Genomic DNA, 57,671 nt, shown 5'->3' on the forward strand with positions numbered 1-57,671 from the left:
TCGACGAGGCGACCCTGGGCAGCCTGCACGGCCACCTCGCCGTCGGGCACACCCGGTACTCGACGACGGGCGCCTCCACGTGGGAGAACGCCCAGCCCACCTTCCGGACGACGGACGCCGGCACCGGGCTGGCGCTGTGCCACAACGGGAACCTGGTGAACACCGCCGAGCTGGCCGGCCGCGCCGCCGACGCCGGTGTGCCGGGCGCCTTCACCTCCACGACCGACTCCGACCTGGTCACCGCGCTGATCGCCGCCCACCAGGACCTCTCGGTCGAGGCCGCCGCGATGGAGGTGCTGCCCCAGCTGCGCGGCGCCTTCAGCTTCACCTTCATGGACGAGAACACCCTCTACGCCGCCCGCGACCCGCAGGGCGTGCGGCCGCTGGTGCTCGGCCGGCTGGAGCGGGGCTGGGTGGTCGCCAGCGAGACCGCGGCGCTCGACATCGTCGGCGCCTCCGTCGTCCGCGAGGTGGAGCCCGGCGAGCTGATCGCCATCGACGAGGACGGCCTGCGCAGCCAGCACTTCGCCCCGGCCGAGCCCAAGGGCTGCGTCTTCGAGTACGTGTACCTGGCCCGGCCGGACACGACGATCGGCGGCCGCGGCGTGCACGCCGCCCGGGTCGAGATCGGCCGCCGGCTGGCCAAGGAGCACCCGGCCGACGCCGACCTGGTCATCTCCGTGCCGGAGTCGGGCACCCCCGCCGCCGTCGGTTACGCCGAGGCCTCCGGCATCCCCTACGGCATCGGCCTGGTGAAGAACTCCTACGTCGGACGGACCTTCATCCAGCCCAGCCAGACCATCCGGCAGCTGGGCATCCGGCTCAAGCTCAACCCGCTGCGCGACGTCATCCGCGGCAAGCGGCTGGTCGTCGTCGACGACTCGATCGTGCGCGGCAACACCCAGCGCGCGCTGATCCGCATGCTGCGCGAGGCCGGCGCGGTCGAGGTGCACGTGCGGATCTCCTCGCCGCCGGTCAAGTGGCCGTGCTTCTACGGCATCGACTTCGCCAGCCGGGCGGAACTGATCGCCAACGGCCTCGACGTCGACGGCGTGCGCGCCTCGATCAACGCCGACTCGCTGGGCTACGTCTCCGAGCAGGGGCTCATCGCGGCCACCGAGCAGCCGGTCAACCGGCTGTGCACCGCGTGCTTCACCGGCGAGTACCCGATCCCGCTGGCGGAGAGCGAGCTGCTCGGCAAGCACCTGCTCGAGGGCATCGGCCGCCGGGTCGACCAGGACCGCGCGGTGACCGGGTGGACCGGTCAGCAGGCCGGCAGCGCCGCCGTGCCCGGTGGTGCGGACGACGCCCTGACCCGACCGTGAGCGACAGCGGGCCCGAGTTCACCTATGCCGCCTCCGGCGTCGACATCGACGCCGGCGAGCGGGCCGTCACCCTGATGCGGACGGCGGTGGAGGGCACCAACCGGCCCGAGGTCGTCGGCGGCCTCGGCGGCTTCGCCGGGTTGTTCGCGCTGGACACAGCGAGGTACCGCAGGCCGCTGCTGGCCTCCTCCACCGACGGCGTCGGCACCAAGATCGCTCTCGCCCGGCAGCTGGACCGGCACGACACCGTCGGCATCGACCTGGTCGCGATGGTCGTCGACGACCTGGTCGCCTGCGGCGCCGAGCCGCTGTTCCTGCAGGACTACGTCGCCTGCGGGCGGGTCGTGCCGGAGCGGATCGCCGCGATCGTCACCGGCATCGCGACCGGCTGCCGGCTTGCCGGGGCAGCGCTGGTCGGCGGGGAGACCGCCGAGCACGGTGACCTGATGGCGCCCGACGACTACGACCTGGCCGCCACGGCCGTGGGGGTCGTGGAGGCCGACGCGGTGCTGGGGCCCGAGCGGGTCCGGGACGGCGACGCGGTCGTCGCGATGGCGTCGTCCGGCTTCCACTCCAACGGCTACTCGCTGGTGCGCCGGGTGGTCGCCGCCGCCGGGCTCGACCTGGCCGCCACGCCGGCCGGGCTGGACCGCCCGCTGGGCGAGGTGCTGCTCGAGCCGACCCGCATCTACGCGCTGGACTGCCTGGCGCTGGTGCAGCGCTTCGGCGTCGAGGCCGTGCACGCCTACGCGCACATCACCGGTGGCGGGCTGGCCGGCAACACCGCCCGGGTCGTCCCGGACGGGCTGGAGGCCGTGCTGGACCGCGCCACCTGGGGGGTGCCGGCTGCCGTCTCGCTGCTCGAGGAGCACGGTGTGCCGCGGGCGGAGGCCGAGCGGGCGTTCAACTGCGGCGTCGGCATGGTCGCCGCGGTGGCCCCGGACGTCGCCGACGACGTGGTGGCGCTGTTGGGCGAGCGGGGCGTGCCCGCCTGGGTCGCCGGCACCGTGGGCGCCCGGACGGGCGACGCGGCCGCGCGGCTGGTCGGCAGCTACCGCTGACCGTCGGGCCCCGGCCCACGGCGCGCGACGACACCGCAGCTCCCGGTGGGAGCGGCGGTGTCGTCGGGTCGGCCCGCGCCGGTCAGACGCTGGTCAGCGGCTGGCGGCCCAGTCGTCGTCCGTGTCGTCGTCCGCCCAGCGGTCGGTGTACTCGTCGTCCTCGTCGTCGTCGCTGCCCGCCCGCGACGGCGCGGTGTACGACGACGTCGGTGAACCGGCCAGCTCGCGCTGCAACGCGGAGAGGTCGGTGTTCGGTGAGCTGTACTTGAGCTCACGGGCCACGCGTGTCTGCTTGGCCTTCGCTCGGCCGCGCCCCATCGGCTCGACCCCCTCGTTACGGAGTACGGGAGCCCAGCTCCGGGCTGGACGGCCCGCGTGGCGACCCCGACTGAGTGTCTCTGTCTCGACCGAGCTTACGACACGGATCGGCGACCGGCACGGGTCTCCCCCCGCTGTCGCCCGACCGGGGCCCCTGGCCACTGCCACCCCGCGCCGTACGACGGGCCGGGATCACGGGATCACGGTCTCCGACACCTGGTCGGGACCGGTCCGGGGTTCGGGGACGGCGGCCGTGCCGGACTCCGTCAGGCCGAGCTGGGACGCGAGGTCCAGCCGGTCGTAGTGGAAGCGGTGGGACACGGCCCTGCCGTCCCGGACCGTGATGACGTCGCACTCCCGCAGCCGCAGGGGCCTGCCGGTGGGTGGCAGGTCGCCCTCGGGGGAGCTGAGCGTCTCGGTGTGGGTGCCGACGAGCCAGCCCTCGTCCAGCGCGCTGTCGGCGTTCTCGAAGGTGGCCCTGGCCTCCCACGACAGGTCGGGGAAGGCCCGGCGGAACGACATCACGTACTCGACGATCGCGTCCCCGCCGTCGAGCCGGCCGGCGTCGGGTGCCTCGCCGACGGCATCGTCGGCGTACTCCTGCCGGAGGGCATCGCGGTCCCCACCCACGATGGCCGTGGTGATGCGGTCCATGGTCTCGCGCGCCTGTCCCATGACGACCTCCTCGACTCCTCCGTCGGCCCCCGCAGACGGCAGTGTCCGAGCCGGCTCGGCGCCGGGCGAGAGGCGAACGGCCCCGGACCCCTCGGCGCTGGAAGCGAGGGTGGCCGGCCGGCCGACGCGATGCGCTCCCCGGCGAGGCGGTCGGCGGCCACGGCGAGGGAGACGCCGTCCTCGTCGGCGGCCCGGAACACCCGGAGCGCGACGTCGACGATGCCGCCCGCGACGATCACGGGGTCACGGAACCGGGAGGTGCCACCTACGCCCCGGTGAGCGCCCTCTGTCCCCGGCCCCGGGCGATCGCTCCCCTCCCACCGGTCAAGATCGGCTATTGCCACGTCCGGGGTCGGGACACAGCCACCGGCGGGTTGCCGGTGGCACCCTCGGTTGCGAGTCCCGCGTTCGGCGGGGCGCTGCGCTGGGTCGGGGAGCGGAGGTGCGGGGGCTCGTTGCTCGTGCCGTTGTGGCGGGGGCCGTGGCGGTGGCGGGAGGGCTGCCGGGAGCTGCGGTGTGGGTTGCCGGGCCGGCTGGAGTGTGTGGTGTCGGGACAGGGGCGTGAGGAGCGGGCGGGTGCCGAGGACCGGGCAGCAGCGGGAGCGAGAGCGGGAGTTGGTCCTGCAGGACGCGCGCCCGGGGCTCGGTGACGAGGGCGGGCGGTGATGTGGGGCCGTGTGACTGCGTCGGTGGCGGCGGTGTTCGTGGGGGCGGCGGCGATGACCCCCGTCCCGGATGGGTCCGCCGTGCGGGCCGCGCCGGTCGACGTGCACTGGATCGTGGAGTGCGACCAGGTGGGCACCGCGCACATCGACCCGATCCTGAACCCGGGCGGGTCGTGGCCTCATCTGCACACGTTCGGGGGGAACCCGGCGGTGCACGCGTCGTCGACGGCCGGCCAGTTGTTCGCGGAGGGCTCGGGGTGCAAGGACTCGGCGGACCGGTCGGCGTACTGGCAGCCGACGTTGGTGGATGAGGCCGGTCAGCCGGTGGTGCCGGAGTCGTTCCGCGCCTACTACCGGGCGGGTGAGGTGGACCCGCAGCTCATCGAGCCGGCGCCGTTCGGTCTGCGTCTGGTGGCGGGGGATCCGATGGCGACGTCGCGGCAACCGCTCGACGTCAACTACCTGTGCTTGGGGACGTCGTATGCGCTGGTGAACTCCGTCCACGACACCGCGGTCGATTGTGAGCCGGGGGAGTTCCTGCGGTCGGACGTCGAGTTCCCGCAGTGCTGGGACGGGGTGAACCTGTGGCTGGAGAGGGTGGCGCACATGGCGTATCCGCGGGGCGGTGAGTGCCCGGCGTCGCATCCGGTGGCGATCCCGCAGCTGTCGCTGGAGTCCTCTTACGCGGAGGGGTCGACGTACGAGGGGATGGGGTTCGAGGGCGGGCTGTCGCCGTACGGGCTGCACGCGGACGCGATCCTGGCGTGGGACCCGGGGGAGATGCAGACGTTGGTGGAGGGGTGTCTGAACGCGGGTCGGGTGTGCGGGGACGTGACCGATGAGGTGCGGCCGTTCTCGGGTGCGGATGCACGGGGGACGTTGCCGCTGCCGACGGTGCCCGACGTCCCGGTGGCCGGGTCGGCTGCGACGGGGCACGAGTAGCACGCGAACACCTCGAGCGGGTCGGTGCCGACGGGTGCGGCTGGGACTGCAGCGGGATCAAGGCGCTGTCCGGTGGTGATGCCGCTCCCGTCGTGGGCCGCTTCCGCCCCGCGCGCACGAGATCACTGACGTGGACAGCCGGTGGAGCCGCGTCACCAGCCGCGCTGGAGCCGCAGGGTCGCCAGGCGACCGACGCTCGCCATGCGCTCCTCGGCCATCCGGTCGGCCATGACCGCAGGAGACACCCCGGCGTCGTCAGCGGCCTGCAGGACCCGCAGGGTGGTGTCGAAGATGCCCTCCGTCCGCAGCTTGGCCCGCTCGAACGAGAAGCCCGCCTGTGCGCCGCTGATGACCGGCAGCAAGCCCGGCAAGCCGTGCCGCTCGTCCTCGACCTGGATCACCCCGCCGGCGTTCACCAGGTAGTCCGGCGCGTAGAGGATCCCGCGGCGCATGAGCTCGGCGGCGATCCCCTCGTGCGCGAGCTGGTTGTTGGCCCCGCCGCAGACGATCTCGGCCTCGAGCACCGCGACCGTCTCGTCGTCCAGGGCGCGGCCGAGCGCACAGGGGGCGTAGACGTCGGTCGGCGTCCGCACCAGGGTCGCGGTGTCGGCGACGGCGTCGACCGCGGGGTGGCGGGCCAGCACGCGCTCGACCGCGCCGGCGTCGACGTCGGTGACGACGACGTCGGCGCCGTCCTCCACCAGCCGGTCGACCAGCCAGCTGCCGACCTTGCCGACGCCGGCCACCCCGACGGTGCGCCCGGCCAGCGACGGCTTGCCCCAGCGGTGCTGGGCGGCCGCCCGCATCCCCTGGAAGACGCCGTACGCGGTGAGCACCGAGGAGTCCCCGCAGCCGCCGTAGGCCAGCGACCGGCCGTGCGCGAAACGGGTCTCCCGGGCGACGACGTCGAGGTCGGCGTTGTAGGTGCCCACGTCGCAGGCGGTCAGGTAGCGCCCGCCCAGCGACTCCACGAACCGGCCGTAGGCGCGCAGCAGCGCCTCGGTCTTGTCGGTGTGCGGGTCGCCGATGATGACGGCCTTGCCGCCGCCGAGGTCCAGCCCGGCCAGGCTGTTCTTGTAGGTCATCGCCCGGGACAGCGCCAGGGCGTCGGCGACCGCGGCGTCCTCGTCGGCATAGGGGTGGAAGCGGGTCCCGCCGAGCGCCGGCCCCAGCGCCGTGGAGTGGATCGCGATGACCGCCCGCAGCCCGGAGGCCGGGTCGGAGCAGAAGACGACCTGTTCGTGACCGGAGCCGAGTACGTCCACGGAACGAGCCTAGGACGGCGTCGCTCGCCCGACCGGGTGCCCGGCACGGGGCACGGTCCTCCGCGGCGCCGGTGTGGTCTTGGTCACACACGACCCGCTGTACGCCCACCCCGTCGGCGGCCGCTCCCTCCTGCGCGGCCGCGGCTGCGGTCCTGGCGACTCCGGGAAGGGCGAGGTCAGCGTGGGGGAGTCGACCCAGGTCATGGCCGGCGGCGCCGGACCCGAGCCGCTCGCGACCGGGCGCGAGCGGCCGCGGACGAGAAATCCGCGCCCAGCCCTCAAGCTCACCCGTCCGGGTGACGAGAAGAGATGTGACAGGAGTGGGGCAGGTGTCCCGTGTGCCCGGTGTGACGGCCGTGCCGCGTGGAGACTTCCGAGACCGGTGTGACGCTGTCACGCTGCGGCCGCCCCCCGACGCACTCCTCTTCCCCAGGGAGCGACATGCCGCACAGCCGCCCTCGCCGGCGCACGTCCGGGACCGCCACGGTCCGGGCGCACCGCTCGCGCCCCGGGATCGTGCGCAGCCTGCTGGTCGGCGTGGTGGCCGGCACGGTGGTGCTGACCGGGGCCGCCCCCGCCGGGGCCGCCCCGACGCCGCCGCCGCCCAACCCCTCCGACGAGCAGATCGGGCAGGCGCAGTCGGCGCAGGACGCCGCCGCGGCCGAGGTCGGCCGGATCAGCGCCCTGGTCGCCCAGGCCCAGTCCCAGCTCGAGGGCTACGCCGTCCAGGCCGAGGCCGCCGGTGCCGCCTACCTCGCCGCCGAGGAGGCCCTCCTGGAGGCGCAGACCGAGGCCGAGCGGACGGCAGCGGAGCTGCAGGCCGCCACCGAGGCCGTCGATGCCGCCATGGCCCGCATCGCCGGGTTCTCCCGCGACAGCTACATGAGCGGCAACACCCTCTCCACCGCCGCGGCCCTGCTCGACGCGGAGGGGCCCGCCGACCTGATCGAGCGGGCCGCGATGCTCGACTACGTCTCCGCCAACCACCTCGACGTCCTCGGCCAGCTCGAGGTCGCCCGCGTGCAGCAGGCCAACGCCGACTCCGCGGCCCGCGCTGCCCGCGACCGGACGGCCGAGGCCGAGGCCGCCGCGGCCGCCGCCAAGGCCAACGCCGACCAGCAGCTGGCCGCCCAGCGCGCCGCCTACGACCAGGTCACCGCGCAGAAGGCCGCCTACGAGCAGCAGCTGCAGGCCGCCGAGGTCGAGCTGCTGCGCCTGCAGGGCGCCCGCGACGCCTACCAGGCCTGGCAGGAGCAGAAGGCGGCCGAGGAGGCCGCTGCCGCCGCAGCCGCCCGCCGCGCCGAGGAGGAGGCCGCCGCCGCGGCCGCCGCGGCCCGCGCCGCCGCCCGCAGCCAGGGCTCCGGGTCCACGACCAGCGCCGCGGCCAGCTCGGGCGGCTCCGGCCCCTACGTCAAGCCGACCTCCGGCCGCACCTCCAGCTGCTTCGGCTCGCGCTGGGGCGCCCTGCACGGCGGTGTGGACATCGCCGCGCCCATCGGGACACCGATCTACGCGGCCCACTCCGGCGTCGTGGCGCGGGCCGGGACGGCCACCGGCTTCGGCTTCGCCGTCTACATCCGCGGCGACGACGGCGCGGTCACCGTGTACGGCCACGTCAACCAGTACTTCGTCCGCGCCGGCGAGCGGGTGGTGGCCGGCGAGCTGATCGCGGAGGTCGGCAACCGCGGCCAGTCCACCGGCCCGCACCTGCACTTCGAGGTGCACCCCTCCGGTGCGATGTACGGCGGCCAGGTCGACCCGGTGCCGTGGCTGCGCGGGCGCGGGGTGTCCATCAGCGGCTGTTAGAGGAAGGACCACCCTTCCCCCCACGCCTCGCAGGCTCGCCGCGGGCCCCTGAAGGGTGGCCGTTCCAGCCCGTCACCAGGCCCGGGACCGGGCCCGGGCCACGCCTCGGGGCCGGTCAGGACGTGGGTGACGCCGAGGTGAGGCCGCAGTTGGCGGCGACGTAGTCGGTGAGTGCCGTCTCCGCCGGGCGGAGCTCCTGGCCGATCTGGGTCGACGCGTCGGCGTAGGCCTGCTGACCCTCCGGGGTGCCCAGGTCGAGCGTGCCGGCGGTGTCGGAGAGCCGGCGCAGCCCGTCGAGCAGCGCGGTCCAGTCGCCGGCGATGTCCGCGGGCGCCTGGACCTGCTCCAGCCGGGCGACGGCCTCCGGCAGCCGGGCTGCGACGTCCTGCGGGGTGGCCGCCGCGAGGCTGCCCTGCACCTCGGTGAAGGCGGTGGTCATCTGCCCGCAGAACCCCTCGGCGGCCGGGTCGGGGGCCGGCCCGCTCGAGGGTGCGGACGACGAGGCCGCCGGGGCCGAGGTGCTCGGCGCGGCGGCCGGCTCGTCGTCCCCCGACCCGCCGCAGGCGGTGAGCAGGACGACGGCGACGGCACCGGCGAGGGCCGAGCGGAGCAGCGGGGCGGGGGAGCGCATGGGCCCGACGGTAGTTGCCGCGTGCGCCGGGGTGCGTCGGGCGCGGCTACCGTGCCCGACGTGAGAACCCCGGTCGACCCTCGCGCCACCTGGGACCTCCCGGCCCCGGGGGCGATGCCGCGGACGGCGGACCTCGAGCCGCTGGTCACCCGGGTGCTGGCGCCCAACCCCTCGCCGATGACGCTGGACGGCACCAACACCTACCTGGTCGGGGCCCCGGGCAGCGGGCAGGCCGTGCTGGTCGACCCGGGGCCCGACGACCCGGCGCACCTGGCCGCGGTCGAGGCGGCGCTGACCGCGCGGGACGCCCGCTGCGTCGCCGTCCTGGTCACCCACCACCACGGCGACCACGCGGAGGCGGCGCTGCCGTGGAGCGCGCGGCTCGGCGCGCAGGTGGCGGCCGCCGACGCCCGCGTCGCCGGGCCCGACGGCCGGGTGCTGGAGCCGGGGGAGCGCCTGGCGCTGGCCGGGACGACGCTCGGCGTCGTCCCCACGCCCGGGCACACCGGCGACCACGTGGCCTTCCGGTTGGAGTCCGGCGCGGTCCTCGTCGGCGACCACGTGCTGGGCCGCGGGACGTCGGTGGTGACCCACCCGGAGGGTGACGTGCTGGCCTACCTGGCCTCGCTGCGCCGGGTGCACGACCTCGGCCCGAGCGCGCTGTACTGCGGGCACGGGCCGGAGCTGACCGAGGACCCGGGCGCGGTCCTGGACTTCTACCTGGCCCACCGGGCGTTCCGGGAGCAGCAGCTGCTCGCGGCGATGGTGCGGGGTGCCGGGACGGTCGACGAGCTGGTGGCCGACGTGTACGCCGAGGTGCCGCGGGAGGTGTGGCCGGCGGCGGCCCAGTCGACGCGCGCGACGCTGGCCAAGCTGGCCGCCGAGGGTCACGTGGTGCTCGACGGCGACCGGGTGCGGTTGCCGTGAGGGACGTCCCGGTCGTCCGGGCGGCGGACAGCGAGCGCGACCAGCGGCGCGCCGCGGCGGCGCTGCGGGCGGCCGGGCTGGGTCCGGGCGACCGGCTGCTGGTGTCCGCGGCGGCCTCGCCGGCGCTGCTCGCCGTCGTGCTGGGCGCGCTGCGCTGCGGCGTCGTGCCCGTGGTGCTCGACCCCGCGCTGCCCGCGGCCGAGCGCGCCGCGCTGGCCGAGGACGCCGACCCCGGGCTGGACGTCGGCGCCGAGCCCGAGCGGCTGCTGGCAGGGGACGACGAGAGCGAGCTCGCCGACGTCCCGCTGGCCCGGCCGATGCACTACACCTCGGGGACCACCGGCCGCCGCAAGGGTGTGTGGTCCGGCGTCCTGGCCGAGGACGACGCCCGCGCGCTGGCTGCCGAGGAGATCGACCTCTGGGGCTTCGACCCCCACGACCGGTACCTGCTGCTCTCCCCGCTGCACCACTCCGCGCCGCTGCGCTTCGCCGTCCACACGCTGCTGGCCGGCGGCGAGGTGCTGCTGCCCGGCCCGTTCGACGTCGGCCGAGCGGCGGAGGCGATCACCACGCTGCGACCGACGACCACCTTCTGCGTGCCCACCCACCTGCAGCGGCTGCTCGCCCGCGACGACGTGGACTGGTCCTCGTTCCGGCGGCTGGTGCACGCCGGCGCGCCCTGCCCCGAGCCGCTCAAACGAGCGGTGCTGGCGGCGGCGCCCGAGGACAGCGTGTGGGAGTTCTACGGCTCGACCGAGGCGCAGTTCACCGTCTGCTCGCCGGAGGACTGGCTGGCGCACCCGGGCAGCGTCGGCCGGGCCCGCCCGGGACGGCGGCTGGAGAGCGACGAGCGCGGCCAGCTGTGGTGCGCCGTGCCGCGCTGGGCGCGCTTCGAGTACTGGCGGGCGCCGGAGAAGACCGCCGCGGCCTGGCGCGGGGACCGCGTGACGGCCGGCGACCTGGGCCGGGTGGACGACGACGGCACCGTCTGGCTCGACGGCCGCCGCGAGGACCTGGTCATCTCCGGCGGTGTGAACGTCTACCCGGCCGAGGTCGAGGCGGTGCTCGACGCGCACCCGGGCGTCGTGGAGAGCGCGGTCGTGGGCGTGCCCGACGCGGAGTGGGGCCAACGGGTGGTCGCCGCCTACGTGGGCGACGCCGACCCGGCCGAGCTGGCCGGCTGGGCCCGCGAGCGGCTGGCTCCCGCCAAGCGGCCCAGGAGCCTGCACCCGGTCGGTGAGCTGCCGCGTACCTCGACCGGCAAGGTGCGCCGGCTGGACCTGCCGCAGGTCCTCCCGCTGTGACCTCGGACTGGGACGTCGTCGTGGTGGGGGCCGGCACGTCCGGCGCCCCGCTCGCGGCGCGGCTGGCCGACGCCGGACGGCGGGTGCTGGTCCTGGAGGCCGGCGCGGACCACGTGGAGTTCCCGGCCGACCTGCGCGACGCCGCCCGGATGGCCGCCGCCGTCCCCGGGCACCCGGCGAACTGGGACCTCACCGGCGTGCTGACCGAGGAGGTGACCTTCCCGGTGCCGCGCGGGCGGGTTGCCGGCGGGTCCAGCGCGCTCAACGGCGGCTACTTCGTCCGTGGCACCCGCGCCGACCTCGACGGCTGGGCCGCCGCGGGCAACGACCTGTGGTCCTACGACGCCGTCCTGCCCTCGTTCGTGCGGCTGGAGGCCGACCGCGAGTACGGCGACCGGCCCGGCCACGGCGCCCACGGGCCGGTGCCGGTCCGGCGGCCTCCGGACGGGCACCCGCTCGCCGACGCGCTCGGGGCGGCGGCCGCGGAGCTCGGCGCCCCCGACGAGCCGGACAAGAACGCCGACGGGCCGCCCGGCTGGGGGCCGGTGCCGCTCAACGTGGCCGACGGCGTGCGGGTGAACACCGCCATGGCCTACCTCACCCCGCGCCGCGGGCACCCCGGGCTGACCGTGCGCGGCGACGTGCCCGTGCGCCGGGTGGTCGTCGAGGGCGGCCGTGCGGTGGGGGTCGAGACGACGGAGGGCGTGGTGCGGGCCGGCGAGGTGGTGCTGGCGGCCGGCGCCGTCGGGTCGCCGCAGCTGCTGCTGCTCTCCGGCATCGGCCCGGCCGACGACCTGCGCGCGCTGGGCCTCGACGTGGTGGCCGACGTCCCCGGCGTGGGCGCGGACTACACCGACCACCCCGACGTCTACGTCACCTGGCGGCCGGCCCGGCGGCTGCCGATGCCGCGCGACCTGCACCCGCTGCACGGCGTCCTCAACACCACCTCCGACGGCGCCGCGGTGCCCGGCGACCTCGAGGTGCTGCCCTGGCTCAAGCCGTTCAGCCGGGTCATGGTGCCCCGCACGTCGGCGGGCGTGGCCCGGGTGCTGCGTCGGCCGGGGGCCACGCTGAGGGCGCTGCGCGGCGCCTCGTTGCACCGGCTGCTCGACACCGCCCGGCGCCGCGACGACCTGTTCCTCGGCGTCGGGCTGCAGCGGGAGGACAGCCGCGGCCGGCTCACCCTGACCAGTCCCGACCCGGGCGTGCAGCCGCGGCTGGACTACCGGTACCTCTCCACCGACTCCGACCGGCGGCGGATGCGGCAGGGCGTGCGGCTGGCGGCCGAGCTGCTGCGGACGACGGCGATGGCCCCGCTGGTCGCCGAGCGGACCGGGCTGCCCGACGACGTCCTGACCTGCGACCGGGAACTGGACCGCTGGATCCGGCGCTCGCTGGCCACCGCCGTCCACCTGGCCGGGACGGCGCGGATGGGCCCGGACTCCGACCCCGGTGCGGTGGTCGACCAGCACCTGCGGGTCCGCGGGGTCGAGGGGCTGCGGGTGGTCGACACCTCGGTCATGCCCACGGTGACCTCGCGCGGGCCGGCGGCGACGGCCGTGGCGATCGGCGAGCGCGCCGCGGAGCTGATGACCGGATGAGGACCCCGTCCTCCCCGGCCCTCGCAGGCTCAGGCCGGGACCCGGGACGGGGCCGATCAGGCTGGGGGCGGTGCCTGGACGGGGCCGTCGCTCACTGGCCCGGCAGCGGCGGGAGCGCGATGCCCGGCGGCGGGAAGAACACCGGCTCCTCGGCCGACAGGACCGGCAGGAACGCGTCGTGCCAGATCTGCCCGCCGCGGCTGCCGCCGAACCCGCCGACGTCCACGTTCGCCGTGGGGTTGAACAGCATGACGCTGGCGGTGTACCGCGGCGTGGAGCCGACGAACGACACCGACGCGCGGTCCTGGGCGGTGCCGGTCTTGGTGGCGATCTGGTGGCCGGGGATCGCGGCCCGCCGGCCCGTGCCGTAGGGCAGCGAGGAGCCGCCGACCATCATCTGGTTCACCGTCGTGGCGATCTGCGGCGACACCACCTCCGGCGTGCAGGAGGCGCCGGTACCCAGAGGTGTGCCGTCCTCGCGGGTCAGCGGCCGCCCGTCCCGGTCGAGCACCTCCACGACCGGGACCGGGGTGCACCGGGTGCCGTTGGCGGCGAGCGTCGAGTAGGCGCTGGCCAGCGCGAGCGGGCTGGTCGCCTCCGGGCCGAGGGTGAACGAGCCGCGGTTCTGGGCGATCACCTGGTCGGCCACCGGGTCGAGCGAGGTCAGGCCCAGCCGCTGTGCCACCCGCACCGGCCCCTCCACGCTGCCCAGGTCGTCCTCCAGGGCCACGAAGTAGGTGTTCGAGGAGCGGACCAGTGCCTCGTGCATGGTCAGCGTCGGCGGGAACGTGCCTTCGACGTTGCCGACCGTGTACGGGTCGAGCCCGTTGCGGTACACGCGCGAGGTGTAGGGGTCGCTCGTGGTGATCGTGTGCGTGGGCGGGAAGCCGCGCTCCAGGGCCGCGGTGGCGACGAAGACCTTGTAGGTGGAGCCCGAGCCCTTGCTGGCGACCACGTTGAGGTTGACCGAGGACTGCGCCGGGTCGTCGGCGTCGAAGCCGAAGACCCGGTTCGCGCTCATCGCCAGCACGTTGCCCGTGCCCGGCTCGACCGCGGTGAACATGGCGGCCACGGGGTCGCCCATCGGCTGGGTGGCCAGCACGGCGGCGTCGGCGGAGCGCTGCAGGTCGGCCCGCATCGTGGTGCGGATGGTCAGCCCGCCGTCCTCCAGCTGTTCCTGGGTCATCCCCAGGGTGCCGGTGAGGTGCTTCTGCAGGAGGTCGCAGAAGAACCCGCCGAGGACGGCGCTGTCGGCGCAGCCGTTGGGCGGGGGCGGCGCCGGGTCGGCCTCCACCGGCTGCGCCGAGACCTCGGCCAGCTGCGCGTCGCTGATGTGGCCCTGGGCGTGCATCCGCTCGAGCACCACGTTGCGCCGCTCCCGTGCCTTCTCGGGGTCGGCCAGCGGGCTGTCGGACGTCGGCGTCTGCACCAGGCCGGCCAACATCGCCGCCTGCGGGAGGGTGAGGTCGGCGGCGTCGACGCCGAAGTAGGCCTGCGCCGCGGCCTGCACGCCGTAGGCGCCCTCGCCGAAGTACACGGTGTTCAGGTACCGGGTGAGGATCTCCTCCTTGGGATAGGTCTCCTCCAGCGCCAGGGCCAGCCGCGCCTCGCGCAACTTGCGGCCCACCGTCTGCTCGGTGGCCGCCTGCCGGTCCTCGGGGGTGACGGCGGTCTGCAGCAGGGTCTGCTTGACCAGCTGCTGGGTGATCGTCGAGCCGCCCTCCTCGACGTCGCCGGAACTCAGGTTGCGCGCGAGCGCCCGCAGCGTGCCCTGGACGTCCAGGCCGTTGTGCTCGTAGAAGCGCTCGTCCTCGATGTCGACCAGCGCCTGCTCCATGACGTCGGCGATCCGGTCCGCGCCGACCGGCGTCCGGTTGTTCCGGTAGAAGTAGGTGATCACCGACCCGTCGGCGGCCAGGACGACGGTGTTGCCCGGCGGCGTGGCGTCGGTCAGCTCGACCGGCAACGGGGCCAGCAGCCGCGCCGAGGAGCTGGCGACCAGCCCCGGCCCCACCACCCAGGGGACCAGCAGCGCGGCGAGCAGCGCGCCGGCCAGAGGGAGGGCCAGCAGCAGACGGCCGAGCGCGTGCAGCCGTCGCTGGGAGAAGCCTGACCTGTGTGACGGTGTCATGTCGCCTCGCCCCGCTCGTCCCCGGCGTGCGGAGGAGCGCGACGCCGTGCCGGGGATCATCGCGCACGGCGACGGTCGAGGACACCCGGACGAGCGCGGTGGACGACACGTCCCGGCGGCGCGCCGTGCGCAGCCGCCGGGACGGCGGATCAGGGGGCCTCAGCGGGCGGTGGGGAGCTCCGAGGTCGCGGGGTTCGCCGGCGCGGACCAGGCGTCGGGGTGCCGGCGGCCGGTGTCGGTGACCCACCCGCCGGAGGGACGGGTGGCCGGGCGGGCGCTCAGGCTCACGATCAGGGCGAGCAGGCCGACGAGTCCGAGGAGGACACCAGCGATCACCAGGAACGTCGTGAGCACGCACCGAACGTAATTGCACGAGCGTTCTGTGTCACGTGGCGGATCTCCACCGGAGTGCGCCGCGACGTCGGACAGGATCTGACGAGCCGGTCGCACCCGTCACACCCGCCCCGGGCGGATCGCTCCGGTTGGACGCGGGCTCGGCATCCCGGGTATGGGGCCTCCTCCCCCGCTGGGTAAGGGGGGTCCCACCCGACGACAGGAGGACGCCCGTGACCGACCTGCCCCGGACCGCCGGCCGCGCCGTCGCCGTCCCGCTGGGAGCGCTCGCCCGCTGGCGCCGCGGCAAGCCGATGCACCCGCGCGGCACGGTGCTCGACGCCGTGCTGGAGCGCACCGGCGGGCCGGCCGGGTGGCGCGTGCCCTGGCTGGCCGGCAGCGGGGACGAGGCGGCGCTGGTCCGGCTCTCCCGCGGTGCGGGGCTGCCCACGCCGCTGCCGGACCTGCTGGGCCTCGCCGTCCGGCTCCCGGGTCCGGACGGCCCCGTGGACCTGCTCCTCTCCACGACCGGACGGGGCCGGCTCACCCGCTGGGTGCCCGTGCCCCGGCGGGACGCCGCGGCGGTCTACTGCTCGATCATGGGCTACCGGACCGCGGCGGGGCCGGTGTTCCTGGCGGCGCTGCCCGAGCCCGGGGCCGCGCCGGTGACCGCGGAGCCCGGGCCGGTCGCCGCAGCAGCCCGCAGCGGCCGGCTCGCCTTCACGCTGGCCGCGGCGCGCGGGGCGGGGGACTGGCAGCCGTTCGCCTGGTTGCGGCTGCTCGCCCCGGTGCCCGAGGTCGACCCCGACCTCCGCTTCGACGCCGTCCGCCACCCGCCGCCGGGCCTGGTCCCGGACGGGCCGATGGCCCGGTTCCGCGCACCCGCCTACGCGGCCGCGCAGGCGGGTCGGAAGGCGTGACGGCGACGGCGGCCCGCGGGCGCTCGCCCGACCTGACGGTGCACCTGCGCCGGGCGCGCGACCACGTCGACCGGCACTTCGCCGACGACCTGGACCTCGACCGGCTGGCGCGGGTGGCCGGGGTCTCGAAGTACCACTTCGTCCGCTCCTTCGAGGCTGCCTTCGGGGAGACGCCGATCCGCTACCTCACCCGGCGGCGGATCGAGCGGGCCCAGGACCTGCTCCGCTCGGCCAACCTGACCGTGACCGAGGTCTGCACGGCGGTGGGCTACGCGAGTCTCGGCTCCTTCTCCACCCGCTTCCGGGCGCTGACCGGGGAGTCGCCGGTCGCCTACCGGGACCGCTGGGCCGCCCGCGGTGCGCCGCACGTGCCCGGCTGCTTCCTGTTCGTGCGCGGCGTGGTCGACCTCGGCGGGACGACCGGTCCGGGCCGAGCAATCGGGGAGAAGCCCGGCGCCGGTCGCCGGCCGTAGGGTCGGCGCCATGATCACCAACATCTCCCTGGTCACCGTCTACTGCCTCGACCAGGACCGGGCCAAGGAGTTCTACGTCGACGTCCTCGGCTTCGAGGCGCGCACCGACATCACCATGGGCGAGGGGTTCCGCTGGGTCACCATCGCGCACCCCAGCCAGCCCGAGCTCGAGGTCACCCTGATGACCCCTGGCCCGCCGCTGGACGAGGACGCCGCCGCCTTCGTCCGCGGCCAGCTGGAGAAGGGCTCCATGGGCGGGCTGGGCCTGGCGGTCGACGACTGCCGGAGGACGTACGAGGAGCTGTCGGCCAAGGGCGTGACCTTCCTGCAGGAGCCGGCGGACCGTCCCTACGGCGTCGAGGCCGTGATGCGCGACGTGTCCGGCAACTGGCTGGTGCTCGTCGAGCGCCGGGAGTTCACCCCGGCCGACTTCGCCTGACCCCCGTTCGGGTACTGCCGGTCACCACTCGGTTGGACGGAGTACCGGCGGGTAGTACGACCGATACCCGTCCGTCTCGGTCCACAGTCGGCGCTCCTGCCCGTGCAGTGCGCGGCGGTAGGAGGAGAAGCACCGCGTGAACGACGCCGACCCCTCGGCAGCTGCCGGGACCCGGCTGGTGACCATCCCGTACGCCGACCCCTACGTCGACGCCGTCCTGCCGGAGGGGGTCGTCCGGGTGGGCCCGGAGCAGGGCCCCAGCCCGTGGCTGGATCCGGCCTACCTCGCGGCCCACGCCGACGGCGTCGACGTGGTGCACCTGCACTCGGGTTACGGTCACCTGCCCGAGGACGAGGTGGTCAGCTGGGTGGAGACGGTCCGGCGCACCGGCGTCCCGCTGGTGCTGACCGTGCACGAGCTGCGGGACCCCGAGCAGCCGACCCGGCGTCGTCACGACGCCCACCTGCAGGCGCTGCTGGCGACGGCCGAGGTGGTGCTCACGCTGACCCCCGGGGCGGCCGACGAGATCGGCGCGCGGTTCGGCCGGACGGCGATCGTCGTGGCGCACCCCTCGATCGCCGAGCCGGTGCCCGGGCTGGGCGCCGAGCGGGGTCTGGTCGGCCTGGCGCTCACGGGGCGTTGCCCGGCCCTGCCCGACCCGGCGATGCTGGTCCAGGCCGCGCTGTCCGGCGCCGTCAACGGCGGTGGGCGGCTGCGTGTGTTCCTCGACGACGGCGTGGAGCCGCCACCGGTCTTCGCCGCCGGGGACAGCCTGGAGTTCCTGCCGCGGAAGGTCGACTCGTGGGCCGCGCAGCTGCAGGAGCTGCACGCCGTCGTCCTGCCCCAGTCCTGCGGCACCCACTCGCGCGAGCTGGAGGTCTGCCGCGACGTCGGCACGCGGGTGGTGGCGCCCAGCTGCGGGTGGTTCGCCGACCAGTGGTCCGACGTCGTCCCCTACGACAACGACGAGGAGCGCGGCCTGGACCCGGTGTCCCTGGACGCCGCCGTCGCCGCGGCGCTCACCCGGCCGGCGCCGCGGCCGGCCGACCGGGGGTGGCGGGCCGAGCAGCGGGCCGCCGTCCGGGCCGTGCACGCGCAGGTGTACGCCCAGGTCGTCGCCGACCGCACCCGCTGAGGCCGGTCAGAGCTGCAGCTCGAACCCGACGTGCGAGGCGGTGAACCCGAGCCGCTCGTAGAAGCGGTGCGCCTCCGGGCGGCGGGTGTCGGTGGTGAGCTGGACCAGCCCGCAGCCGCGCCGGCGGGCCTCCTCGACGGCCCAGGTGAGCAGCGCCGCGCCGACGCCCTGCCCGCGCAGGTCGGCCCGCACCCGCACCGCCTCGACCTGCAGCCGCGTCGTCCCGCCCCGGGACAGGCCGGGGATCTCGGTGAGCTGGGCGGTGCCGACGACCTCCGGGCCCTGCGTGAGGGCGAGCAGCAGCTGGGCGGGGTCGGCGTCGACGGCGGCGAAGGCCCGCCGGTAGGGCGCGAGGTCGGGGGACTCGCGGTCGCGGCCGAGCGGGTCGTCGGTCAGCAGGGCCACGAGGGCGGGGACGTCCTCCGCGGTCGCGCGGCGCAGGCCGACGGTCGTGCCGCCCGTGGGGAGCGTGGCGGGGAGCGGGGTCACCGCGGCAGTCTGCCCGGCCGGAGCGGCGGGGCAGCAGGAGGATGGTGTGGGCAGGGGCGGGGTCGAACCGCCGACCTCTCGCTTTTCAGGCGAGCGCTCGTACCGACTGAGCTACCTGCCCCTCCCGGTGTCTCCACCGGAGAGCGACCCTGACGGGACTCGAACCCGCGACCTCCGCCGTGACAGGGCGGCGCGCTAACCAACTGCGCTACAGGGCCTTGCTGGTACTGCCGTGCCCCCAACGGGGTTCGAACCCGTGCTACCGCCTTGAAAGGGCGGCGTCCTGGACCGCTAGACGATGGGGGCTCGTGTTCGCCGGGGGCAGCGAGAACTCTACATGCTCGGCGGAGCGCCCCGACGCGGGGGGCCCGTGTCCCTCGCCACGCCCTCCCGGGCGGTCCGCCGGTGGGGCCCCCACCGGCGGTGATCATGGGCCTGTTGCCGCCCCGGTCGGCGTGTCGCCGCGTGTCGCCTGCGACAGCTCCATGATCAACAGGAGCGGAGGGGTGGTCCGGGTCGGGGCGCGGTGCGACACGGGCGGCGTGCTCGCGGGTGCAGCGCCTGCCGGCTGTCACGCTCAGCGGGTGATCCGCCGCGCCCCCGTCTGCCCGTCCCTGCTGCTCGCCGCCGCCCTGCTGGCCGCCTGCGGCAGCGGCGACCCCGCCACGTCGCCGTCCGCCAGCACGGGGGAGGCGTCCTCCCCGAGCAGCGCATCCCCCGTGCCGACCACCGCCGAGGCGGCGGAGACGAGCGCCGACGCGCCCTCGTTCGAGGGGGACACCCAGCCCGCCACGCGGGAGGCGTCGGCCGACGCCCAGGTCACCGTGAAGGAGATCCGCACCGGCCGGCAGGACGGCTACGACCGGGTCGTCCTCGAGCTGGGCGGCACCGGCACGCCGGGCTGGGACGTCCGCTACGTCGACCAGGCCCACTCGCAGGGCACGGGTGACCCGGTCGAGGTCGCGGGCGAGGCCGTCCTGCAGGTGACGATCACCGGCGCGGGCTACCCGTTCGACACCGGCGTCGAGGAGTGGGCCGGCCCGGACCCGCTGCCGGGCAACGGCACGCAGACGGTCACCGAGGTCGCCTGGGACGCGACCTTCGAGGGCACCTCGGTGGCGGTCGTCGGGACGACGGGCGAGGCGCCGTTCCGGGTGTACGCGCTCGAGGACCCCACCCGGGTGGTCGTCGAGGTCGCCGACCTCGGCTAGCACAAGGACCACCCCTCCCCCGCGCCTCGCAGGCTCGGTGCGGGCCCCTGAAGGGTGGCCGTTCCACTCCGTCGCCAGGCTCGCGGCGGGCCCCGCAGCAGGGTCCTTCGTCAGCCCAGCGACGCGGTCAGCTCCACCGAGTCGGCCTCGACGGTGGTGCAGGTCAGCGACAGCGGGCCGGCGTTCACGGTCTCGCCCTGGGCGCAGGACACGCTGGCGTTGCCCACGCTGAGGGTGGCCCGGCCGTCCTGGACGCCGCCGAAGGACAGCGTCGTCCCGAGGATCTCGACCTGGGCGTCACTGCCGGTCAGCGTCACCGAGCACTCGCTGGTGCTGCAGGAGAGGGTGTCCGAGCCGAACGAGCAAGCGGTCAGCGGCAGCAGCGTGAGGCCACCGGCGAGGGCTCCGGCAGCCAGCCGGGCGGTACGCGACGTCGTCGAGGACATGGCCCGAGGGTAGGTCGGCCGGGTCATCCCGTCGGGGAGGCCGGCGCCGGGGCGGGTGTCGGCGTCGGGGCGGCCGGAGCCGGCGGGTTCCCGTCGAGGCCGGTCCCGCCGGCGCCGTCCCCGACGGCAGGGGGCACCGCGGGGACGACCTCCCGCTCGATGGTCACCTCGGTCTGTCCCAGCCCGCCGAGGGTGATCTCGTCGTAGGCGCTCAGCGCGCCGGTCTGCGGGTCGAGGTAGAGCACCGTGCAGGTCAGCGGCTCGGGGAACTCCCCTTGCAGGGCGCGCAGCCCCGCTCCGCCGGTCGAGCCCTCGACCATGAGCAGGGTGCCTCCGTCGAGCCGGGTGACCTCCCGCTCGTGGGTGTGTCCCGCCAGCACCAGCGGGACGACGCCGTCCAGCGGCGGGGCCTGCCCCGGGTCGTGCACCATCGCGATCGCCGGCGGCTCCGGCAGCGTCCCGACGAGGTCCGCGAGGCCCTCGCCGCTCGCCTCCAGCGTCTCGGCGCCGTCGTCCGTCCCCGGGTCGGGCGTGAAGCGGGGGTCCGGCGTCCCGACGACCTCGATCCCGGCGACCGTGACCGCCGAGTCGTCCAGCACGGCCGCGTTCGGCTGCGCGGCGACCAGCCCGGCGGTGAGCGTGGAGTCGTGGTTGCCGCGGATGAAGACGTAGGGGACGCCGAGCGTGCCGACCCGGCTGATCAGGCCGTTCTCCGGCTGGCTGCCCCAGTCGGTGATGTCCCCGGTGTCGAGGACGCCGTCCACGTCGAACTGGGTGGCCACCTGCTGCACGAGGTCGAAGCCGGCGGGGTTGAGGTGGAGGTCGGAGACGTGCAGCAGCGCCACGCTGTCGTCGGCGCCGCCCGGCGGGGGCAGCGTGGACAGCGTCGAGTACAGCGTGCTGACGTTGGAGACCAGGTCCTCGAGCGAGGCGCGGTAGGCATCGAACCTGGCCACGATGTCCTGCGCGCTGCCGATCAGGCTGTTGGCGTTGACCAGCAGCCCGGTGTACGTCGGCTGGGAGAGCGCCGCGGGGCGCCAGGTGGCCGCGGCGACGACGCCGATCGTGGCGACGAGCGCGGTCGACAGGCCCAGCGCGATCAGCGGTTCCCGGCGGCGGCGCAGCACCAGCAGGGACGTCGCCGTCGCCCCGCCGACGGCGGCCAGCGCGGTCAGCCACGCCACCCGCTCGACGGCGTCCCGCAGGTCGGCGCTCACCTGGTCGACGACGCCGTCCAGCCGCGTGGGGTCGGTGGCCAGCTGCGTCGCCCGGATCTCGTCGACCCGGCTGAGCTCGATCTCCAGCCGCAGCGGCCCGTCGTACGCGTCGACCTGCAGCGCGCCGAGCGGGGGGATGTCGAGGGCGGCGCCCCCGCCGAACGGGCGGAACGCCACCGTGGCGTCGAACGGGCCGATCGGGGCGGACACCCGGCCGAGCAGCAGGATGCCGAGCCACGCACCGGCCAGGACGACGGCCAGCCGTACCGTCCACCGGCCCACCCCGCGGGCGACCGCGCGCAGGCCCGCGCGCCTGGCGGTGGTCGGCTCGGTCACCCCCGTCAACCTAGCCGCGGCCGGGGTCGGCGCCGCCCCGGTGGGCCGGCGACGCCGCTGTTCCGCGACCGTCACGCGACGAGCGTGGACCGGGCGCCGCTCACAGGCGGCGCGGAGACACCGTCAGGCGGTCCTGGTCGCCCGCGGCCGGAACAGCCAGCGCAGGGCGATGAAGCGCATCAGTCCAACCAGGCCGGTCACCGCGACGACGAGCGTGACCTGGGTGACGACGCTGGCGTCGGGGACCAGCGAGTTCAGGACGCCGAGCGAGGTGCTGGTGAGCAGCAGGCCGATGGCCGAGACGCCGCCGGCCTCGAGCTGGGCGGTGAGCCAGTGCACCCGCTCGCCGGCGTGGAAGGTCAGCCGCCGGTGCATCTCGTTGGCCAGCAGCGTCGAGACCGCGGTGGCCGCCACGTGCGCCGGCAGGTAGCCCAATCGCTCCAGCGCGGCGAACAGCAGCGCGTACACCAGCGTGGTGGAGGCGCCGACCAGGACGAACCGGGCGAACTGGCCCAGCGTGTCCTCGGCGCGCAGCCGGGCCACGGCGCTGTCCACGGCGTCGCCGACCGCCGGGCGGCGGGTCAACAACGACGGGCAGGTCACGACGTCTCCTCTGCTGGCACCACTACGTTCTGTACATTCCCCCTGGGGATCGGCTGTACGCCAGTCGTTATTCCACTGAGAGCCGACGGTTCCGCTGTGGAGTCGATCACCACCCGCAGTGATCGCGGCGTGGCGGTGACCGTCGGGCAGCCGCCCATCACGGCGGGCCAGCGCGGCATCGTCCGCGGTCGACGGGGGTAGGACGCCGCCATGAGCCTCATGGGGATCCTCGACCGGGTCGCAGACAGAGCGACCTTCGACAAGGCGATCGGCCCGGCCCAGCGCGCCGTGCAGGCCGTGCTCAAGCCGCAGGCCCTCAAGGACCTGCTGCACGGCACGTGGCTGGGGCACCCGCTGCACCCGGTCCTGGTGCAGGTCCCGGTCGGCAGCTGGACGTCGGCCGGCCTGCTCGACGCGATCCCCCCGCTGCGTCCGGCCGCCACCGTCCTCATCGGCACCGGCGTCGCCGTCGCCGTCCCCGCGGCGATGTCCGGCGCGGCCGACTGGTCGGAGCAGGGCATCGGCGTCCGGCGGCTGGGCCTGCTGCACGCCGCGGGCAACACCGTCGCGCTCGGCCTCTACGTCGGCTCGCTGGTCGCGCGTGCCAGGGGCCGGGGCGGGCTGGGCCGGGTGCTGTCCTACGCGGGCCTGGGCATCGCGTCCGCGTCGGCGGCGATCGGCGGGCACATGTCCTACGCCCAGTCCTCGGGCGCCTCGCACGCCGCGACGGCGGCCCGCGCGCTGAGCTCGGACTGGATCGACCTCGGCCCGCTCGACGACCTGCCCGAGGGCCGGCCGGCGCTGCGCACGGGCAAGGGCGGCAGCGTCGACGTCCCGCTGGCCGTCGTCCGCCGGGGGACACGGGTCGACGCCTTCGTCGGGGCGTGCTCGCACCTGTCGGGCCCGCTGTACGAGGGGTCGGTGGAGCAGGTGCGCGGCACCGACTGCCTGGTGTGCCCGTGGCACGGCTCCGCGTTCGACCTCGCGGACGGCCAGCCGCGGCGCGGTCCGGCGGCCAACCCGCAGGACAAGCTCGAGATCCGCATGCAGGCCGGCCGGGTCATGGCCCGACTGCCCGGCCGCGACCGGTAGGGGTCCCGGGCGGCGCCGTCGTCCCTACCCTGCACGCGTGCGGCGGGCGGCGGCTCTGGTCCTCGTGCTGCTGTGCGCCGGCTGCGGCGGGACGGACGGCGTCGTCGGGGCGACCTCTCCGGCGTCGACGTCCGCCGCGCCGGCCCTGCCGCCCGTGCCCGGCATCGAGGCCGAGGTGGTGCGCCAGCGCACCGACGTGCCCGTCCCCGGTCAGGTGCACGTGCGCGTCACCGACACCGGCGACCAGCCGTTCACGGTGACCGCAGTGGCGATCGACGCGCCGGGTTTCGCGCCGCTGCCGCCGACCGCGCTGAGCGCCGCCTTCGAGCCCGGCCGGACGATCGCCCTGCGCACCGCCTACGGCGCGCCGGACTGCGCCGCTCCGGCCGGCCCGCCGGCCGTGCGGCTGACCGTGACGTGGCCCGACGGCACGGTGGAGGAGCTGCGGGCGCCGCTGGCCGGGGACGACCTGGACGTCGTCCACCGCGAAGAGTGCGTGATCGCCGGGGTGCTGGCCGTCGCCGACATCGGCCTGACCGGGCTGACCCCGGCGGGCGACGCGGTCACCGGCACCGTCGTCCTGACCCGGGCCGGGGACGACGACCGCGCCGTCACGGTGTTGGACGCCCGGCGCAGCGTCGTCCTCGATGTCGCCGTCGAGGGGCTGCCGCTGGAGCTGGGGGCAGGGGAGGAGCGGGCGAACGCACAGATGGCGTTCACCCCGGCGTCCTGCGAGCCGCACGTGCTGGCCGAGACCAAGCAGCCGTTCTTCTTCCCGCTGTCGGTCGCGGTGGGGGACGCCGAGCCGGTGCCGGTGCCGCTGCCCGTGGACGCCGCGCAGCAGGAGCTGTTCTGGGACCTGCTCGACCGGGTCTGCTGAGCCGAGAGATGGAGCCCGGCCCGGCCACCACGGGGGGAACGCGGCGGCCGGGCCGGAGCCTGTGGCCCGGGATCGCTCGCCGGGCAGCAGTGACGCTAGGTGACTTGAACGCCTCGAGCGATCACCCGACCAGGTGACACGTCCGTGGGCTGCGCCACGCACCGTCACATCGGGGTTCACCGGCGCCTCGCGGGGGCACCCGGCCTCCGTGTTCTTCCTCTTCTCCAGCCGGCTCGGCTGCCTGGGCTCGCTGGCCGTCTCGGCGTTGCTGACCCTTTTGCTCCTGCTGTTCCTCGACGTCATCTGACCGCGCGGTCCGCCGGGATGGTGGCGCGTCGGTCGCGTCAGATGGCCCCGGATCCATGGGGCGTGGGGAGGGGGTGTCCTCACCGGCTCCCGCGCGTAGCGTTGGTGACGGCGCTGGGATGGACCTGCGTCGATCCGTGCGTCCAACAGCGGCGTAGTGCGCGAACGCGGGACCCGGACCGGGATCCCGCCGCCGGGGTTCCCATCCCCCCGGCGCAGACCGACCGGAGGCCACCCGTGGCCAGCGACCAGGACCCCCAGCCTGCGAACGCCGTCGAGGCGTTGGAGCAGCTGGGCCGGTTGTCCCTGCGAGAGCTGTCGATGGAGAGCCTGCTCCAGACGGTGGCCGACCTGAGCAGGACGGTGATGCCCGGGAACCCCGAGGCGTCGGTGACCCTGCTGGTCGGGGGCAGGCCCACCACGGCCGTGTGGACCGATCAGCTGGCTGTCGACCTCGACGAGCGGCAGTTCGAACGCGACCACGGACCCTGCCTGCACGCCGCCCGCACCGGAGAGATCACCGAGGTGGTCGACGCCCGTACCGACACCCGGTGGCGGGACTACCTGGCACACGCGGTCGAGCGCGGCGCCCTCAGTTCCCTGTCGATCCCACTGGCGGTCGACGAGGAGGAACAGGTCACCGGGGCGTTGAACATCTACGCCCGGCAGGCCGGCGCGTTCGACGAGGACAGCCGAGCGGTCGCCACCCGGTTCGGGCCGTACGCCGCCGTGTCCGCGGGCAACCTGTACGCGTACCAGAGCGCGCGCGACCTGGCCGACAACCTCCAGCGCGCGCTGGAGTCCCGCGCGGTCATCGACCAGGCCAAAGGTGTGCTCATCGAGCGCTACAAGCTGACGCCCGACCAGGCCTTCCAGTTGCTGGTCCGGTCGTCGATGCAGCTCAACCGGAAGGTGCGAGACGTCGCCGAGCACCTCGTGCTCACCGGCGAGCTGCTCGGTGCGTCGCCGGGCAGCGACGGCGGTCGCCGCGGGCGCGGTCGCAGGAGCCCGGGAGCGCCCGGGCGACCCTGATCAGCCGCCGGCGTTCCCCGGGGGGCACCGGCGGTCAGGCCCCGCCGTTCCAAGCCAGGGGGCGGCGGGGCCGCCCCACGCGTGGCGGTCGGCTGGGCACGGGCCGGGCATGGACCAGCGGTACGGCGTCCGTGGCTGACCGGTCGGCGTGCTGCTCGGCCCGGACGCCGGGTCACCGCGGTGCCCGAGTCGGATGCCGCGCTCGCCGCGGAGGTGCCGGCTGCCGGCGGTAGCCTCGCAGCGGGCCGTGGAACCGCCCGGTGTCCTGCGCACCAGCGGTCTCCCCACCCGCCGGGCCTCTGGTGGATGCAGAGAACCCTGTTGAGCTGCGCTTCGGCTGATGCAGCGGACAGTCTGACGTGCGTTTCCAGGACGCTCCTCCTCCTTCGGGGGAATGCCGCAGCTCCTCGTGTGGAACGGGGTTGTGCGGCATCTGTGGACGTCCGCGACCCCTCGTGGGAGAGCAGTTCCCTGTCTCTCCCGCTCAGCCGTCGCTCCAGTCGCCGGCGCCCGCCTCGATGCCGGCTCCGGTGATCCTCCGACCACCCTGGCGCACACCGGGTGACGACCCTTCGCTCGTCGGCGGCTCCGGTTGTCGAAACCGCCAGCACCGCGGCGTCGGCTGAGAGGCTCCGCCGGCCTGCCCACTCCGAGGTCGGCCACCTGGCCGAGTGGCCTCGCGCCCGAACGGATGCGTCTCATGACCATGCAAGGCAGCAGGGGCCGGATCCGAACTGCTCGGCGAGGCCTCGTGGCGGCAGCGGTCCTGGCCGTGCTCCCGCTCGCGGTGACTGCGGTGCCGGCCGGCGCGACGACCTCCGCTGACACTCCGCAGGAGGAGACGGCTTCGGCGATCGCGGACATCGTGCAGAGCGCGATGGCCGAGGATCACCTCCGGGCGGTGATCGTCGAGGTCACTCAGGGCGGGGAGGTGGTGACGAGGCAGGCATTCGGTACGTCGATGGACGGCGTGCCGGCGACCACCGACATGCACTTCCGTAATGGCGCCGTCGCCTTTGCCTACCTGGGCACCCTCCTCATGCAGTTCGTCGACGAGCACGAGGTCGGGCTCGACGACACCATCGACCGCTGGATGCCGGACCTGCCCGAGGCCGACAAGGTCACGCTGAAGATGCTGGCGAACCAGACCTCGGGCTATCCCGATTACGAGACCGATCCGGCCTGGGAGGCCGCCTGGAGCGCGGACCCGTTCCACATCTGGACCTTCGAGGAGCGGCTCGCCTACGCGTTCACCCGCCCGGTCGCGTTCCCCCCGGGGACGAACTGGAGCTACGCGCACACCAACTTCATGATCCTCGGTGAGATCCTCGCCGAGATCGGCGGCAAGCCGTTGGACCAGCTGCTGCGCGAGAAGGTGCTCGGCCCGATGGGCCTGACCGACACCGTGGCGTCGGTGACCTCCGGCGTCCCCGACCCGGTCCTCCACACTTTCAGCTCGGAGCGCCGGGGAGCGCTCGGCATCCCGCCGACGACTGCCTTCTACGAGGAGTCGACGTTCTGGAACACGCAGTGGGGCACGCCGATCGGTGCGAACCAGACGACGACCATCGGCGACATGGCGACGACCGCGGTGCAGGTCGGCACCGGCGCCCTCCTGTCGGAGTCCAGCTACCACGCCATGACCGACCCGAACCTGCTGGGCTTCGGGCACACGGACCCCAGCTGTTTGCCCTCGTGCTTCACGCAGGTGGACGGGTACAACTACGGCCTGGGCGTCGTCCGTTCCGGGTCGTGGATCCTGCAGAACCCGCTACTGGCCGGCATCAGCGGGACGGCGGCGTACCTGCCCTCCCAGGAGGTCGCCGTCGCGGTGGCCGTGACGTACCTGCCTGGTGCTTTCGACGCCGAGGGCAACTACGCCAACGCTGCCGACCGCCTGTTCCGATTGATCGGAGCCGTCGTGGCACCGGATGACGCACCGCCGATGCCGCCCGGTTGAGACGCTGCGTCGACTCGCCGGTTGGCGGAAACCCGCACGATCGACGAGGTCACCCCGCGCGCGGGGCGGCTTCCGCCGCGGACCAGCGTGAGGAACGGACGGTAACCTCGCTGCAGGCCGCAGCGGCCCCCAGATGTCTTCGGCGTTGTCTCGTGGGTTGTCTGGAGGGTTCTCTGCACCCACCGGGCCTCTAGCTCAACTGGCAGAGCAGCGGACTTTTAATCCGCGGGTTGTGGGTTCGATCCCCACGGGGCCCACCGGGTTTGACCTGCGCTTTCGCCGACGCGAGCGGCGTCTCGGCGGTCCCCGGATGCTCGGCCGTCGCGCTTGTGGTCGCAGTGTGGTCTCCGACCGCCGCGGCGGCCTCGTCGAAGGCCTGGTCCAGCAGGGCACCGATCGCGTCGGACGCGGTCCGCGCCGTCTCCTCCGAGAGGTGCCCGTAGGTGTCGACGGTGATGCCGATCGAGGAGTGGCGGAGCATCTTCGACACGATCGCCATCGGCACGCCGGCGGCGAGCATGAGCGAGGCTGCGCCGTGGCGGAGGTCGTGCAGCCGCACCCGGCGCAGCCCGGCCTCCTGCGAGAGCGTGACGAAACGGCGGGTCACGTACTCCGGCCGCAGCGGGCTGCCGTTCTCCCGGGTGAACACGAGGTTGTGGTCTTCGTAGGCGTCGCCCCATGCCTGCCGGTCGATGTCCTGGCCGAGGCGCACCTGGAGCAGTGCCTGGACCGCACGCTCGGTCAGCGGGACCGTCGCCTCCGACGAGCGGGTCTTCGGCGTGGAGAACTCCAGCCGACCGCCGACGTCGACGACGGTCTGCCGGATCCGAGCGGTCCGGTTGGGAAGGTCCAGGTCCGACCAGCGGAGCCCGAGCGCCTCGCCGCGGCGCAGGCCGCAGGCCGCGATCACCTCGAAGAACGGGCCGAGCCGATCGGTCTCGACGTGGCGGAGGAAGGTCGCGAGCTCCGCCGCTGACCACGGCTGCACTTCCGGGGGGGCGCCGTTGGGCGGGGCGACGTTGCTGGCGACATTGAAGGGCAGGCGTCGCGTCTTCACCCCGTAGCTGAGTGCCGACCTGAGCGTCGCGTGGATGCGCCGGACGGTCACCGGGCCGCGGCCGGCGGCGGCGTCGGCCACGAGCTGCTCGACGTGCTCAGCGCGCAGCCGCTCGATCGGCAGGTGGCCGATCGCCGGGACTATGACGTTCTCCACGTGTGCCCGGTAGGAGCGCAGGGTGGTCGGCTTCGCCTCGCCGGTTTTCACCTGCAGCCAGCGCGCCAGGAAGCTGGCCACGGTCTCCCGGTCGTCGACCCGCACGCCCTGCGCGGCCCGGCTGGTGACGTCCGCGAGCGCCCGGTTGGCCGCGGCCTTGGTGGAGAAGCCGCCGCGGCGCATCGTCCGGCGCTTGCCAACCTCGCTGGGCATGTCGACGGCGTAGTACCAGGTGCCGTGCTTGCCGTCCGTGGCCAGCCGCGGGCAGGACTGGCCCAGCTGCTTACCCGTCTCGTCCCGGCAGGAGCAGCGGCGGTACACGCGTCCTCGACGGTTCATGCCCAGTCACTCCCTCTGGCTGGTCGTTCAGCCTCGTACCGGCGTCCACAGCGTTGGAGTGACGACGAGTTCATGACTGTTCGTCCGGTTGGGGGTCGGACGTCCTGGCCGGTGGGATGAAGCCGCGTGCTCGCGCCCGGAGGACTGCCTTACGAGCCTGGTCGATGGTCACCGGGCTCGGCAGTGCGCCGTTGCCCTCCAGTGCTTCCTGGACGGCCTGAACGGGTCGGCGCCCCCCCATGCGGTAGGCGGCAGCCACCACCCGCTCGAGCGCTTCGTCGCTGAGCTGCGGAGGACGACCGCGACGCCCGGGGCTGGCGGACGTCGGCGGGGCGTCGTCTGGTTCGCCGATCAGCTCGCGCGCGCGGGAGTTCGCCCCCTCGACAAGCTCTCGGTATTGCTCAAGGGCGTCGTCGAGGACGTCCCGCAGGTGCAGCCCGCGCAGGATCGGGGTGCTGACCTCCTCCCAGGTGGAGTTCCCGAGGTCGAACGGGATAGCGAGCATGCTGTCGCCCAGGTTCAACGAGCGGATGTCGAGCCCCACGCAGGTCAACTTGTCGTTGACGTGGGCCAGGTGCACCCCGATGTACAAGTGCGCCCCGCGGACCTGCCTCACGACGGGGAAGAGACCTCGGTACGTGCTGGGTGCTGACACGGCTCCTTTATAGCACGATCAAGCCATATCTATGCCATATACGTCGCGGGAAGTGTCTTGACGATGCGTGATCACATGTCGCTACGAGCGCTCGGTCATGACGACGTGTGACAACGTATGACGAGGTCATAAGACTTATGACAAACGTTCGATCTTGGTCGCACATCGACAAGGTGAGCTCTGCCATAGCCTGTGCCACGGTCACTTCCATGCGGTAAAACGGGACGGCATGAGCACCTCGCCACCGCCCACCACCGTCGAGCGTCTCGTCGGGGCCAGGGCGCTCCCGGCTTCCGGGGAGGCCCGCCGCATCCGGCTGGCCGCCGGCATCAGCCTGCAGCAGATCGCCGCCGAGATCGGGGTCAGCGTCTCGGCCATCTACCGATGGGAACGCGGCGACCGCATGCCCCGGAGCCACGCCGCGGCCGAGTACGGGGCCCTCCTGCTGCGGCTGCGCGACATCCTGGAGCGCCAGTGGCAGCCAGCGGACTGACCCGGCAGTGGTCAGCCGAGGAGGTCGCGGCCCTGCCCGTGGTGATCGACCTGGTCACCGCCGCACGCGTCCTGAACATGGGCCGGACGGCGGCGTACGAGGCGGCCCGCCGCGGCGACTTCCCCGTACCGGTGATGCGAGTCGGCCGCCGCTATCGAGTGGTGACCGCCCATCTCCGCGCGCTGCTGGGGTTGACGCCCTAGTAGCCGTCGGCTCCGTCCTATGCCGACGCGCTTGCGTCGGATCGACCCGCAGCTCGGCCGGGGCACCCCGCTCGCACCTCCCTGGCGACCTCGCGGGACGAATCGAAAGGCAACTCCCACGCATGAACCGCACAGGGTCGCTGGACGGCGACTACAGCGACTCCACCGTCATCTCGTTGGCGAAGGCGGTGATGAAGCCGGGTTCCAAGGCCCGGCTGCTGGCTGAGAACAACGAGGTGACCGGCGAGTCCGTCAGCATCGAACAAGCCGTCCGGCGCAGCAGCGCCTTCATGGTCGACCTGCGCGATGGTGTCGTGGCGTGGGACGCCGACCCCGACGAGGGCGAGGCGGCCATGCTCGAGTGGGTAGAGCTCATTCGCGCTGCTGCCATGCAGATCAACGCCCGCTTTGTCATGGTCGGCTCCGGGAGGCCGGGGCACCACCACGTCTACATCGTCAGCCCTCCGGGCTGGTCCTCGCAGGACCTCCTCGACCTCCTGGTTGCGCGGGGCGCTCCCCGCCGCTACCAGCGGGCAACCCGTCCCATCCGACCACCGCTCAGTCCCCACCGGTCAGGTGGCGCCGGCGTGCCGGTGGAGCCGACCACCGTGCCCGAGCTGCTCTCGGCGCTGCGCGGCCGTCCCGGGGTACTGCCCCTGGGTGATCCCGCACTCGACCTTCTCCACCACGGCGACCGCGCGGGTCGGCACCGGCGCGTGGACACGGTCAGCAGGACGACGATGGCCCAGGCGCTCGCCACCCACTTCATCAACGCCGGCCTTGGCCTCGACGAGTACACCCGGGACATGCGTGACCGGCGCAACCGCGGCGGGGAGAAGATCCAGGAGCTGGAGAGGACCCGGGGACTCGATGTCGCGATCGCCCGGTGTGCCCAGATCTACGAGGACCAGAGGATCTTCGTCCGGGAACACCCGGCCTGGGGTCATGAGCGACGCGAGCGACGTGCGGCTGTTGCGCTGTTGCGGGAGACCGTCGAGACCTACCCGTGGCATCCGCGCACCGGCACCACGGACAGGCTCGTCTACGAGTACCTGGTCTCGGTGGCTGCCGGGATCGACAACCCCCAGGTAGCGCACTCGCTCCGATCGATCGCCGACGGTGTGCACCGCACCAGACCGACGGTCACCGCGTGCCTGCGGCGGCTCCGCGCGCAGGGACTGATCACCGTGGTGAAGCCAGGCACGGTCACCGATGCCACCACGTACCTGTTGCAGCCGCAATTGCCCCGGATCGACCCACATACCCCCGACTCAGGGGGGCAAGGGGAGAGTAAGTGGGTCGATCCGGGGCACTCGCCCCTCACGGGTCCGCTGCACGACGCCTTCCGCGGTGCACTCCCTCGATCCGCTCAGCGCACGCTGCGGGCCATGCCTCCGGAGGCAGCAGTCACGGTGGCCGAGTTGAAGGCCCTCATGCCGGGAGCCAGCGCCCGAACCGTTCGCCGGGATCTCCACGAGCTGCGTAGGGCCGGTCTGGTCGAAGCCGAACGTGAACGGCCGACCGGGCAGTGGCGCAGGCTGCCAGACGCGGACGACGGCCTTGACCAGGTCGCGCATCGTCTCGGGACTGCCGGGAGTGCTGAGCGGCGCCGGAGGGCGACGGAGCTGGAGCGCGAGGCCCGGAGCCGGAAGACGGGGATCGTGAGGCGCAGGAGCACCAGGGCCAGCGAGATCAACGTGGACCGGGGCCAGGACTGTCTGGGGAGCAACCCCGGGAACAGCCGGTACATGTCGCTCCGCGATGGTCAACGCGGACCCGGCCTTCTGTACTCCGAACTCGACATGACCCCTTCGAAATTTCCTGGTGAGGGGCTTGTCAGCGGGGACGGCATCGCCCCATCCCGCCATATCGCTTCACAAGCGACGGTGTCGCGCCGGACTTCGGCAGCATGGCGAAGTGACCCATGACGTTTGTCCGCTCGGTTCTGACCACGCAGAGTCCCGACGATGACGATGTCGACGGCCGTCTTGACTATGAGTCGTTCGGTTGGGACCCCCGCACGGCGGCATGGTGCGCGGCGGGAACGTGCCTTGCAGGACCACCGACGAAGCGGAACTCGTCGACCAGCAGATGCCGCAGCGAGTTCAACCTGCCGTACTCAGTGAGACCTGAGCTCGTCCGGGGGTCGGCGATTGGCCGATCAAGCGTGCAGGTGGACCGCGATCGCCTCCCGAGCGCGGTCTCGGAGATTCTCGACCGCACACGGCCCGATCACCTGTTCTGCCGCATCACAGCAGCGCTCGCCGTCCTGGTCCTCCCTCCAGGCGACCCAACCCTGGTTGGAGTCAAGGTCGAGTGCGAGCAGCACCAGAGTCCCGTCCGCCATGATCTGGACCCCGAAGTAACCCCCCGCCAGGGAGACGACCTTGCCGCCCGTGGCCTCGGCGGCCCTGTCGACCTCCTGCAAGTACGCCCGGTACTCCACTCGTGTGATCTCTCCTCGTCGAGAACCCTCGGGTCGTCCTATTGGTCCACGCAAGGGGACCACAGCGCAACGACAGAGGGCCACCGCGGACGGCGCTGGAGCGTTGCGTCCCCAGGGAGCAAGGCGCCCACCGACTCCACTGTCGGGCTCCAGCCTCGGCTGCACGGTGACGTGAGGCGTCTCCCTCCACATCCTTCACAGGAGTAACGGATCCGAGTGCTTCGGCTACTCACGGTGGATCGTCTCAGTAGCCTTCTCGTAGTCCGCGTGCGGCGATGCAGGGAGGGCGCATGATCACCGGCGACATCGACAACGAACAGCTCGAGCACCTCTACGGCGTGTTCTTGAACTTCATCGAGTCGATGACACCGCACGACGCGGTGAAGAACCTCCGGCTCTTCGGCGCCGACGAGTCGATCATCAAGCTGGTGCGGGAGAAGCACGAGGCGGAGAGCATCCGCATCCGCGACCTTGAAGAGCCGCCGTCGGTGTTCCTCAACGGTCGACCGACTTGGTACACCGGGCCGGATATGGAGAAGGACAAGAACTGGCCTGCGCTCGTGGCATCGATGCGCCGAAAGGGCTTCGGTGGCGCGAACATCGGGGCGATCGACGAATCCTCGACGAAGATCGTCGCGCTCCTCGACCATCCGAAGCAGGACGAGTTCCGTACCCGTGGCCTCGTCGTCGGGTTCGTCCAGTCCGGCAAGACGACGAACTTCACGGCCGTCATGGCAAAGGCCGCGGACCGCGGCTACAAGCTGTTCATCGTGCTGTCCGGGATCCACAACACACTGCGACGTCAGACGCAGGTTCGACTGGTCAAGGACCTCGTTGAGGCAAATCCCGGTCAATGGCACCAGGTGACGAGCGAAACTCATGACTTCGTTCCGCCGCCGAACCCGAAGGCCTTCTTCGCCGCCACTGGGCAGTCTCTGCTTCTCGTCGTGAAGAAGAACGCCGCTGTTCTCCGCAAGCTCCGGAAGTGGCTGAGGTCGGCTGGCGAGTACCTCGACAAGTGCCCGACACTGATCATCGATGATGAGGCCGACCAGTCTACGGTCGCGACCTCGAAGATCAATCCGCTGCTCTTCGACGTCCTCGACAGCTTCCCGAAGGCCGCCTACGTCGGCTACACGGCGACACCGTTCGCGAATCTTCTCATCGACCCGTCCGAGGATAAGGACTTTTACCCGCGCGACTTCATCGTCAACCTGCCGAAGCCCGACGGCTACCACGGCACGGAGGTTCTCTTCGGCCGTGAGTTGCTCGACGGCGAGGATCCCGAGGACCTCCCGGGCGGCTGGGACATGATCAGGCGGGTTCCAGATGACGAGGTCGACGACCTCAAGCCGAAGAACAAGCAGGACGCGGCGACCTTCCAACCCGCTCTCACCCACTCGCTCCAGGCCGCGGTCGAGTGGTTCTGGCTTGCCACCGCCGCGCGCCGGGTCCGCGGCGGCGGCAATCCGCATTCCACGATGCTTATCCACACCACGACCGAGACGGGAGTCCATGAGGCGTTCAAGGACCCGTTGCTCGACCTGCGCGCCCGGCTGCTCCGGAAGCTCGACGCCGACGACACCGCGCTGGTGGAGCGGCTGAGGACGACTTGGGAGCAGGAGACGGCCAGGGTGCCCGCCCGTGACTTCGGCGAGGACGCGGTCTCCTTCGATGACGTGCTCGGCAGGCTGCGGGAGGTCGTACGCGACACGAAGGTCGTCGTCGACAACTACCGCAGCACGGACCGGCTCAACTACGAGGCCGGACCAGTCACCGCGATCGCCGTCGGCGGCAACACCCTCTCCCGGGGGCTAACGCTCGAAGGTCTCGTGTCCAGCCTGTTCGTCCGCGCCGTGTCGGCCTATGACACCCTGCTGCAGATGGGGCGCTGGTTCGGCTACCGCGCCGGGTACGGCGACCTCCCGCGAATCTGGATGACCGAGGAGCTGGCGGAGTGGTTCCGTCATCTCGCGACGGTCGAGGCCGAGATGCGGCTGGACATCAATCGGTACATGACCTCGAACGAGACACCGTTGACCTTCGCGGTGCGCTTGCGCTCGCACCCGAAGATGAGCATTACGGCGAGGGCCAAGATGAAGGACGCCGTGCTGGCCCACGCCGCCTATGGCGGGCAGCTCGTCGAGTCGCGTTTCTTCGACATCGCGCCATCCGGAGCTGACTGGCTCGCACTGAATGCTGCCGCCGCGCGGGCCTTGGTCGCGGCCGCCGCGGCGAACGGAATCGCGGATCCTCCACCGCGTCGCGAAACTGCGCTGTTCACCCAAGTCCCTTACGACGACGTGACCGAATTCTTGCGGGCGTACTCCTTCCACGAGCGATCGTCCGACGGAGACAGCGCTCGGCTCCTGAGCTACATCGAGAAGCGGGTGAAGGCTGGCGGACTGCTCCGGTGGAGCGTGGCAGTGATCGGGAACTCCCGAAGCGACGTGGACACCAAGCCTTGCGACCTCGGCAGCGGGGTCTCGCTACGAATGGTTAAGCGCGCGCGTCTCGGACACAGGGACGTTCCGGCCTTCGATGGGGTCGCCGACATTAAGACGCTGAGCAGTCGACGCGACGAAATCATTGATCTCATCGTGGACGGTGCCGCGCCGAAGGAGCTGGACGGGATCCTCGCTCTCAGGCGGGAGCAGCGACCGAACGACGGCCTTCTGTTGCTCTACCCGATCGAGCCGAAGTCGGACACGGGGGAGAAGGTCGGGCGTAGGCCGCTGGACGCTCCGACGGACGACGTGGTGATGGGCGTGGCGATCGTCTTTCCGGAGCCGCGGGCCGGCACGAAGGACTCTGAGGTCGAGTACTGGAGCGCCGACCTGTCCAACGTCGCGGTCGAGGTGGAGGACGCCTCCGTTCTCGACCAGGACGACGAGGCTGCGTGACGGTGGACGGTGATCGACTCGAGGACCTCTGGCGTGCCGCGGCAGCTCGGTCCTCCGACAGCGCATTCCGGACCGCATCCACCGGTGTGGAGACCGACCGAGGCCCGCTCCTGGCCGCTGTCGACCGCGCCGACCGGCGTTGCCTGCTGGTCCCGATCGCGGCGAAGCACACGCTCAGGGAGGACTTGGACGGTCGGGCAGTGACGCTGCGGCGTCGCGCCCTCGAGGACGAGCACAGCTACCGGCCCTACGCCTGCCTCGAGTTGGTGGATGCCGGTCTGGCCGACCTGTTCACAGCGCTCTGCGTCGAGATCGTCGACCGGGTCGCGGCGACGCCGGACAGGTGCATCCCGACCCTGCGGACGGTGCTGTCGGAATGGCGGGCTCTGCTGGCCGGGGCCCGTGAAGCACTCACGCCGTCCGCACTCGCCGGCCTGTTCGGCGAGCTCGTCGTACTGCGGGAACTGGTCGATGTCGATCCCGGCGCCGTGGCGTTCTGGACCGGACCGGGCGGGACCGCGCAGGACTTCCATTGCGGCGCGGACGCCATCGAGGTCAAGACCACCGTGTCGCCGGAGGGCAGGCGGATCCGCGTTCACGGAATTGACCAGTTGGACCTCGCCCCGCCGGGACGGCTCGTCCTGCGGTGGTTCCGGCTGCAGACGGATCAGGGGATCTCCGTGCCCCAACTGGTCGACGACATCCGCACGAAGACCGACGATCCCCAGAGCTTTCAGGCCCGGCTCGCCGCCTACGGGTACCGGGACGCCGATCGGGACGTCTACGGGAGGCGGCTCTTCGAGGTGGTCGAGGAGCGCGCGTACGAGGTGCGTCCGGGCTTTCCCCGGATCGTGCCGTCGGCACTCGTCGGGGACGGCGTCGTCGCCGGGGTCGGCCCAGTCGAGTACGTGGTCGACCTCGACAGTGCCGCGGCGGAGGCGCGACGGTTGGACGAGGCTTCGCTGGACCGGTTCGTGAGCGGGACATGACGACACCACGATGGTGGTCCCAGCCCTTCCCGCCGACGGGTGCGATCGCCTCCGAGGGCATCCGCAACCAGCTCGGCAGGCCGCCCGTCGACCCGATGACCGTCTTCGTCCGCGAGACGGCACAGAACTCCTGGGACGCCCGCCTGCCGGGACGTCCGACGACGTACCGCCTCGAGTTGAGCACCGTGTCGCCCACGCACCGCCCGACCTGGGAACGGCTGCTCACCCCACCCTCACAGGTTCAGCGCCACCTCGGTGTCGGCCGCGTCGTCCGGTCACCGAACCTGCGCCTGTTGTCGGTCGTGGACCGGGGCACCAAGGGCCTCGGTGGGCCAACCCGGGCCGACGAGGTCGCCGCCGACCGCCGGGACTGGATCGCATTCGTCCTCAACGTGGGGGAGAAGCGCGACACCGTGCACGGTGGTGGAACGTACGGCTACGGCAAGGCCGTCCTCTACCGCCTGTCCAAGGTCGGGACCATCCTCGTCTACACCCGCACGGAGGAACCCGGGCTCGGGCTGTCGTCCCGGCTCATCGGCATCGCCCTGGGCGAGTCCTTCGAGAGCACCGGTCGGGTGGACGAGGACGCGCGTCCGTTCACCGGGCGGCACTGGTGGGGCGACATCCAGGGCGATCACGTCGAACCCCTGCGGGGCGCCGAGGCCGACGCCGTCGCCCGCAGCCTCGGTCTGACGCCGTTCGAGGGGGGCGAGTCAGGCACCACCCTCGTGGTCCTCGATCCCGACCTCGACGACTTCGACGACGTGGAGACCGCCGCCCGCCACCTCGCCGAGACCATCGCCTGGCAGATGTGGCCGATCATGCTGCCCGAACGAGGCGACCACAAACTGTTGCCCGCGGTCGTGGCGGGAGGCCGGACCTTCGACGTGCCGGATCCCGCGAGGACCTACCCCCTGCGCATGTTCGTGGCCGCCTACCGCCGTCAGAAGACCGATCAGGCGACGACCCTGGAATGCCTCAGCCCACGGCGTCGCCTCGGACGGTTCGCGCTCGAGCAGACCGTCGTCATCCCGATGTCGCCCGAGTCCGTGACGCAGGCGGCGGAGTACGCGGGGGTGAGCGGGGATCCCCATCACGTCTGCCTCATGCGCTCCCCTGAGTTGGTCGTCCGCTACCACGAAGGACCCGTGCCGGGCTCGGTGAACCGCGCCTACGCCGGGGTGTTCCGCGCCGAGGACGACCTCGACGAGGTGTACGCCGCCGCCGAACCACCGACCCACGACCACTGGGTGCACGAGCAGCTCACCGGCAACGACAGAACGTTCGTGCGCGTCACGTTCACCCGGATCCGCGAGCAGCTGTCCTCCCTCCGGGCCGCGGCGACGACCGCGGCTGCGGCGACCGGCGGCGTGGCGCTGGGGGCGGCGGCGAACTTTCTCGGTGGGTTGGTCGCCGCGGCCTTCGCCGAGCCAGCCGACGGCCTCGGTGAGGGGTCGACCGGTCGGGTCGGGGGCGGCACGTCGCCCGGGCGGGGAGTCGGTGGTTCCGACAGGACCGCAGGGCGGACCTCGCCTGCCGGACGCGATCGCGTGCGGGTCGCGTCCCTCGACGAGCCCCGGGTCGAGGACCGAGACGGAGCGGTGGTGGTCGTCCAGAGGTTCTCGGTGACCGGGGCTGGGCCGGTTGAGCTCACCGCCCGCCTGGCCGTCGCTACGTGGGAGGGCGGCCGGGAGGAGGAGGCCCCGGTCGGCGCGGCGCGACCCGAGGTGTGGGCCTGGACGACACCCGATGGCGAGATCCGCGCCGAGACGTGCACTGTCCCTGCACCCGCCGAGGTCGCGCTCGCGATCGTTCCCGTACCCGACACGGTCACCGACATCGCCGTCGTCGGTACCACCCTCGGGGAGCACGTCTCATGACCCGCGCGTTTCCCTATCTCCGCCCCCCGGGCGACGTGGTGACGGCCGGCCCGTGGTCGCAGGTCGTCGCGGGCGGTGCCGTGGAGATGCCCTCCGAGCTGCCCGACTGGGACTACGACACGACGCTGTCCCTGAGCCGTCCGGTCCGGGTGGACGGACTCCGCGCCCGTCGGCTCTGTGGCCTTCCGGAGGATGCGGAGGTCGACCTGACGGTGCGGTGGTCGGCGTCGAGTTCTTTCTTGCGCGGTCGCGCTTGGCAGGCGGCCGTCCCGGCTCAGGACGGCGCCGAGCTCGATATCGCGTTCGATCTTGAGGGAGACGAGCTGGGCGGCGTCCTGGAGCTGCACACCGTTCTCACACTGCGCAACCCCGCCGGCGCGAAGTCGTCCGTGGCACCTCGGCGACCGGGCAGCGTGCTCTGGAGCGACCGCTTCCCGGTGCTGCTGCAGGGCGACGCCGTCCTCTTCCCCCTCGCCGTCGCCGACTTTCACGATCTCCCATACCCGACAAGGGCGAGTTGGTACCTGGAGGTCGGGGATGACCTGGAGGCCGCGGCGCTCGGCTCCGTCCTTCTGCTCGCCAACGAACGCCGCGAGGTCGTGGTGAACGCGTTGACGGCGGCGGCAGGGCCGACGGATGCGGACCGGCGGGTGCTGTCGACTCTCCGCACCGACGTCCTCCGGTCGCTCGTCGAGCGGGCCCTGTCCAACGAGGACTTCACCCACGAAGTCGATTACCCGACCGGTTCCCTCGGGGCGCTCTTCACCGCCGTGCTCGAGAGGATGTTCCCCGCCTTCAGCGTCGAGGCCCTGCGCCGTGAACGACAGCTCGAACCGGTCCTGTTCACCGCTCGGGTCCAGGACGCCGCCGACCTGCTGGCGGCGCCGTGACCAGCGTCCTTTACCCGCGATTGCTCGACCGGACCGCTCGCGAGCTGCACCAGGACTACTCCAAGGCCGGCTTGGCGGACCTGCAGGAACAGGTGGCTTACACCCACCGGTCCGCCGTTTTCGCCGCCACCGGAGGTCGTCGTGTCACCGAGAACGAACTGCGGGACCTTCGGGACCTGATCGTCAAGGCGGCCGAGAATGCGGGGTTCCCCGGCGAGGGACGCCGGCGCGACCGCATTGCCTTCGACCTCGAGGTGGCGCAGTTGCTCCACGAGCGCTCCGGACTCGTCGCGGCCGAGGCCTCTGTGCGGTCGATCTGGACCTTCCTCGCGCTTGTCGTCCTGCCCGACGTCTCTTACTGGCGCTACCCGCGCCCGCCCGTCGACCGGGTGCTCGGAACCGACATCACCCGGCATGTCTGGGGCCGCCTGTGGTGGCGTGCCCACCTGCTTGCGCTGCCACAGCGGATCGAGCGCTACCGCCTGCTCGACGCGTTCGGCGAGGCCGCCTTCGATCAAATCTTCGCCCGGCGCAGATCCCTCGGCGCTAGTCGCACCCTTGCCCGGGCGTTGGCGGAAACCTTCCCAACGGTGGACACCGGCGGCGTCGCGGAGCGTGATGTGCTCCGCGACGTGCTGAAGCGCCTATTACGGACGAGCGCGGTGGTCGACTTCGAGGCGTTGGACGACGACGAGTTGCGCCGCCAGGTGGCCGTGGCGGTCGCCGATTCGGTTGCGGTTCTCGGTGATCTGCAGCGACATTCGGGGCCTCGGCACGCTCAGGACGACGACTGATTTCCTACGGTTCGTTCGACGACGTCGACGACCGTGGTTGGGTCCTCGTGCTCCCAGAACCGCAGGACAATCCATCCGAGGGCCTGCAGATGAGCGTCGGTCTCCCGGTCCCGGTCGACATTCTTCTGGAGCTTGGCAACCCACCATTCGTTGTTGGCCCGGGGGATGCTCTTGTGTAGCGGACACGAGTGCCAGAAGCAGCCGTCTATGAACACGGCGACCTTTCGCCGCGGGAAGATCATGTCTGCCCGACGCCGGGGCATGCCCGGCAGTGGCACGTCGACGCGGTAGCGCATCCCCCGCCGGTGCGCCTCCCGTCGGACCTGCATCTCCGGATCGGTGTCGCGCCGTCGGGCACGGCTCATCCGCTCGGACACGCCGGGGCTCGATGCGGGGGGCCGGTCCGCCATCGGAACCCCCTTCACGGACGTGCCGTTGGTCACTGCGGCCTGACAGCCTACGAAGCTGCTGGCGACACACCACAGGCACGTCGCGAAAGCTGTCGGTGACCGGCCGTAAGTTGTTGACCGTGACCCGACTGCGCTTGGTGGATCTCTTCGCCGGATGTGGCGGGCTGACCCGGGGGTTCCTGAACGTCAATGTCGACCCCGACGTCCGATCCGAGTATCGAGTCGTCGCGGCCGTCGAAGCCGATCAAGCGGCAGCAGCCACGTACGCAGCCAACTTCGGCCGTGACCACCTGCACGCAATCAGGATCGAGGACTGGCACCGCGACGAGATCCCCAGTGCAGACGTCGTCATCGGGGGGCCGCCGTGTCAGGGCTTCTCGAATCTCGGCAAGCGCGACCCCTCCGACCCTCGCAACGTCCTCTGGCGTGAGTACGCCCGGACCCTCGCGCAAATCCGGCCGGACTACTTCGTCATCGAGAACGTCGCTGCTTTTTTCCGGTCACCGCAGTGGGAACTCCTGCAGGCCGAGGTCGAGCACGGCGCCCTTACCCGCTATCGCCTTCAGCCCTACGTGCTCAATGCAGCGGAGTTCGGTGTCCCGCAGGTGCGGAAGCGGGCGGTCGTCATCGGTCGCCATCGCAACAATCCGCCGGTGCCGAACCCCGTCGGCGAGTTCGCTGGCTGCCCGCAGCACTTCCTCTCGGTCGGCGAGGCGCTCGCCAAGCTTTCGGAGGTCGTGCCGCCCGACGCCATCAATCTGCCCGAGGGCATCTTCGAGTTTGATAACACTGCCTTTCCGGGCGCCTTCGAGACGACTCAGCTGCACCTGACCCGTCGACTGACCGACCTCTCGCGACGCCGGATCGCGAAGATTCCCCCAGGTGGTAACCGGTTCGACATTCCCGAAGAGCTGCTGGCGCCGTGCTGGCGGAAGCACCAGTCCGGCGCCAAGGACGTCATGGGACGCCTGCGCGCCGACCGCCCCTCGGTGACCATTCGAACGGAATTCGTGAAGCCCGAGAAGGGGCGCTACCTCCACCCGACCCAGAACCGGCCGCTCACGCACGCCGAAGCGGCACTCCTGCAGACCTTCCCGCACGACTTTCAGTGGTGTGGATCGAAGGTGGCCATCGCTCGACAGATCGGCAACGCCGTGCCGGTTCGGCTGGCACACGCACTCGGGCGCAGCATCGCGCTCATGTACGGCTGAGCCGGACGGACCGAACGCCGGTCGTTCCGCTGACCGACGCGTGCAGCCTGGCCCTCGCCGCATCCTGTGTTCATGAAGTGGTCGCGGTGCCGCTGTTGAGAAAGCGCGACATCCGCATTCCTACCCCCAGGCCGAGCAATAGCCAGGCACAAAAAAGGTCTGCCCGGGCCCCCGAAGGGGCCCGGGCAGACCATTCGAACTACTGTCGACGCCTCCGGTTCTCGTACTCGAGGTTGCCGGCGGCACGAGCGTTGCGACACTCGGCGGCGTCGGGGTCAGGCTCGTCACTACGGTCGCGGGTGCTGTAGCCCTCGTAGTAGGCCTCGGCCCAGCCCTCGTCGTTGTACATCCTGTTGAAGACCGTGCCCTGACCGTCGTTGGCGTTCTTGATCGCCTGCTGCTCCTCGTAGTCGAGGTCGTCGGGGTGTACCACGTGCGCCTGCACGCTGTCGGCGTGCCGGCTGTGCTCGGCGTCAAGACCGAAGTGCCGATTGATCCGGGTACCGAGCGACTCGCGGCCACCGTGCTTGCCGGTGTAGGTGCCGATGCCGTCGTCGTCCTTGAACTCATAGATCCAAGACACGTGTCCTCCTCTGGGCATGAAAAAAGCCCCAGATCCGGATGATCTGAGGCAGAAGGTGGGCGCTGTCGTAGAGCAGTTCGTTGCCCTTGCGGGACGCTGATTCCGGAGCAGTCCGTTCCCACCTGCTCTTACGCGCCAGGTTGAATTCCTGGAAAGGACCATGTCGTGTGCGCTCGCGGGTCCATGTCAAAAGACTGAGCCCCAACGCAGTCGGTCTCTTACCTGGTCCTCGATCGAGAGCGTCTAGCGGGGGCGGTTTCCCGCTGGGGTCTTCTCCTCGCCCCGGTGTCACCCGGTTTGCAGGCGCTCTCACGCGTCTATCAGCCATTATACGCTAGTTACGACTCCAAATCGATAGCTATGTTGTAGACCCCTTGGCGAGGGCAGTGTCGGAGGTTTCAAGTGAGTGAGGTTTTCTCACCAGGAATTCACACCCAGTTGAAGAGGTGGCAGGCGTCGCTGGTCAGGGCTTCAGCGAGTCGTCAGCGACGTCGGGCGCAGTCCCTCGGCGCAGCCTCTCGGCAGGCGGCACCCGGCACTTCGCTGGCACAGGGGCCTGACCTGCAGCGATGGCTCTCCCAGGCGTTCGCGGACGGCGAATCCTGGTGAGAAAACCTCACTCTGTCTGGGAGCTACAAGCTGAGATGGGAGGACTTGTCGACGTTCGCTACGGATCCCGACGGCCAGATGCAAGTGCTCGCCGTCGAGGTCGGGGAGACTGCTTGATTCCTACGGTCGTCCGCCAGGGTGGCTGACGCCGCCAGCTTGCGGATCGTATCCGCAGGCGCACGGTTTGACCTGCGCGGATGGGGCTGGTGCTCGGGGAGTCGTCGCGCCGTCCGACGAAATGCATGGCGTCCTAGACGGGGCCGCCTCGCCCCGTGTGACCGCCTCGTCGCGTGCCGGAATGAGCCTCAGCCACCTCGCCGCCTACTCTGCACGGGTGACGCAAAGCGCAGTCGTAAGCACCCACTGCCACGAAGAGGCCCTGCCAATGCTTGGTGCAGCAGGCGTCGTAGTGGGCGCCGGCAAGCGCTGATATGGGGATGTCAGTGAGCAAGGACCTGTGGCGGCCCGACGTTGCGCTGGTCCGGGAGGTGCAGGACCAATTCGCGGCTCAGATCGCCGCTTGCGAGCAACAGCCGCGGCTGATCGAGGAGCAGGCGAATCACGAGGAGTCCATCAGGACCGGCGGTTACGCGCACCGAACGCTGCTCGAGCTCGTCCAGAACGCTGCGGACGCTCTTGCGGGCGCTGCCGACCTCGCTGACGAGGCTCGGGTCGAGATCGTGCTCGACGCACGTACCTCCACCTTGTACTGCGCGAACTCGGGCCGGCCCTTCTCGAAGTCGGGCATCACCGCTGTCACAATGGCCTACCTCAGCGGCAAACGGGGAGACGAGATCGGCAGGTTCGGTCTCGGCTTCAAGTCCGTCCTCGCAGTCACCGACGCTCCTCAGGTCTTCAGTCGCTCGGTCTCCTTCGAGTTCAACTCGCCGGAAGCCACTGCTGCCCTGCGCCGCATCGCGCCGGCGGCTCGGCGCCTGCCCGTGCTGCGGACGGCGACTCTCATCGATGCTGCGGCGGAGTTCGATCGCGATCCGGTGCTCGCGGACCTGGCCACATGGGCGTCGACGGTCGTCAAGCTGCCGCGGGTGACCGACATCCAGCGGCTCGAGAAGGAGATCCAGGAGTTCCGGTCCGAATTCTTGCTCTTCGTCGGCGCCGTGCGCGAGGTGCGACTGCGCGTCCTCGGTGAGGGCGGCTTCACCACGAGTCATGTGTCGAGGGACCTTGGTGCCGGGAGCTTCAAGATCGAGCGACCGGACGGCTCTGGCGACGAGTGGCTGGTCGAGAGCCGGATGCACTCGCCGTCGGCGGAGGCCCGCAAGCAGGTCGGGGAGGCCGTCTCCCGACAGCAGGTGAAGGTGACCGTCGCGCTGCCTCGAAACCTCGGCAACCGGACGGTCGGTCAGTTCTGGTCGTACTTCCCGCTGCAGGACCAGACGACCGCCACCGGCCTCTTCAACGCGCCATGGAGCGTCAACGACGACCGGACGACCATGCTGTCGAACGGCTATAACCAGGAGATCCTCAAGACGCTGTCGGAGATCTTCGTGGATCTGCTGCCGCGGCTGTCCACGGCCGAGGACCCGGCTGCACATCTGGACTACATGCCGGCTCGTGGCCGCGCGAGCGAGTTGAGGGGCTTCGGCGACGAGCACTTCACCCAGAACATCCCCCGCCTCGCCGCGGAACGCGCCTTGGTGCCCGACGCCCGAGGAACACTGGCGCATCCGCGAGACCTGCGTCCCCTCGACTTCGAGATGACCGTGCGCGAGGACGTGCACCGGGCCTGGTCCCACTCGTCGAACACCGGATCGGACGTCCCTCACTTCCGCTGCTACGCCACCCCGACCCGCATCGCCCGTCTGCGCGACCTCGTCACGCTGGCCAATCTCGAGGAGAACTTCGACGCCCGCGATCGTGACCTGCGCAAGGCGCTCGAGACGGCTCCCAAGCGCGGACTTCTCAGCTGGCTGAGGGAGTGGGCGGCGGGCAGCGATCCGGTGTCCGCAGCGAACGCATTCAGAGTCGCGTTCGACCTGCACGGCAAGTTCGAGGCCGACAAGGCCCGGGTCATTCCCACCTCTGACGGCCTGCGCTCGCTCGCTGACAAGGACGTCGTCTTCCTGGCGAACGAGGAGGACCTCGAGGTCGAGGGTGCCGTCTTCGTCGATCCCGACTTCCTGGCGCAGGCCGGCGTGCGTGCCCAGCTGACGCGTGCGGGCTTCCGTGGACTCGATGCCCAAGCGATCCTCAGCGCGAGGCTCGCCCGACTGACGGAGGAGGACGACGACGAGGCGCTCACGAAGCTGTGGGACGCGACACTGGACCTGCCGACCCGCGCGGCTGTCGAGATTTTACGGGCGCAGGCCGCGAAGGTGCGCGTGCCGACCAGGGACGGCGGATGGGCCGCACCCGCCCTCGTCTTCGACGTGGAGGGGCTTGTCGGGCCGCAGTTCGACGCGCGCATGCTGGATCGCAGCCGCTGCCAACCCGACGTCGCCGGCCAACTGGGGGTCGTGCATGAGCCTCAGGGCGACTACCGACTGGAGGACGAACCGGCGTTCGAGCAGTACCGGGCTTGGGTGCTCGATTCACTGAACCGTCAGCTGGGGCCAGGGGAGCGAGCTGTCGAGAACGTCGAGTTCTCGCGGACGTCGGGCCCGGGTCCGTTCTCCATGTTGCTCATGCTGGAGCAGGCTGGAGCCGCCGAGGCCCTGCGCGAGAGCTGGACGCTCGGCCTCCTCGCACTTCGTGATCACACATGGATCTGCGAGGACCTCGCGACGAATCGCGACCACGAGGTGCCCTCGCCCGCTCAGTGGGCCATCGCGCGCGCGGGTCTCATCCCCACCTCGCGAGGGCGAAAGGCACCCGCGGACGCCGTAGCGCCGTCGATGGTGCGCTACGACGGTCTGTTGCCGCTGTTCAAGGGCCCCGTGGCTCTCGCGGAGAAGCTGAGTCTGCCGCGCGACCTCGACGCCGTGCCCGCCCACGTCTTCGAGCAAGCGATCGGGGCCGACCTGTTCCCCCCGACCCTGTCCGACGCAGTCCTCGTCGAGTTCACGCTCGCCGCGGCTGAGGTCGCGTTCCCGGGTCGCAAGCCGCCGCGCATCCCGGCCCGCATCAGGAGGGCCGTGGAGTCGAGGCCGCCCAACACGGTCTACCTGGCCGTGTCCGAGGAGCAGGCCGCCTACCTGGCGTCGAAGGATCGTCCACGTCTGCAGGTCACCGAGGAGCAGGCAGACCTGCTGGTCGCCCAGGTCGGATGTCGTCGCTTCGAAGACAGCTTCGCCTTCTCCATGCAGATCGAAGGCCAGCTGGCCCCGGAACCGCTCCTGGACGTCTTCACCGGCCTGCGCAACACCCGGTTCGAGGATCGGTTGCTCAACATCAGCCTCTCGCGCGCAGGCCACATCGCGAAGCGGGTGACCACCGAGGAGGGCGTGGAGGACCAGTCCCTGCCTTGGTTCCTGGACGGGACCGAGCTGGTCGTCGACCGGCGCGTCGAGGATCGGCGCCTGCTGGAGATCGCCTCGCAAGCGTTCGGACTCGACCTCAACAACGCCGACGTCTCCAGCGTCCTCCAGGCTGGCCTGGACAGGCGCCTCGCAGAACTGCGGGAGGAAGCCAAGGCCGCACCGACCGATGCCGACCGCCTGGACGTCTACTTCGGGCCGGACGACCTCAGGGATGCGTTGCCCAAGGGCTTGTGGCAGGCGCTCGAGCTGCAGGGTCTCGTCGACGAAAGGACCTCGGTATCCGAGCTGTTCCTGACCGTCTACGGGTCCGACTCCGTCAAGCTGCTCGCCGACCAGTTCCGGCAGGAGGGCTTCTCCGACGTTCCGACGCAGTGGGCGGGTGGCGCCTCGACGATCTCCTGGCTCCGACAAATGGGCTTCGGCGGTGAGTTCGCCGGGCGACGCAACGAGCGGCAGGAGGACGAGTTCGTCGTGCCCGGAGCGGTGCGGCTCAACCCGCTGCACAGCTTCCAGGAGGACATCCGCCGGCAGCTGAGCGAGGTCCTCACAAGCCAGCACGAGACCGGTAGGCGGGGCAAGGCGATGGTGGAGTTGCCCACCGGCGCCGGCAAGACGCGCGTGGCCTGCGAAACGGTTCTGCGCCTGTTCATCAGCGGCGAGCTCGAGGGACCGGTCCTCTGGATCGCCCAGTCACAGGAGCTCTGCGAACAGGCAGTGCAGACCTGGAGCTACATCTGGCGCGGGCTCGGAGACGAGCGGCCGCTGACCGTCGGCCGGCTCTGGGAGTCGAACGTGGTCCACGAACCGGACACCGAGTTCAGCGTCATCGTGGCCACGGACGCGAAGCTCCTCGTCGTCCATGAGGACCCCGAGTACGCGTGGCTGCGCAGTGCCGCCGCTGTGATCGTGGACGAAGGACACCGCGCGGGGGAGTCGCGGATGTACACGCGGCTGTTCGAGTGGCTGGGAGTCGCGGGTCGGCAGTGGGATCGGCCCTTGGTCGGGCTCTCGGCCACGCCGTTCAAGGGCAGGTCGACGAGCGGGACGGAGTCGCTCGTCGCCCGCTTCGGCAGGAAGAGGTTGACCGCCTTCGACGGCAACCCGTACGAGCAGCTCGCGGACCTGGGAATCCTGGCTCGCGTCCAGCACCAAGTGCTGGACGGCGTACAGGTGACGCTCGACGCGGACGAGGTGCGTGAGGCGCGGTACCAGCGCCGCGTCAGCCCGGCGGTGCTCGACCGGATCGGGCAGAACCAGCAGCGTATGGCCGTCCTGGCCGACCACGTCATGAGCCAGGACGAGTCCTGGCCCATCCTGGTGTTCACACCCAGCGTGCTATCGGCGCAGGTGCTGGCGGCGACCTTGCGTTACCGGGGGCGGACGGCGGCGGCCGTCAGCGGACAGACCGGTCGACAGGAGCGGCGCGACCACATCGAGAATTTCCAGCGCGGCAAGGTGCAGGTGCTGACGAACTGCGACCTGCTCATCCAGGGATTCGATGCACCTGGCGTGCGGGCTCTCTACATCGCACGTCCCACCTTCAGCCCCAACGCCTACATCCAGATGGCCGGCCGTGGCCTTCGAGGCCCCGAGAACGGCGGGAAGGCCGAGTGCCTCATCGTCGACATGGCCGACAAGTTCGGCGAGGTCGACGACTTGCTCGGCTACCGCGAGTACGAACAGCTGTGGCGGGAGGGCGGCGAGTGATCGTCGTTCCGGATCTGACCGCGATCGAGAAGACAGCCACCAGCGACGCCGAGCGACGCCTGGCCCGTCTACTCCGGGACGTGACGGGCGACGACGACGCCGTCGCCTTCCACTCGGTGAAGCTTCGTTCCCACGAGTACAAGCAGCAGGCGGAGGCCGACTTCGTCCTCCTCTGGCGGGGTGTCGTCATCGTCGTCGAGGTGAAGGGCGGCGGGGTACGCAAGCACGAGGGCGTCTGGTACTCGGTGGACAGACGGGGCGACTGGCACCGGTTACGGAGCTCTCCGATGGACCAGGCCCGTACTGCCGCCTTCGCGCTGCGGGACATCCTCAAGGAGGAGGGAGTGGCGTGGTTCCCACACGAAGCGGTCGTGGTGACGCCGGACATCGAACGGCCGCAGAACTCGGTCGAGTGGTCCTCCACTCACTGGTGGGCGAAGGACGAGATGACCGTCGCAGACATTCGGGCATCGCTCGACGCCGTCGCGGGGGCAGCTCGGCAGCCGTCGCCGAGGACCCGGACCGCGAGGTCTTCCGACCTGCGCGTGCGGCTCTTCGGGGAGTTCACCCGCCTGCCGGTGCTGGACGCGCAGCGCGGTGCCGTTCTCGAGGAGCAGAGCCGTGCAACCGAGGGGCAGTGCAGGGTCTTGGCCGCCCTTGCCCGTAGTCCACGGCTGCTCGTCCAGGGTGGCGCGGGCACCGGAAAGTCTCTGGTCCTGGCGGAGGCCGCGAAGCAGGAAGCGGATCAGGGTCGCCGGGTACTCGTGACCTTCCGCTCCCCCCACTTGAGTCAGTTCTTCGACGCGCACCTGGGTGACCGACGCGTCGACGTCGTCCCGTTCGAGGCGCTGCCGAGGGGCAGGCGCTGGGACGTGGTTCTGGTGGACGAGGCGCAAGATCTCATGAACGCCAAGGACATGGACGCCCTGGACGCGGTGCTCGAGGGTGGTCGCGCCGGGGGCCGCTGGCGCATGTTCCTCGACCACAACAACCAGGCCCACGTGGACGGCACGTTCGACCGTGACGTTCACGCGCTCGTGAGTGCGGAGGCAGTTCCTGTCGACCTCGACACGAACGTGCGGAACACGCGCGCCATCGTGCACATGGTGCAGACGTATCTCAGGGCTGACGTCGGTGACCCGGGCATCGTCCACGGAGAGCGCGTCGTCTGGCACGAAGTGCACGACGACAGGAACTTCACCGATGCGGACGACCTGGCGGAGCGACTCGTCAGCGACGGGGCTCGCCGCGGCAACGTGTTGATCATCCGGGTGGCCTCCGACGAGCCGCCCGCTCGTAGTCCGCGAGGCTTCCTCACTACCAGCCCGCGCTCGGTGAAAGGCCTGGAAGCCGACCACGTGGTGGTGTGCGACCTCCCAAGCACGTTCGACGACATCGGCACGGCCAGCTTCTACGTGGCCGTGACCCGCGCTCGCGTCTCACTCCACCTCGTCTGCTCCCCGGCGGACAAGGAGAGACTGAAGCGCCTGCTGAAGGAGCTCCAGTGACGCTCACCCCGGCTCAGCGTGAGGTCCTCGCGCACCTGAGAGCCAGCTGGATCGGTCCGGACGGTGGGCCTACGGAGTGCGTGACGAACCTGCCCAACCGCCAGTACGCGGTGGGCATGCTCTTCCCGGCGGATGCGACGGCCTCTGCAGAAGCCACGGCGGACGGCGCAGATCCCGACGTGTCGGCCGATGTGCTTCCGGGCGAGGTCGAGGAGGCGGACGCGGGCGTGCCACTGGCGGAGGACTGGAGGCCTTCGTCGGTTGCCGTCTCCTTCCTGACCGATGCGGCCTCCGTCGAGGCCAGCTTCTCCGGGGGTACCTACGCCTTGCTCGACGGCGACGGGCCACGGCGGTGGCAGCGGCGGCCCTTCGCCTTCGAGGGTTTGGTGCTGTCGCGCGCCACACCCAAGCGGGACGTCATGGCGGGTGACGTGCCCGTGGAAGTGGGTTCGCGCTGGCGGAGCTTCGCGGGCGGTAGACATCTGGTGACCGTGCACGCTCGCGTTCTGGCCAAGTCGACGGGCGACGATCGCCTCGACATCCCGTCGATGTTGTTCCAGGTGTCCCTTGCGGTCAGCCCTGCAGCGGGTGGACGCATCCACGAGTACGACGCTCTCCGTGGCCTGGACCTGGACGCCGAGGCGCGCGAGATCCGACTCCGATACCGAGCGCGCAAGGTGTTCGCCGTCGGACATGGCATGGCGGCCGACTGGCTGGTGCAGGACGGAGTCTGTTCCGGTGTCTCGCTTGACCCCGTCCCCTCGTTCGTCGTCCCGGCCGTCGAGACGACGGGGTTCCCGACCGGCACTGAGGAGGCGCAAGCACTCGAACTGGCGCACCTGGCAACGATCGATCGCTCGCCGGAGCACGTGCTGCCGAGCTTGGACGCCTTCGTGGGGGCCTTCGAGAACTGGATGCGGGAGCAGGAGGAGCGCGTCGCGGGCTTCGAGCGATCGGCCGCGACTGCACACACGATCGTCGAGCGTTGCCGCGCGTCCGCTGAGCGCATGCGCGCGGGCGTCGAGCTCCTGCGTAGGGAGACGACAGTCCGGACGGCCTTCGCGCTCGGCATGACTGCCATGCGGTTGCAGATGCGCCAGGCCTCCGTCCCGCGCGGAGATCGGCAGAAGCCAATGACGGAGCCCCAATGGCGCCCCTTCCAGCTCGGCTTCCTGCTCGTGACGCTGGCCTCGACGCTCGACGAGCAACACGACGACCGGGAACTCGTGGACCTCATCTGGTTCCCGACGGGCGGCGGAAAGACGGAGGCCTACCTTGCCTTGGCCGCGGTCGAGATCTTCCGTCGTCGTCTGACGGACGGCGCCAGCGGCGGCGGTACAGCCGTCCTGACCAGGTACACCCTTCGGCTCCTCACTGCGCAGCAGTTCCAGCGAGCCGCCTCGCTCGTGTGTGCCATGGAGCTGATGCGCGGGCAGGGCCGGAACAGCGACGACCGCGTACGGGGCATGAGCCGTTTCTCCATCGGGTTGTGGGTCGGTAACGACGTCACTCCCGGATCCAGGAGCGAGGCAAAGGGCGCGCTCGACAGACTGCGCAAGGCGGCCCACCCGGAGCAGGCGAACCAGTTCCAGGTCGAGGCCTGCCCGTGGTGCGGAACCGCGCAGGTCCCGCGGCAGAAGTCCCTCGACCCGCGGGCGTACGGCTTTCGACTCGACGGGAAGGACCTGGTGATCCACTGCACCAACGTGCACTGTGACTTTCACGAAGAGCTGCCGGTCCAGGTCGTGGACGAGGTGCTCTACGAGCAGCCGCCGACCATCCTCCTCGCGACCGTCGACAAGTTCGCGCGGCTGCAGTTCAAGCCCGAAGCGGGCCGGCTGCTGGGCATCGGCACGACCTTCAGGCAGCCGTCGCTCGTCATCCAGGACGAGCTGCATCTTCTGTCAGGGCCGCTCGGCACGACCGTCGCCGTCTTCGACGCCGTCATACAGCTGCTGCTCGGGCGATCTGGCGGTCGGCCCAAGATCGTCGCTTCCACGGCCACCATTCGCGCCGCCGCCGAACAGGTGCGAGGGCTGTACGGACGACAGGTCGCGCTCTACCCGCCTGCCGGGTTGGACGAGGACCGTACGTTCTTCTCCCGGCCGGTCGCGAGTGGCGAGGGACGTCTCTACGTCGGGCTGATGCCGCAGTCGATCTCACAGGCTTCTGCCGTCGTGGCAGCAGCTACGCCCCTGCTCGAGGTTCCCGAGGTCCTGAAGCGCGAATCGCCGGCGACGCCACGCGACGCCTACTGGACCGCGGTGATGTACCACAACAGTCTCCGGGAACTCGGCCGCACGGGGACGCTGGTCGTGGACGACGTGAACGGTCGGCTCGAGCCACGTTCCGAGCGACTCTCACTGGACCTCCGCCGTGTCCGAGCCGACCGCGTGCTCGAGCTGACCAGCCGTCGCGGACCCGAGGAACTGCCCAACGACCTGCGGGAGCTGGGCCGCAGCGTGGACCAGACGGACCAGGCGGTCGACGTGGTGCTGTCGTCGAACATGCTGTCGGTCGGCATCGACGTGCCTCGACTGGCACTGATGCTCATGGTGGGTCAGCCGAAGACGACCGCCGAGTACATCCAGGCGACGAGCCGCGTCGGACGCGGCGACACACGCGGGGTGGTCGCAACGCTCTTCAGGTCCAACCGTGCCCGCGACAGGTCGCACTTTGAGACCTTCCGCGGGTATCACGATGCGCTGTACCGCGGTGTGGAGCCCACCAGTGTCACTCCATGGTCGCTGGCATCTCGGGACCGATCACTGGCAGGAGCCCTGGTGGCGCTGCTTCGGCAGTCCCTGACCGAGCTGGCGCCCAATACCGCTGCCCGTCGATTCGACCTCGACGATGACCACCTCAAGGCAACAGTGACGAAGTTGGTGGACGGCCTGCTGCAACGCGTCGTCGCCGCGGATCCGGACGAGTACGAGGAGACCGAGGAGCATGCCTGGCGGCTGATGCGGGACTGGGATCGCCGCGCAGCACAAGCACGAGAAGCCGAGGTCGAGTTGGTCTACGACCGCCGTCCGGGCCACGACCTGGGTCTGTTGAAGAGGTTCGGCCAGTCAGGAGAGGGCTGGCTGGTGGCGGACTCCATGCGGTCCGTGGACCCGAACGTCGCCGTCGAGGTGCAGGAGCCGTTCGAGGAGAGGTCCTGTGGAACCGATCAAGCATGACCTGCGCCTGTCCGAGGTGATCTCGCCCTTCGGGGTCGGCGCCATCGTCGATGTGCGTGGCGAGTCGCTGATGGCACCGGACACGTCCTGGTGGCACCGGCCGCATGCGCCGGAGATCCACTGCGAGCGGCTGTCCCTGCGCCTGGGCGGCGGCGAACTGCGTCAGCCGCCCGCTCACGCGGGACGGTCGGGCAAGGACACCAGAGGGCTGACCTACTGGCGCTTTCCGGCCTGGCGCTTCTGCGAGCGCTGCAGCAAGTTGTCGCAACTGACAGGGAAGAGCAGAGGTCGCTGGAGCAACACCTGCGGCTGCGGCGGGGCGCTCGTGCCCATGCGCTACGTGGCCGTCTGCACCAAGGGCAGCCACATCCAGGACATCCCGTGGTTCATGTGGGCCCACCGGGGGGCGGACCGCGCCGTTACCGACGCCGTTAGGCACTGCCGTGCCTACAAGGAGTTGAGCTTCGTCCGTTCCGCCAAGCAGGGTGAGGGCCTCGCGGCGCTCCGCGTCTCCTGCGCTGCCTGCAAGCGCTCCCGCCCGCTGTCGGAACTCGTCCTGAAGGACGCCTTGTCGCGGGACGGCATCCGCTGCGCCGGCACGCAGCCCTGGGAGGACACAAGTCAGGCAGCGCCGTGCGAGCACAAGCTAGCGGCAGCGCAGCGCGGTGCGACCAGCAACTACATCGCAGAGCGCCTGTCCGCGTTGGACATCCCTGAGGAGCGACCGGCATCGCTGGAAATGCTCGACAAGGTCAAGGCGCACGTGTACTTCGAGAAGGTCGTCGCCGACAACGGGGGCCCTCAATCCGAGATGGTCGCGGGTTGGATTGCCGACGAGCTAGGCACAACGAAGGAGGTCGTCCTCGGCCTCGCCGCCGGCGGAGAGCAGGTGCCGACGGACGCCCCACTCCTCGAACTCAAGGACGGGGAGTGGGCGGCCTTCCTGAAGAAACTGGACGCCGGCCGAGACCGAAGCAGCGGCGACTTCGTGGTGGACGGCATCCCCGTCGAACCCCGTCATGGGTGGCCGGTCGCCCTGACCGACAGCCTGGTGTCAGTCGGTCAGGTCCGACGCGTACGCGAGGTGCGTGCACTGCGCCGCTTCCAACGGTGGAACACGGACGCCGACTTCATCGGCCCCGACCTGGGAGCGGATCGCCGGCGGCGACCGGTGTACCCCGCAGTGGAGATGTTCGGTGAGGGCATCTTCCTGCGCTTCGACGAATCGCTGTTGCACGAATGGGAGCAACAGGACGCCGTCGCCGCCCGAGCCGACATCCTCCGCCGGCGTCGGGAGGAGTCGCCCTGGGCGCAGCGGCTCGACATCCCTGAGCCGCGCTTCATCGCACTGCACACCATCGCGCACCTGCTCATCCGACGGCTGGCCTTCGCCAGCGGATACTCGTCGGCCTCGCTGCAGGAGCGGATCTACGCCCAGACCGACCGTCCGGACCGCACGGCCGGCATCCTCGTCTACACCGCGGCCGGCGACGCTCAAGGCACCCTCGGAGGCCTGGTGAGGCTGGGGACACCCGCTGCCCTCATCCCCTTGCTTGCAGCCGCCCTCGTCGACGCTGACGTGTGTTCCAACGATCCCGTCTGTATCGAGAGCGACCGGCAGGGAAGCGAACAGCTGAACCTGTCCGCATGCCACGGCTGCACCCTCATCAGCGAGACCTCGTGCGAGACGTCGAACCGCCTGCTCGACCGCCAGCTCGTCCTCGGCGGCAGGCATGTGAAGGGGCTGCTGGAGGCTGTCCTGACGGAGCTCCGCAGCGCCGAGTGACCGGAACCGGCCACGTGGCACGCACTGAGCGGAGATTGCGAGTGCCGCGGCGCCGGGCCGCGGTCCCCCGGCCAGCAGCGCAGCCGCCTCCGCGCAGATCCGGCAGCAACAGCGCTCGGACCCAGGGGACTGCCCCTTGCACAAGGGACTGGGGGAGCGATGCGGACCAGCGGTGCCCCTCGACCCCAGGACGAGCCGTGGGGGCCATGCACGCGTTAGGTGGTGCACCAGGCTGGTCGTGACGTGGGCGCGAACGCGCGGAGAAGGCCTGGGAGTCGGAGGTACGGGGCGACACTCCATTAGGACACCGGTAGGACACCGGCCTACAGAAGCGGCACGGGACCGCATCCTGCGTCCCGCACCGAGACGTCCCTACCCTGACTAGGCGCCAAGAGCGACAGCGGCCGGCCTCCCACCGGGAGACCGGCCGCTGTCGTTGTCGGCGCGCGGTTAGACGCATGCCACTCACCCAGGCCGAGGCCGACGCGCCGCTCGAGGAGTTCCGGACCTTGCTCGCCCGGCTCTCCGAGGTGGCCCCGCGCCGGAGTCACCCGCCCCGCTGCCCACGCCGCTGTCCCTGGCGGGGTAGGCGGTAGTCGGGCAGGAGGTCCTCCCCGGGGAGTTCGACAACCGGCGGCCGCGCCGTCCGGACACCACGCTCTACCGGTCGGACCGCATCCGACCGCGCAGTACTGGCTGTGCAAGCTCGAGGACAATCCCACCATGACCGATGCCGACCGCGATGCCGACCGTGCGCACCGGACGCGGTTAGCCGTGCTGAGCGCACTCTCCGACGTCTCGGCCGACTTGCCGCGTCTGGTCACCGTGCTCGCCGACGCCGAAGACGACGCCGACGCTCTTCGCCTCCTGCAGGCCGCGTACGACCTCACACCGGTGCAGGCCCAGGCGGTGCTCGACGCGCAACTTCGCCTCCTCACCCGGGGACGGCGCGCGTCGCTGGCGCACGACCTGCAGGTCCTTCGCGAGGCGCTGGCTGCGCCCTGGGACCCGCCACTCGACGTCCACGTCAGCGGCGACTCACCCCGCCACGTCGCCGTCGCCCTTGAGGACGGCGAGCACCGGATCCGGAGCACGGGGCGGCGGGACTGCCTCAACCAGATCGTGCGCCTGGTCCGCGAGCAGGTAGCTCTGCCGCATCTGCGCCGGGTGATGGTGACCACCAGCCTGCGCGGCGGGCCGACGCGCATCCTGATCGATCCGGTGGGGGTCGCAGAGTTCTTCTACGACGACGCCCGTCCCAATCCGAGCTGACCTCCGCTTGGCCGCCTGGGCAGGATGCCACCGGCGGATTAGGTATCCGCAAGCGCAGCGCCTGACCTGCGCTTATACGGCTGGTGGTCGCGGCGTGGTCGCATCGTCCAGTGCCCGTGGCACGGTTGGTGAGGAGGCTAGCTTCGCTGGCTTGCGGTAGTGCCTCTCCGAGGGCCTCCAGCTCAGCGCATGTGCTGGGCAGCAAGTCCTCTCGCATCTCGACCATGAGCGCGTTGAGCACCTCCACGGCCTTCTGGCTGTCGCCATGGCCGTGGACCTCGCCAAGGGTCCTGATCGTGCGGCTACTTGCCGCTCGAATCGCCTGCGGCGCGACAAGGTGAATGCGGCGCAGGCTGACCAGGAGAGTGCCGCGTCTGGCGGGATCCGCAATGGCGCCGCGGAGGGCGGAGCTTGGCGTGCCAGAGTCGCCGATCAGGTCCAGCGTGGCCTCGTCGACCTTTTCGTAGGCGCTGTGGCGCTCGTCGAGCACCTAGCTCTCGCGAGCGCTTTGGGCAGTCCGTCGAGCGACGATCCACGCAACGAGGCCTGCTATTGCTGCGCTGGCCACGACAACTCGTCCGACAGGTCGTCGTCTTGCAGCCCCTCGTACGGCCCGTCGATGGCCGTCGGTTCCCCGTCGACCGCCCGTTGGCCGTACTCGTGCAGCGTGTCGCAGGCCGCGGCGTCCGCGTCGCTCAGGTCAGAGCCGCAGCCGCAGCCGCAGCCGCAGCCGGGACTACTGGAGTAAGAAGTCGTTGCGGAAGTCTGGCTTGGCTTGCTCCCACCGACAGGTGACGCAAGTCAGGCGGCTGTGGCGTGGCCCGCCGACCCTGCTGGCGTACTTCCGCAACGACTTCTAAGTACGAGCTGGGCTGGCACGTCGCCCCGACGGCGAACCAGCACGACGCGATCGCCGCGGTCGAGTTCGCGCTCTTCGAGCCCGCCCGCCTGGCCGGGCTGCCGTTGCTCGACCTGGCCGAGTGCGACGAGCAGGGCGGCGTGGTCCCGCAGGTCACCATTGTGACTGACAACGGCGGATCGTTCCGCTCGTTCCGCCTCGAGGCGTTCATCGCCACCTGCCTCGAGCTGCGGCCGCGCGTACCCGGGCGAAGACACCCGGGCGAGACGGCTCACGTGAGCGCGGGTTCGGCTCGCTGATGTACGAGAAGCTCTTCCTCAAGGACTACCGGGTCGAGTACAACACCGTGCGCCCCTACGAGGCGCTGGCCTGAAGCCGACTCTAGACACGTCCACCTGGGCCTGGTCGCCCCGCTGATCCCCAAGTTGCCGAGACCGAAAATCTGCCAGCCGCTTGATGCGGGACAAGAGTGCTCACCGACCGGCGTGGGTGATGGGCTGTGGATGCTGCCGGGGCGAGGAGCGGTTCTCGGGTCCTGACGGCGACGGGTCTCGTCTACGGCAGGTAATGATGCCATGCTGATGCGTGAGTAGTCGGGGGACCGATTTCTTCATCAGTCACGCCGGTCGGGACACCGCTTGGGCGGAGTGGCTGGCCTGGCAGCTGCAGCAGGCCGGCTACACCGTCGAGTTGGACGTGTGGGACTGGGCTCCGGGGGAGGACTTTGTGGCCCACATGTCCGCGGCACTAGAGCGGGCCGACCGGCTGCTCGCGGT

46 protein-coding genes, 4 tRNA genes and 1 pseudogene (2 of these 51 running past the window's edge) are annotated in these 57,671 nt (G+C 71.5%); 33 read left to right on the forward strand and 18 right to left on the reverse strand.

Annotated elements, in window-relative coordinates; all coding sequences use genetic code 11:
- Positions 1-1,325, forward strand: the 3' portion of a protein-coding gene (gene purF / locus ACWIX7_RS14855) for an amidophosphoribosyltransferase (RefSeq protein WP_448617220.1). The gene continues 229 nt to the left of window position 1, outside the view; 1,325 of the gene's 1,554 nt are visible here — the last part of the coding sequence; its start codon lies off the left edge, out of view; it ends in the stop codon at positions 1,323-1,325.
- Entirely contained in the window at positions 1,322-2,386 is a 1,065-nt protein-coding gene (purM, locus tag ACWIX7_RS14860; RefSeq protein WP_448617221.1) for a phosphoribosylformylglycinamidine cyclo-ligase, read from the forward strand. Before purF ends, purM begins: the two co-directional genes overlap by 4 nt.
- A gap of 93 nt (positions 2,387-2,479) precedes the next feature.
- On the opposite strand, the gene ACWIX7_RS14865 is transcribed toward purM, so the two are convergent.
- Complete coding sequence (locus ACWIX7_RS14865) at positions 2,480-2,704, reverse strand: DUF3073 domain-containing protein (RefSeq protein ID WP_448617222.1); 225 nt, start codon at positions 2,702-2,704, stop codon at positions 2,480-2,482.
- 192 nt (positions 2,705-2,896) lie between these two features.
- Positions 2,897-3,379, reverse strand: a complete 483-nt coding sequence (locus ACWIX7_RS14870) for an ester cyclase (RefSeq protein ID WP_448617223.1) — start codon at positions 3,377-3,379, stop codon at positions 2,897-2,899.
- Between the two features lie 677 nt (positions 3,380-4,056).
- Between ACWIX7_RS14870 and ACWIX7_RS14875 the strand changes: the two genes are divergently transcribed.
- On the forward strand, positions 4,057-4,986 hold the full coding sequence (locus ACWIX7_RS14875) for a DUF1996 domain-containing protein (RefSeq protein ID WP_448617224.1): 930 nt from the start codon (positions 4,057-4,059) through the stop codon (positions 4,984-4,986).
- 152 nt (positions 4,987-5,138) lie between these two features.
- Here the strand turns inward: ACWIX7_RS14875 and ACWIX7_RS14880 are convergent, their stop codons facing one another.
- Positions 5,139-6,251, reverse strand: coding sequence for a Leu/Phe/Val dehydrogenase (locus ACWIX7_RS14880; protein WP_448617225.1), 1,113 nt, complete (start codon positions 6,249-6,251; stop codon positions 5,139-5,141).
- A 441-nt stretch (positions 6,252-6,692) separates the two neighbouring features.
- Between ACWIX7_RS14880 and ACWIX7_RS14885 the strand changes: the two genes are divergently transcribed.
- Complete coding sequence (locus ACWIX7_RS14885; RefSeq protein WP_448617226.1) at positions 6,693-8,057, forward strand: M23 family metallopeptidase; 1,365 nt, start codon at positions 6,693-6,695, stop codon at positions 8,055-8,057.
- Between the two features lie 115 nt (positions 8,058-8,172).
- On the opposite strand, the gene ACWIX7_RS14890 is transcribed toward ACWIX7_RS14885, so the two are convergent.
- Positions 8,173-8,688: a hypothetical protein gene (locus ACWIX7_RS14890; RefSeq protein ID WP_448617227.1), complete on the reverse strand. Its 516-nt coding sequence runs from the start codon at positions 8,686-8,688 to the stop codon at positions 8,173-8,175.
- A 60-nt stretch (positions 8,689-8,748) separates the two neighbouring features.
- On the opposite strand from ACWIX7_RS14890, the gene ACWIX7_RS14895 reads away from it, so the two are divergent.
- The 3 genes from ACWIX7_RS14895 to mftG are packed head-to-tail and all read left to right on the forward strand — an operon-like array spanning position 8,749 to position 12,520.
- Positions 8,749-9,615, forward strand: coding sequence for an MBL fold metallo-hydrolase (locus tag ACWIX7_RS14895; protein WP_448617228.1), 867 nt, complete (start codon positions 8,749-8,751; stop codon positions 9,613-9,615).
- Positions 9,612-10,919 carry a class I adenylate-forming enzyme family protein gene (locus ACWIX7_RS14900; protein WP_448617229.1) on the forward strand — a complete coding sequence of 436 codons (1,308 nt, stop codon included), beginning with the start codon at positions 9,612-9,614 and terminating at the stop codon, positions 10,917-10,919. The genes ACWIX7_RS14895 and ACWIX7_RS14900 overlap by 4 nt, the downstream gene beginning before the upstream one ends.
- Positions 10,916-12,520 (forward strand): mycofactocin dehydrogenase MftG, encoded by a 1,605-nt coding sequence (gene mftG, locus ACWIX7_RS14905; protein WP_448617230.1) that lies wholly within the window; start codon positions 10,916-10,918, stop codon positions 12,518-12,520. Before ACWIX7_RS14900 ends, mftG begins: the two co-directional genes overlap by 4 nt.
- Positions 12,521-12,611: 91 nt before the next feature.
- Here the strand turns inward: mftG and ACWIX7_RS14910 are convergent, their stop codons facing one another.
- Positions 12,612-14,651 carry a transglycosylase domain-containing protein gene (locus ACWIX7_RS14910; RefSeq protein WP_448617231.1) on the reverse strand — a complete coding sequence of 680 codons (2,040 nt, stop codon included), beginning with the start codon at positions 14,649-14,651 and terminating at the stop codon, positions 12,612-12,614.
- A gap of 159 nt (positions 14,652-14,810) precedes the next feature.
- Entirely contained in the window at positions 14,811-15,005 is a 195-nt protein-coding gene (locus tag ACWIX7_RS14915) for a hypothetical protein (RefSeq protein WP_448617232.1), read from the reverse strand.
- A gap of 212 nt (positions 15,006-15,217) precedes the next feature.
- On the opposite strand from ACWIX7_RS14915, the gene ACWIX7_RS14920 reads away from it, so the two are divergent.
- From ACWIX7_RS14920 to ACWIX7_RS14935, 4 genes are all read left to right on the forward strand, one after another.
- Positions 15,218-15,904 (forward strand): phosphodiesterase, encoded by a 687-nt coding sequence (locus ACWIX7_RS14920; RefSeq protein ID WP_448617233.1) that lies wholly within the window; start codon positions 15,218-15,220, stop codon positions 15,902-15,904.
- Entirely contained in the window at positions 15,901-16,377 is a 477-nt protein-coding gene (locus ACWIX7_RS14925) for a helix-turn-helix domain-containing protein (protein ID WP_448617234.1), read from the forward strand. Before ACWIX7_RS14920 ends, ACWIX7_RS14925 begins: the two co-directional genes overlap by 4 nt.
- A gap of 10 nt (positions 16,378-16,387) precedes the next feature.
- Positions 16,388-16,816, forward strand: a complete 429-nt coding sequence (locus tag ACWIX7_RS14930) for a VOC family protein (RefSeq protein WP_448617235.1) — start codon at positions 16,388-16,390, stop codon at positions 16,814-16,816.
- Between the two features lie 136 nt (positions 16,817-16,952).
- The gene (locus tag ACWIX7_RS14935) at positions 16,953-17,951 is read left to right on the forward strand and encodes a glycosyltransferase (protein ID WP_448617236.1); all 999 of its coding nucleotides are present in this window, start codon (positions 16,953-16,955) and stop codon (positions 17,949-17,951) included.
- 6 nt (positions 17,952-17,957) lie between these two features.
- Here the strand turns inward: ACWIX7_RS14935 and ACWIX7_RS14940 are convergent, their stop codons facing one another.
- The 4 genes from ACWIX7_RS14940 to ACWIX7_RS14955 form a co-directional block, all read right to left on the reverse strand.
- Complete coding sequence (locus tag ACWIX7_RS14940; protein WP_448617237.1) at positions 17,958-18,440, reverse strand: N-acetyltransferase family protein; 483 nt, start codon at positions 18,438-18,440, stop codon at positions 17,958-17,960.
- 47 nt (positions 18,441-18,487) lie between these two features.
- Positions 18,488-18,561: transfer RNA gene (locus ACWIX7_RS14945), tRNA-Phe, on the reverse strand.
- Positions 18,562-18,584: 23 nt separating this feature from the next.
- Positions 18,585-18,658 (reverse strand) — tRNA-Asp (locus ACWIX7_RS14950).
- A 15-nt stretch (positions 18,659-18,673) separates the two neighbouring features.
- Positions 18,674-18,746, reverse strand: a tRNA-Glu gene (locus ACWIX7_RS14955).
- Between the two features lie 278 nt (positions 18,747-19,024).
- Between ACWIX7_RS14955 and ACWIX7_RS14960 the strand changes: the two genes are divergently transcribed.
- On the forward strand, positions 19,025-19,651 hold the full coding sequence (locus tag ACWIX7_RS14960; protein ID WP_448617238.1) for an AMIN-like domain-containing (lipo)protein: 627 nt from the start codon (positions 19,025-19,027) through the stop codon (positions 19,649-19,651).
- A gap of 110 nt (positions 19,652-19,761) precedes the next feature.
- Here the strand turns inward: ACWIX7_RS14960 and ACWIX7_RS14965 are convergent, their stop codons facing one another.
- From ACWIX7_RS14965 to ACWIX7_RS14975, 3 genes are all read right to left on the reverse strand, one after another.
- Positions 19,762-20,097, reverse strand: a complete 336-nt coding sequence (locus ACWIX7_RS14965) for a hypothetical protein (RefSeq protein ID WP_448617239.1) — start codon at positions 20,095-20,097, stop codon at positions 19,762-19,764.
- Positions 20,098-20,120: 23 nt separating this feature from the next.
- On the reverse strand, positions 20,121-21,650 hold the full coding sequence (locus ACWIX7_RS14970) for a metallophosphoesterase family protein (RefSeq protein WP_448617240.1): 1,530 nt from the start codon (positions 21,648-21,650) through the stop codon (positions 20,121-20,123).
- Between the two features lie 123 nt (positions 21,651-21,773).
- Positions 21,774-22,253, reverse strand: a complete 480-nt coding sequence (locus ACWIX7_RS14975; protein ID WP_448617241.1) for a GtrA family protein — start codon at positions 22,251-22,253, stop codon at positions 21,774-21,776.
- Between the two features lie 210 nt (positions 22,254-22,463).
- Here ACWIX7_RS14975 and ACWIX7_RS14980 point away from each other — a divergent pair, with 210 nt between their 5' ends.
- From ACWIX7_RS14980 to ACWIX7_RS15000, 5 genes are all read left to right on the forward strand, one after another.
- Positions 22,464-23,345, forward strand: a complete 882-nt coding sequence (locus tag ACWIX7_RS14980; RefSeq protein ID WP_448617242.1) for a Rieske 2Fe-2S domain-containing protein — start codon at positions 22,464-22,466, stop codon at positions 23,343-23,345.
- Positions 23,346-23,382: 37 nt separating this feature from the next.
- Complete coding sequence (locus tag ACWIX7_RS14985) at positions 23,383-24,225, forward strand: hypothetical protein (protein ID WP_448617243.1); 843 nt, start codon at positions 23,383-23,385, stop codon at positions 24,223-24,225.
- Positions 24,226-24,768: 543 nt separating this feature from the next.
- Positions 24,769-25,563, forward strand: a complete 795-nt coding sequence (locus ACWIX7_RS14990; protein ID WP_448617244.1) for an ANTAR domain-containing protein — start codon at positions 24,769-24,771, stop codon at positions 25,561-25,563.
- A gap of 751 nt (positions 25,564-26,314) precedes the next feature.
- A complete protein-coding gene (locus ACWIX7_RS14995; RefSeq protein ID WP_448617245.1) occupies positions 26,315-27,523 on the forward strand; it encodes a serine hydrolase domain-containing protein in 1,209 nt (402 codons plus the stop codon).
- A 184-nt stretch (positions 27,524-27,707) separates the two neighbouring features.
- Positions 27,708-27,780 (forward strand) — tRNA-Lys (locus ACWIX7_RS15000).
- A 227-nt stretch (positions 27,781-28,007) separates the two neighbouring features.
- Here the strand turns inward: ACWIX7_RS15000 and ACWIX7_RS15005 are convergent.
- Both ACWIX7_RS15005 and ACWIX7_RS15010 read right to left on the reverse strand, forming a co-directional pair.
- Positions 28,008-29,075: pseudogene (locus ACWIX7_RS15005) on the reverse strand (tyrosine-type recombinase/integrase); the annotation flags it as partial.
- A gap of 70 nt (positions 29,076-29,145) precedes the next feature.
- The gene (locus ACWIX7_RS15010; RefSeq protein ID WP_448617246.1) at positions 29,146-29,691 is read right to left on the reverse strand and encodes a hypothetical protein; all 546 of its coding nucleotides are present in this window, start codon (positions 29,689-29,691) and stop codon (positions 29,146-29,148) included.
- A gap of 268 nt (positions 29,692-29,959) precedes the next feature.
- Here ACWIX7_RS15010 and ACWIX7_RS15015 point away from each other — a divergent pair, with 268 nt between their 5' ends.
- The 3 genes from ACWIX7_RS15015 to ACWIX7_RS15025 all read left to right on the forward strand — a co-directional run bounded on the left by ACWIX7_RS15015 (position 29,960) and on the right by ACWIX7_RS15025 (position 32,354).
- Entirely contained in the window at positions 29,960-30,223 is a 264-nt protein-coding gene (locus ACWIX7_RS15015; protein ID WP_448617247.1) for a helix-turn-helix domain-containing protein, read from the forward strand.
- Entirely contained in the window at positions 30,205-30,426 is a 222-nt protein-coding gene (locus ACWIX7_RS15020) for a hypothetical protein (RefSeq protein ID WP_448617248.1), read from the forward strand. Before ACWIX7_RS15015 ends, ACWIX7_RS15020 begins: the two co-directional genes overlap by 19 nt.
- Before the next feature lie 122 nt (positions 30,427-30,548).
- A complete protein-coding gene (locus ACWIX7_RS15025) occupies positions 30,549-32,354 on the forward strand; it encodes a hypothetical protein (RefSeq protein ID WP_448617249.1) in 1,806 nt (601 codons plus the stop codon).
- Between the two features lie 233 nt (positions 32,355-32,587).
- Here the strand turns inward: ACWIX7_RS15025 and ACWIX7_RS15030 are convergent, their stop codons facing one another.
- On the reverse strand, positions 32,588-32,872 hold the full coding sequence (locus ACWIX7_RS15030; RefSeq protein ID WP_448617250.1) for a hypothetical protein: 285 nt from the start codon (positions 32,870-32,872) through the stop codon (positions 32,588-32,590).
- 290 nt (positions 32,873-33,162) lie between these two features.
- Here ACWIX7_RS15030 and ACWIX7_RS15035 point away from each other — a divergent pair, with 290 nt between their 5' ends.
- The 5 genes from ACWIX7_RS15035 to ACWIX7_RS15055 are packed head-to-tail and all read left to right on the forward strand — an operon-like array spanning position 33,163 to position 40,328.
- Positions 33,163-35,775 (forward strand): Z1 domain-containing protein, encoded by a 2,613-nt coding sequence (locus tag ACWIX7_RS15035; protein WP_448617251.1) that lies wholly within the window; start codon positions 33,163-33,165, stop codon positions 35,773-35,775.
- Positions 35,772-36,764, forward strand: a complete 993-nt coding sequence (locus tag ACWIX7_RS15040) for a PD-(D/E)XK motif protein (protein WP_448617252.1) — start codon at positions 35,772-35,774, stop codon at positions 36,762-36,764. The genes ACWIX7_RS15035 and ACWIX7_RS15040 overlap by 4 nt, the downstream gene beginning before the upstream one ends.
- Positions 36,761-38,644, forward strand: coding sequence for a hypothetical protein (locus tag ACWIX7_RS15045; RefSeq protein ID WP_448617253.1), 1,884 nt, complete (start codon positions 36,761-36,763; stop codon positions 38,642-38,644). Before ACWIX7_RS15040 ends, ACWIX7_RS15045 begins: the two co-directional genes overlap by 4 nt.
- Positions 38,641-39,534, forward strand: coding sequence for a hypothetical protein (locus ACWIX7_RS15050; protein WP_448617254.1), 894 nt, complete (start codon positions 38,641-38,643; stop codon positions 39,532-39,534). The genes ACWIX7_RS15045 and ACWIX7_RS15050 overlap by 4 nt, the downstream gene beginning before the upstream one ends.
- A complete protein-coding gene (locus tag ACWIX7_RS15055) occupies positions 39,531-40,328 on the forward strand; it encodes a DUF6339 family protein (protein WP_448617255.1) in 798 nt (265 codons plus the stop codon). Before ACWIX7_RS15050 ends, ACWIX7_RS15055 begins: the two co-directional genes overlap by 4 nt.
- On the opposite strand, the gene ACWIX7_RS15060 is transcribed toward ACWIX7_RS15055, so the two are convergent.
- Entirely contained in the window at positions 40,313-40,705 is a 393-nt protein-coding gene (locus ACWIX7_RS15060) for a very short patch repair endonuclease (RefSeq protein WP_448617256.1), read from the reverse strand. The genes ACWIX7_RS15055 and ACWIX7_RS15060 overlap by 16 nt on opposite strands.
- Positions 40,706-40,857: 152 nt before the next feature.
- On the opposite strand from ACWIX7_RS15060, the gene ACWIX7_RS15065 reads away from it, so the two are divergent.
- Positions 40,858-41,949 carry a DNA cytosine methyltransferase gene (locus ACWIX7_RS15065; RefSeq protein WP_448617257.1) on the forward strand — a complete coding sequence of 364 codons (1,092 nt, stop codon included), beginning with the start codon at positions 40,858-40,860 and terminating at the stop codon, positions 41,947-41,949.
- Between the two features lie 199 nt (positions 41,950-42,148).
- Here the strand turns inward: ACWIX7_RS15065 and ACWIX7_RS15070 are convergent, their stop codons facing one another.
- Entirely contained in the window at positions 42,149-42,532 is a 384-nt protein-coding gene (locus ACWIX7_RS15070; RefSeq protein ID WP_448617258.1) for a hypothetical protein, read from the reverse strand.
- Between the two features lie 1,046 nt (positions 42,533-43,578).
- On the opposite strand from ACWIX7_RS15070, the gene ACWIX7_RS15075 reads away from it, so the two are divergent.
- The 7 genes from ACWIX7_RS15075 to fxsT form a co-directional block, all read left to right on the forward strand.
- On the forward strand, positions 43,579-48,288 hold the full coding sequence (locus ACWIX7_RS15075; RefSeq protein WP_448617259.1) for a DEAD/DEAH box helicase: 4,710 nt from the start codon (positions 43,579-43,581) through the stop codon (positions 48,286-48,288).
- Positions 48,285-49,796: an NERD domain-containing protein gene (locus tag ACWIX7_RS15080; RefSeq protein ID WP_448617260.1), complete on the forward strand. Its 1,512-nt coding sequence runs from the start codon at positions 48,285-48,287 to the stop codon at positions 49,794-49,796. The genes ACWIX7_RS15075 and ACWIX7_RS15080 overlap by 4 nt, the downstream gene beginning before the upstream one ends.
- Positions 49,793-52,978, forward strand: a complete 3,186-nt coding sequence (locus ACWIX7_RS15085) for a helicase-related protein (RefSeq protein WP_448617261.1) — start codon at positions 49,793-49,795, stop codon at positions 52,976-52,978. Before ACWIX7_RS15080 ends, ACWIX7_RS15085 begins: the two co-directional genes overlap by 4 nt.
- Complete coding sequence (gene drmB, locus ACWIX7_RS15090) at positions 52,959-54,764, forward strand: DrmB family protein (RefSeq protein ID WP_448617262.1); 1,806 nt, start codon at positions 52,959-52,961, stop codon at positions 54,762-54,764. Before ACWIX7_RS15085 ends, drmB begins: the two co-directional genes overlap by 20 nt.
- Before the next feature lie 723 nt (positions 54,765-55,487).
- Positions 55,488-56,036, forward strand: coding sequence for a hypothetical protein (locus tag ACWIX7_RS15095; RefSeq protein WP_448617263.1), 549 nt, complete (start codon positions 55,488-55,490; stop codon positions 56,034-56,036).
- A gap of 816 nt (positions 56,037-56,852) precedes the next feature.
- A complete protein-coding gene (locus tag ACWIX7_RS15100) occupies positions 56,853-57,194 on the forward strand; it encodes a hypothetical protein (protein WP_448617264.1) in 342 nt (113 codons plus the stop codon).
- 286 nt (positions 57,195-57,480) lie between these two features.
- Positions 57,481-57,671, forward strand: the start of a protein-coding gene (fxsT, locus tag ACWIX7_RS15105) for an FxSxx-COOH system tetratricopeptide repeat protein (protein ID WP_448617265.1). 2,488 nt of this gene lie beyond the right edge of the window; the window shows 191 of its 2,679 coding nt (coding positions 1-191); it begins with the start codon at positions 57,481-57,483; the stop codon falls past the right edge of the window.

This window comes from Geodermatophilus sp. URMC 65 (assembly GCF_053502545.1).

Excerpts from the sequence above, each read along its gene's own strand:
- ACWIX7_RS14965 (WP_448617239.1), bottom strand. The coding sequence starts at position 20,097 with ATGTCCTCGACGACGTCGCGTACCGCCCGGCTGGCTGCCGGAGCCCTC.
- ACWIX7_RS15045 (WP_448617253.1), top strand. The coding sequence starts at position 36,761 with ATGACGACACCACGATGGTGGTCCCAGCCCTTCCCGCCGACGGGTGCG.
- ACWIX7_RS15050 (WP_448617254.1), top strand. The coding sequence starts at position 38,641 with ATGACCCGCGCGTTTCCCTATCTCCGCCCCCCGGGCGACGTGGTGACG.
- ACWIX7_RS15075 (WP_448617259.1), top strand. The coding sequence starts at position 43,579 with ATGTCAGTGAGCAAGGACCTGTGGCGGCCCGACGTTGCGCTGGTCCGG.
- ACWIX7_RS14890 (WP_448617227.1), bottom strand. The coding sequence starts at position 8,688 with ATGCGCTCCCCCGCCCCGCTGCTCCGCTCGGCCCTCGCCGGTGCCGTC.
- ACWIX7_RS15095 (WP_448617263.1), top strand. The coding sequence starts at position 55,488 with ATGACCGATGCCGACCGCGATGCCGACCGTGCGCACCGGACGCGGTTA.
- ACWIX7_RS14865 (WP_448617222.1), bottom strand. The coding sequence starts at position 2,704 with ATGGGGCGCGGCCGAGCGAAGGCCAAGCAGACACGCGTGGCCCGTGAG.
- ACWIX7_RS15015 (WP_448617247.1), top strand. The coding sequence starts at position 29,960 with ATGAGCACCTCGCCACCGCCCACCACCGTCGAGCGTCTCGTCGGGGCC.
- ACWIX7_RS14930 (WP_448617235.1), top strand. The coding sequence starts at position 16,388 with ATGATCACCAACATCTCCCTGGTCACCGTCTACTGCCTCGACCAGGAC.
- ACWIX7_RS14980 (WP_448617242.1), top strand. The coding sequence starts at position 22,464 with ATGAGCCTCATGGGGATCCTCGACCGGGTCGCAGACAGAGCGACCTTC.
- ACWIX7_RS14870 (WP_448617223.1), bottom strand. The coding sequence starts at position 3,379 with ATGGGACAGGCGCGCGAGACCATGGACCGCATCACCACGGCCATCGTG.
- ACWIX7_RS14885 (WP_448617226.1), top strand. The coding sequence starts at position 6,693 with ATGCCGCACAGCCGCCCTCGCCGGCGCACGTCCGGGACCGCCACGGTC.
- ACWIX7_RS15035 (WP_448617251.1), top strand. The coding sequence starts at position 33,163 with ATGATCACCGGCGACATCGACAACGAACAGCTCGAGCACCTCTACGGC.
- ACWIX7_RS14910 (WP_448617231.1), bottom strand. The coding sequence starts at position 14,651 with ATGACACCGTCACACAGGTCAGGCTTCTCCCAGCGACGGCTGCACGCG.
- ACWIX7_RS15025 (WP_448617249.1), top strand. The coding sequence starts at position 30,549 with ATGAACCGCACAGGGTCGCTGGACGGCGACTACAGCGACTCCACCGTC.